The organism is Archangium sp. (genome assembly GCF_057119385.1).
Map to the genome: position 1 here is coordinate 1 of NZ_DBNGVP010000134.1, position 57,671 is coordinate 57,671.

Sequence of the window (57,671 nt, forward strand, 5' to 3'; positions counted from 1 at the left end):
CTCGGCCGCCGCGCTGCTTCCAACCACGCCGGCTCCGTCTTCGTCGTCGCTGTGTTCGTCGTCATCGCGCCGCGCACTTTGCGGCCCCTCGCGCACCTCTACTACCTGGGCTGGATCGGAGGCTTACCCCGCGCCGTGTGGTGCTGGGCGTGGATGAAGTAGAGCGCGGGCGAGTGCAGCGCCCGGTGGCTCACGTAGAACCAGACCTCGTTGAAGACGAACAGCACGGTGAACGTCACCAGGGTGTTGCCCAGGCCCGCTTCCCCCATGCGCATGTGCCCCGAGCGCACCTGGAGCGCCATCGTCGCGGCGCTGTAGACGAGGACGAACAGCCCCGCGCGCAGCTCGCTCGAGAGCTGTCCCTGGCCGAAGGGCAGCCGGTACACCCGGCGCCGCTGGGCGAAGCCGGTGCGCAGGAAGAGCCATGCGCCCCCCAGGATGACGAACATCAAGCCCACCTGCGTGAGCAGCAGGCGGGCAACGGACTCCAGCAGGGAGGGCAGGCTCTCCATCGGGCTTCCTCGGGGTGGCGGGTGCTTATTGGCACTGTGACAATAAGAAGGGGCGTGGTTATTGTCAATGTGCCAATAAGTGGAGGCAGGAGTGCCATGGCGAGCAAGCGCAAGAGCGTGCAGGAGCCGGAGCGGGTGAGGAGGCGGCGCAGTCCGGAGGAGGCGCGTGGGGAGATCCTGGCGGCGGCGGAGCGGCTCTTCCTGGAGCGGGGGCCGGACCAGGTGGGCCTGGTGGACGTGGCGCGCGAGGCGGGGGTGAGCCATGCGCTCGTCTCGCACTACTTCAAGACGTACGAGGGGCTGGTGGAGACGGTGGTGTACCAGCACATCGGCAAGCTGGCCGTGGCGATGCTGGAGCGGCTGGGCGCGGCGGAGGCACTGGAGACGCGCGAGCTGCTGCGGGAAGTCTTCGCCCTCCACGATGATCCGCTCTTCGTGCGGGTGGGCCTCTGGGTGCTGCTGCTCACCCGTGCCGAGCGCTGGTCGCTCTCCGGTCCGCCGGATGACGTGGTGATGCGCGCCGGGGAACTGGTGACGCGCCACTTCGTCCGCGTGAACCAGTCGCGGGGACTGCCGCCTCCGTCGCCCGAGCAGGTACAGCACGTGATCTCCCTGGTGGCGGTGACGGCCCACGGGTACGCGCTGAGCAAGCACGCGCTGCGCGCCAGCCAGGGGCAGCTCGCCTCGCCCCAGCAGGACGAGATCTTCATCGAGCAGCTCGCGCGAATGATCGAGGCCTATCTGGCGGACGCCGTGCGCGCGGCGCCGGGTGAGGTGCGCTGAGCCGCTCGATGGCGCGCTGCCGTCCGCGCTACGAAGCGGCCATCAAGGGCGGCGAGGCGGGCAGGGGAGCGTACACCGCGGGTTGCACGCACCGGGCCTGCACCGGGCTGCCCGCCAGGCTCTCCGAGTGGCCCAGGAACAGGTAGCCCTGGGGGGACAGGTGCCCCATCAGCCGCCGCAGCACACCCGCCTTCGACGCCGGGTCGAAGTAGATGAGCACGTTGCGGCAGAAGAGGAGATCGAAGCTGCCCACGCCGGGGTAGTGCTCGGCGTGGAGGTTGAGCCGCTCGAAGCGCACCACCGAGCGCAACAAGGGCCCCACCTGCATCCGGCCCTCCTGCGAGCGCACGCCCTTGAGCATGAAGGCGCGCAGGTGCTCGGGGGGAATCTCCTGGGACTTCTCGATCGGCCACAGCCCCGCGCGGGCCCGCTCCAGTGCGCGCGTGGACAGGTCCGTCGCCAGCACCTCCACGTCCCAGCCCGAGCCCGGGGGGAAGTTCGTCAGCAGCACCATGGCCAGCGAGTAGGGCTCCTCGCCCGTCGAGCACGCCGCGCTCCACACCCGGATGCTCCGCGTGCGCCGGCCTCTCACCGCCTGCTCCTTCCACTCGGGAAATACCCGCCGCGTGAGGAAGTCGAAGTGCGCCGGCTCCCGGAAGAAGTGCGTCTCGTTGGTGCAGATGCAGTCCAACATCCGCACCCGCTCGTCCTCGTGGCCCGGCGTCACCACGTAGTGGAAGTAGGCGGCGAACGACTCGAGCCCCAGCGCCCTCAGCCGCGAGGACAGACGGGCCGCCAGCAGCGCCTTCTTCACCGGTGCCAGGAAGATGCCCGCCTCCCGGTACACCAGCTCCTGGAAGAGGCGGAACTCCGAGTCGCCCACCACCCCGGCACTCATGCCGCCTGCTCCTCCGTGGCCCGGGACACCGCCAGCAGCTCGGACGTGGACAACAGCCGATCCAGGTTCAACAGCAGCACGAAGCCGCCCTCCCGGCGCCCGAGCCCTTCCAGGTAGTCCACCCGCACGCGTGTGCCGAACGCGGGCGGTGGCTCGATGTCCCGGGGCGCCAGGTCCAACACCTGGCTCACCGCGTCCGTCAGGATGCCCACCTCCGTGCGCTGGCCCTCGAGCTCCGACTCGACGATGACGATGCAGCTCCACTTCGTCACCCGCCGGGCCGGCAGCCCGAACTTCATCGCCAGGTCCACCACCGGTACCACCTTGCCGCGCAGGTTGATGACGCCCAGCACCACCGGCGGCAGTCCCGGCACCGGCGTGACGGGGCTGTACGCGATGATCTCCTTCACCCTCAGGATGTGGACCGCGTAGTCCTCGTCCCCCAGCCGGAAGCCCATGTACTGCGAGGTGAATACGTCCTCGGTGCCCGTCGACATGGCGTGCTCCTAGAAGCGGGTGAAGTCGCGCAGGTCCTGCCCGTTGGGCAGGGGCACGGAGGCCGGCGCGGCCTCGGACACCGCCTGGGCCAGCCGCTCCGTGGCGGCCAGCTTGTGGGCTCCCGGCCTCGGCGCGGCCTGCCGCGGCCGCACGGTGCCGTCGTCCAGGCCGTGGATGCGGAAGAAGGCCATCAGCTGCTGCAGCGCCATCGCCTGCGAGCTCAGCTCCTCGGCCGTGCTCGCCAGCTCCTCGGCCGCGGACGCGTTGCGCTGTGTCACCTGATCCACCTGCTCCATGGCCTTGCTCATCTGCGCCACGCCACTGGCCTGCTCCTTGGACGCCGCGCTCACTTCCTGCACCAGGTCCGCCGTCTTGCGGATGGAGGGCACCAGCTCCCCGAGCAGCTGCCCCGAGCGCTCGGAGATCTTCACGCTGTTGGTGGCCAGGCCGCCAATCTCCTTGGCCGCCTTCTGGCTGCGCTCGGCCAGCTTGCGCACCTCGGTGGCCACCACCGCGAAGCCCTTGCCGTGCTCGCCCGCGCGCGCCGCCTCCACCGCCGCGTTCAGCGCCAGCAGGTTCGTCTGGTAGGCGATCTCCTCGACGATGGAGATCTTCTCCGCGATGGCCGCCATGGCGTGCACCGTCTCCGACACCGCCTTGCCGCTCTCCTCCGCGTCGCGCGCGCCCTGCGTGGCCATCTGCTCCGTGAGCCGGCTGTTCTGCGCGTTCTGGGTGATGGTGCTGCTGAGCTGCTCCAGCGTGGCGCTCGTCTCCTCCACCGAGGCCGCCTGGCTGCTGGTGCCCTGCGAGAGCGACTGGGACGTGGCCGACACCTGCGCGGCCGCCCCGGACAGCGCCGCCGCCCCCGCGCGCACCTCGCCGATCATCCCGCTCAGCTTCTGCACCATGCTGCCGAAGGCCCGCCCCAGCGTGTCGTTCTCCGAGCGCACCACCACCTGCACCGTCATGTCACCGGCCGCCAGGGACTCGGCCACCTGCGCCATCTGCCGCAGCGAGCGGATCATCTCCCGCATCCCCGCCAGCATCCGGCCGATCTCGTCCTCGCCGCGCGTCTGCACCTCGGCCGTCAGGTCTCCCTGTGCCAGCCGGTTGATGGTGGACAACGCCTCGTTGATGGGGCGCACGATGCTCCGGCCCAGCAGCACCGCCAGCAGCATCGCCAGCAGCGTGCCCACCCCACCGCCCACCATCAGCGTGCGGTACATGTTCTGCTCCAGCGCCGCGGACGTCTGCGAGCGCTGCTCCAGCAGCCGCAGCTCCTCCTGGGTGAGCTCCGCCACCACCTGGCGCATGCCGTCCATGTACTGCTTGCCGCGGGCCGTGCTCACGAAGCGCATCACGTCTTCCACCGGGGTGGTACCCCCGTTGGCCTTGTGGCGCAGCTCGAGCAGCGGCTCCGCCTCGGCCGTGAACCAGTGCTGGTAGTCCTCGCGCAGCGACTGCAGGCGCTCCTGTTGCCGGGCGTTGTCCGCCGTCAGCTCCCTGGCCCGGGAGTAGTGCTGGGAGAAGCCCGTCTTGCCGGCCTGGGTGGGCTCGAGGAACTTCTCGTCTCCGGTGAGGGCGAAGCCCCGAAGCCCCGTCTCCATGTCGATGAGCGACTTCATGATGCCGTCCACCTCGCGCAGCACCTCGTAGGTGTGCTTGTCCCAGCGGTTGGCTTCCGAGAGCCGCTCGAAGCTCGAGTAGGAGACGCCCACCACCCCCAGGAGGATGGCGATCAGCGTGCCGAAGGCGAGGTACAGCTTCTTTCCGATGGAGAGGTCTTGCAGCATGGCGATTCCTTTGGAAGAGAGATGAGGGACACCCGGCCACTGCCGAGGATGGTGGAGCCGGAGACGCCGGGCAGTCCCTGGAAGAGGGGGCCCAGGGGCGTCCACCACGAGGCCCGCGCGGCGGCCGGACTGCTCGAGGGTATGTCGAGATTGAACTCCATGGCCGGCTCCTAGAGGTGCTTCACCCAGGCGGCGCCGTCCTGGTTGTGGAAGAGCAGCTTGCGGCCGCGGTGGCCGCCCACGTCCCGGGCCAGGATGGGGATGCCCGCGGCGGACAACCACTCGAGCGCGAGGGCCACGTTGCCGCCGCCGAGATCCTGGTGGAGCGCCATGGGCCGGCTCGACGTCATGCCGCCGAAGACCTTGGCCCGAAGGTGCTCGCGGTGGGCGCCGTGGCCGAGCACCTCGCGCAGCAGGCGCGCCAGGGCCACGTTCCCGTAACGCGGGCCCGTGAGCTCCGTCCCGTAGGGCAGCAGGTAGTGGTTGAGGCCGCCCACTCCCGCGTGGGGATCGAACAGGCACACCGAGACGCAGGTGCCCAGGATGGTGGTGTAGTAGCGGGGCTCCGCGCTGGCGGCCAGCTGCCCGGGGTACACGAAGAAGGCGCGGGGCTCCGCGGGTGCCTCGCGCTCCATGCCGCCGGCCGGTTTCATGACAGGGCCGCCGGGTGACGGAGCAGCTCGGCGCGTTGCAGCGCGGGGCCGGCCTGATCGGCGAGCAGGGCGAGCAGCTCGCGATCCACGTCCTCCAGCTCCTGCTTCTGCGGCAGCAGTCCGAAGATGGCGAGGGCGCCGTAGACGCGCTCCTCCAGCCTCAAGGGGACGCAGGCGGACACCGCGTCACCGGCCTCCTCACCGGCGCGCAGGGGCGTGGGCGCGATGAACGTCTCGCCCGACTGGACCGCGCGTCCGATGGGCCCCTGTCCCAGCGGCACCGTGCGCAGGCGCTCCGGCTCCACCCCCAGCGACGACACCAGCGACAGCGCCCGGCCGCTCTCGTCCATCCGGAAGATGGCCAGCTCCTCCGAGCCGATGAGGTTACCGACGATCTCCTGGATGGCCTCCATCACCTGGGAGGTCTCCCTGGCTCCGTGCAGGTGGAGCGAGGCCACGTACAGGCGCGTCAGGCGCGTGGCCTGGTGCTCGGCCATGGCGACGTGGGCCAGTGTGGCCCGGTTCAGCGCCTCCTGCTCGGCCAGCCGCCGCTCCAGCTCCCGCTGCCGGTCGCGCAACATCACCAGCTCGGCGCGCAGTGTCTCCAGGACGCTCCCGTCTTCGTGTGACATGGAGGCTCCTCAGGCGCCCAGGTAGTGCCGCACCTTCGCGAGCAGCTCGGCGCTGTCGAAGGGCTTGGTGATGTATTCGGTGCAGCCGGCCTGGTAGCCGGCCTCGACGTTGTGGGGCTCGCCGCGCGTGGTGACGAGCAGGATGGGCGTGCCCGCCGTCTCCTGGTGCGTGCGCAGCTCGCGGCACGCGTCCATGCCGCTCAGCTTCGGCATCATCACGTCCATGAAGATGAGGTCCGGCTTGTTCGCCACCGCCTTCTCCACGGCCTCGCGCCCGTCGCGGGCGAAGAGCAGCTCGTAGGGCTGCCCGTGCAGCAGCATGCGGTGCATCATCAGGACGGTGTTGGAGTCGTCCACGAGGAGGATCTTCTTCGGCGTCGGGTTCATGGTGGGGCTTCCTGTCGGCTCAGAAGAGGGAAGCGGCGCAGAGCTCCTGGAGCCGGCCCTGGCGGTTGGCCCAGGTGACGACGCCCGAGCCCTCCAGCACCTCGCCGGTGGTGGTGAGGACGGTCGCCGGAGATCAACAGCACGCGCTCCATCTGAGCACGGAACCCCAGCTCCTCGTCCACCCGCAGCACGACGCGTGCGGCGCGCCGTTCGAGGGGCAGGGGAGCGCCGGCTTCTCCGGGTGGGACGAGGCGAAGCGCGGCGGCTCCTGCACGTCCAGGGTTTGTCTCATGGCGCAATCTCTTTCACGGAGAACGGGGGACGTTCTCCTGCCGGCCCGGCCGGCGCGTCATGCCCGGATGTCGAGCAATCTTCGCGCCAGGAGTGTTCCAGGACAGGAAAGGCCTGTACTTGTTGAAATCCAGCTCTCGCGCCTCGTGAGGATTTGCGCGAGCACGTGCAAACTTTGCACGTCCTTGCCACAATGGATGTTATTGATACAAAGGATGACACGGCCCGTGCTACGCGAGAGGGAGCTCCAGCGTGGCCGTGGCGCCCTTGCCGGGCCCCTCGCTGTCCAGGGAGAGCCGGCCGCCCAGCGCATCGGCCAGGCCGGAGAGCGGAGTGGGGCGCGTGGAGGGCGGTGAGGGGAACCAGCTGGGGCCACAGCGCCTCCAGGTGCCGGACCTTCCCCAGGGCACCCCACTTCAGGTAGGCCTCGCGCGCGTGGCGGACATAGGTGTCGGCGAGGGTGGGGACGCGGCGCTCGCGCCAGAACCTCGCCGCCAGCTCGTTGGCGAGGCCGACGTTCTGGATGAAGCCGTACGCGCGCGCGGGCAGACGCTCGACCGTCTGGACGGCATCATCGCATACTCCAACGGAAGTGACATGGGAAGCGGCAACAACTGTGCGGGCGTCGGGGGGTTCGGGCACCAATACCAGTGCGTGGAGTTCGCTCGGCGGTACTGGGCCTACGTGCACCAGAGAGCGCTGCCTCCCGTCGCGAACGCCAACGATCTGTGCACCGTTCCGGAGAGCGGCTGAATCACCTACCCGCAGGCACCCACAAGCCCGAGCACGGGGACCTCATCGTCTTCGGAATCGGAGCTCAACTGCCCTTTGGCCACGTCGCGGTCGTCGACTGGATGTATGCCACCCCGAACGGATGGGTCGTCAATGCAGTGGAGCAGGCTCGAGCGAGAGCAGGTCGGTAAACGCGACGTCGCCGGTGAGTGGGTCGGTGACCTCGCTATACACCAGAACGTCCTTCGTCATCGTCAGCGGCGTAGTCGCCGTCTCCAGCTCGAGCTCTCCCTTGGAATTGGCATCGCCGACGCAGGCACAGAGCAGCACCGCCAGTAGCAATGCAAGAGTCTTCGTCCTCATCACAGCCTCCACAGGTGTGAACGCACCGAAGCTTGTGTTCCAGCGTCGGTGTACCAGAGCAGAGTGCTGTTCCATACCGCCTTCTCACCGCCGCGGGCGGCTGCGTTCCAGGCGCAAGATGGCCACCTCTCCATCGAACGCTCCTTCTCCCAGGCGCGAGAGATGGAGCGCCTCGGGGCCTGCATGCAGGGCGAGATCGTCCGCGTCCAGGAGCCCGTTCGCGTTCCCGTCCGAGTAGAAGGCCCCCACGTGCTGGAACTGTCTCGCTCCGGGGTACCGCACGGCGAGTCCTGGCGTCCTCCCGTACGGGTTCAGGCCTTCACAGCGGCTGGGTCAGCGGTGCCGGTCTCAAGGGGTAGCGCGCCCGCCAATCTCAGGGAAGCGCTCGTAGGCCTGCTTGAGCGCGTCGAGGTGGGCGGGGTTGTCTAGCTCGAGCGGTGCGTCCGTGAGCCGGACAACCCACCCGCCCGTCGAGGTACGCCGTGCGCGCGAGAGCAGCTCCGCGTCGCGGGCTGTGTCCGGAAATCCGATGGATCGTGCGGCAGCATCCGACCAGTAATTCAGCCACCCCAGGCGATGCGGAATCTCAGGCGAGCGGATGTTCCATGGGGGCTTCAGCGCTGGCAGCCCTCGGGGTGGAGGCTGCGGATTCGCCGCCCGGTTTTTCGTCTGGCGCGCAATATCCACTCCCGCATTGAACGGCGTTGCGTGCCCCCAGAACGCGCGAGCGCCTTCCGCTACAGCTTCCAGCACCTCCGCTGCTGCTGCGATGCCGTCTCCGGTCAGAGGCAACACCGCATGAATCTCAAGTTGGGCCTGGCCACCTGGCGAGCTGCCAGCCGGTAGTTCCAGTCCAGTCACTGTCACCCGGAAGTCATCATCCCCGTTTCGGAGGAGCGGAAATCCACGCCCGTTTGGCCTCCCTCGGGCGAGAAATGCCTCGCGCTGCGGCACTGGGATGCGTTTTCCCTCGCTAGAAATCGTCCACTCCAGGCGCAAGCCAGGGAGCACGCGCTCCATTCCATGAACAATGGCCAAAGGGCGACCCTCATTGCCCACGAGTGCAGGTGCATAAACGGTCATGGCAATTTCATTTTCTTGTGTGGCTGGCATCTCAGCACCACTCCATGATTACGATGACTTCATCGAGATCCGGGGCCGTGCGTTCAAGTGCTGCTTTGTGCGCGGGGCTCAGCACGCCGACCCGGAAGTCAAATCCACAAGCCAGAGCGAGGGCGCGCTCGTACCGCAACTCTTCCACCTGGCTCTCGACCACGATTTCTCGAAGGTCGGGCGGGAACGTGTCGAAGTTGTCGGTCTTGACCTCCCACAGCGTACGCGTGGCCAGTTGCAGCGCGTCGAAGTTCTTCCCATTCACGAACACATCCCCGCCGGGGAAACTGTTGTTCGGAATTCTGTCGGCGCACTGATCGTGCAGTTTGTTACCGCCCAGGTGGTACTTCGCCGGGACGGGCTCGCACCTGGGGCGATCTTGCTCCGAGGTCTCGGGTGGCGGCGGAGGAGGATGATCCGGTCCTTTGGGCTTCGGCTTGGGCCTTTTTTTCGGCGAGGGTTTCTGCGGGACGGGCGCTGTTTCAGGCACGGGCCGCGTTTCAGGTGCGGGCCTTGCCTCGGGGCGGCCCATATCCAGAGCATACGCATCCAGCGCTTCTTTGATGGCGAGTCCCACCACCACCACGCCCGCGACGATTACCGCTCCCACGACGAACTCCGGCGCCGCGAGGACACAGACTCCAATTCCCATGGCAGCAGTTCCTGCGGAGGCGACAGCGCATCTTCCTGTGGAGTCGTGAAACTCGATCCGGTCATGGTCGAGAGCATGAAAGCACCGCTCCACCAGCACGGGCCAGGGCTCGGAAGCTTCGCGGACGGCGCACCGCCCCTCGTCCGCCCAGGGCAGCTTCGCCGCTCGCTGAAGGTTGGCGAGCTTCGGGTTCCAGGACGCTGTCTCTCCTGGGCTCAGCGCTGACGTAGCGCAGGCCGAGATAAAGAGCAGAAGTGCGATGCACGCTCGGAAACGCATGGCTACATTCTCCAACCCATTCAGAACCTGGAGAGTCCTGGCGGGTGCGTTCGACTACCTCCAGCTCACTCAGACCAACGTTCCGTAGTGAGGTGTACCGGCGCCGCGTGGGTACTGAAGCGGCGCCATTCCCGGCATCCTGGCGGAGTACACTCGCACCTTGCAGGTGCCACACACGCCTCGCTCGCACAAGTACGGGAGCGACACCTTCGTCTCGCGGGCCTCCTGCAGCAGGGTCTCTTTGCACGTGGCTTGCCACGTTGATTGCGCGCCCCGCTACGCGAGGGGGAGCTCCAGCGTGGCCGTGGCGCCCTTGCCAGGCCCCTCGCTCTCCAGGGAGAGCCGGCCGCCCAGGGACTTCGCCGCCAGGCTGCTCGAGTAGAGCCCCAGGCCCTGTCCATCCGCTCGGGTGGTGAAGCCTTGCGAGAACAGCCGCTCGCGGTGCTCCGGGGCGATCCCCTTGCCGCTGTCCACCACCTGGATGCGCGCCGTTCCCCCCTCCGCGTCGAGCCGCACCCGCAGGAGCCTCGACGCCTCGGGCATCCCGCTCATGGCGTTGCGCGCGTTGGTGAGGAGGTTGATGAGGATCTGCAACACCCGGTGCTTGTCCAGCCGCGCCCTCGGGTGTGCGCGAAGCTCCCGGGTGACGGTGATGCCGTGGCGCTGGAGCGCGGGCAGCTGGATGCTCAGCGCGTCCTCGACCAGCTGCGCGACATCGCACTCCTCGGGCAGGAGCGAGTTCCGGGCGTAGGCCTGCTGCACCTGGATGATGGCGCGCATGTGCTCGAGGTGCTCCCTCAGCTTCCCCGCGCTCTCCTTCAGGGACGTGTGCTCGCGCAACAGCTCATCGGCCAGGCCGGAGAGGTAGCTCATCCACTGGGGGCCTCGGGGATCCTTCGTCAGGAAGCCCGCGAGGTCTCCCTGATGTTGCTCGAGCATGCCCGTGAGCTGCTTGAGCCGGACCATGCGGGAGCCGTCCACCTTGTCGCGCAGGAGTTGAGCGTTGAGGACGGCGCTGGTGAGTACGTTGCCCATGTTGTGGAGCACGTTGGCGGCCACCTCGGCCGTGCCCGTCTCGCGCACCGCGTCTCCCAGCCGGGCCTGGGCCTGCTTGAGCTCCCACGCCTGCTCCTCCAGGCGCTGCGCGAGCGTGTCGTGGGCTTTGCGCAGGGAGGCCTCGGCGCGCTGGACACTGGCATGCCGCCGCGCGTTCTCGAGCGACGTCGCGGCCTGGGCGGCCAGCTGTCCGAGCAGCGACAGGCGCGCCGGGGTGAAGGTGTGGGCGGAGAGGGTGTTGCCCAGGTACAGCACGCCCTGGAGCTCCTCCTGGCGCACCAGGGGCAGGCAGAGCACCGAGCGGAGCTGGCCGCGCTCGAAGGCGGCCTCCGACGAGAAGGGGTGGGGCAGTGCGGTGTCCGCGATGAGCACGTGCTCCCGGGTGCGCTCGACGTAGGAGATGAGGCTCCCGGGCAGCTCCTCCTCCCGGACCTCCAGGAGCGCCGCGACGGAGAGCCCTCCGTCCTCGACGAGGAGCAGGGCGCCCTGGGAGGCCCCGGCGTGTTCGGTGGCCACGCGCACCAGCGTCGCCGCCAGCCGCTCGAGGTCCAGCTCTCCGGAGATGGCCCGCTGGGCCCTCACCACGGCGAGCGCGTCGAGCTGCTGGACCGCCTCCGTCTCGGAGTGGGGCGCGTGGAGGGCGGTGAGGGGAACCAGCTGGGGCCACAGCGCCTCCAGGTGCCGGACCTTCCCCAGGGCGCCCCACTTCAGGTAGGCCTCGCGCGCGTGGCGGGCATAGGTGTCGGCGAGGGTGGGGACGCGGCGCTCGCGCCAGAACCTCGCCGCCAGCTCGTTGGCGAGGCCGACGTTCTGGATGAAGCCGTGCGCGCGCGCGGAGTGGATGGCCTCCTCGTAGGCCCGCAGTGCCTCCTCCATGCCGCCGGTGAGGCGGGAGAGCTCCGCGGACACCATCCGCTCGGCGGCGCGGAAGGTGTCGGGACATTGGCCCGCCCACTCCGCCAGCTGCTGCTGGTGCTGCCACATGGTGTCCAGGTACTGCCGTTGCTCCTGGGGCGCCGCCGCCGGGTAGCAGGCCGCCAGTGCCAGTGCCCGGTAGAGGTGGAAGTTCAAGAGCTGGATGTGGCCGAGCGAGGCCCAGGTGAGCTCCGCGGCCTGGTCCCCCGCCTCCAGCGCCTGCGCGTACGCGCCGCACATGAAGCGCGACTGCATCTTGAGGATCCAATACCAGCACCGCATCGTGCTCATGTGGTGCACGGTGAGGCCGGCCTCGAAGGCGTCCTCGTCGAAGCCCTCGCCGCTCATCGTGTCGAACGAGCGGGACAGCCCCCGCAGCTGCTGCACGTAGCGCTGGGAATGGATGATGACGTCCTGCGCGGCCTGGAAGCCGGACTGGCGCGCGAAGTCCAGCCGCGTGAGGGTCTCCTGGTACACGTCCTCCAGCGGGTGTCCCAGGACGAGGCGGTCCGTGACGATGTGGTTGCTGCAGTAGCAGGCGACCTGGAAGTCCCCGCCCCGCAGCGCCTGGTGGAAGGCGTCGCGGACGATCTCCAGCGCCTCGGACAGGGGGCGCACCCAATAGCTGTTCAGCTCCAGGGCGTACAGCGCCCGTCCCCGCGCGGCGGAGAAGCCGTGGCGCTCCACCAGCGCGTTCGCGAGCACGCCGAAGGCATGGCCTTCCCCGTACCGCTTGAAGACGGCTCCCTGCATCAGCCCGTACCAGGCATACCCGTGCACGGAGGCCTCGGTATTGCCGTAGCGCAGGCTCAGGGAGACCATCCGGCACAGGTGGAGGATGAGCAGGTTCTCGTCCGTGAAGATGGCCGGGGTGAACAGCGCGCCGAGCACGTCCATCACCGCCTTCATGTCCGGATCCGTCATGAGCGGCAGGCCGATGAGCTGCTCGATGGAGCGCTCGCCCAATAACTCCCAGACCTCGTCGTTGGCGGTCACCACCTCCCTCCGGGAGGGGTGGGGAGGCAGGGGCATGCCGAGCCGGTTCAGCGCCTCCATCAGACAGCTCCTGGCGCCCTGGAACTCATTGGCGGCGAGGAGCAGCTCGCTCTCCAGACGGTAGAGGGCCGCCAGGTCCACGCGGGTCCGGGCCCGTGGCCGGAGCCACTCCACCAGCCGGCGCGCCCCGGCGGCATTGCCGCTCATGAACTCGCCGTGGGCCTGGTCCAGCTGGAGCTTGAAGGCCAGCTCCGGGTCCGTCTCCCAGGGGTCCCCCGGAATGAGCGTGAAGGCCAGCGCGAAGAAGTCCGCGGCCGAGCGGAACGCGGTCGAGGCCCGGGCCTTCCCGCCCGCATGGGCGATCAGCCGGGCGACCCGGTGGCGCTCGCCCGCGTCGTGGATCAGGTCCACTCCCGCGTTGAGCTGCCCCACCACATCGAAGAGCTGCTCGCGGAGCTCCTCCGGGGACAGGCTCGCCAGCATCAGGCGGCCGATGCGCAGGTGGACGGCCTTGCGCTCCGGCGCGGGGACGAGGTCATAGGCCGCCTGCTGGATGCGATCGTGGAGGAAGCGGCACTGCTCCGGGCCGACGCGCACCAGCATGCCCTCGCGGATCGCCTCCTCGAGGCCGGACTCCACCTCGCCCGGCTCCGCGCCGGAGAGGATGAGCAGCAGCTGGCACGGGAAGACGTTGCCCACGCACGCGGCCAGTTGCAGCAGGTGCTGGGTCCGCACGGGCAGCTGGCGCAGCCGGCTCACCATGAAGTCGGCGACGTTGTCGGAGTAGTCCTGTGCCCGGACGCCCGCGGCATCCCACCGCCACCCGCCCTCGGCGGCCCGGGTCAACAGGCCGTCCCGGTGCAACGTCAACATGATCTGGAACAGCCGGTGGAAGCGGTACTGCGCGTCTCCGGGGGGCAGCTCCGGGACCGCCGGCTGCCGGCCCACCACGTGCTCCAGGGGGGGCACCACGTCCACGAGCACCTGGCCCTGCTCGCCCCAGGCCTCGCGCAGCCGCTCCCGCCACCGGGCGCGCTGCTCGTCCGGCTCCGCCAGCAACTGTTGCGTCAGACCGGCCAGGGCCTGCGACAGGGTGGCGTAGGGGACGTCCCCCTGGAACGGTTCCGACTTCCCGCTCAGGAAGAATCCCCGCCGCCGCACCACGGGCTCCCGCAGTGCGTGCACCACCGACGACTTGCCGATGCCGCAGTAGCCGCGCACCAGGATGAGCTCCGACTGGCCCTCCTGGATGACCCGCTCGAGGCCTCGCAGCAACGTGGCGACGTGCGTGTCGCGTCCGTAGAGGCGCTGGGGCAGTTGGAAGGAATCGAGCGTGTCCATGGGTGACGGGCTGGTAAAACGTGGGAAGGAGCATGCCACTTCCCACGCCCGAGCACCCGGCGGGCCACCCCGTCGCCCGAACCGGACCGGGGACGTGGATTTCCTTGAAGTGAAAGATAGTGGGCAATCCCCGTTGTGATGCGGTTGCGGGTTGTTCAGATCCGCTGCGCGCTTCGGGGGCTGAGACCTACATGGGGTGTGCCCGCGTCCTTGAAATGTGGCGGACTGTTGAAGCCCAGGACCAGTCCTGCGTCGAGAGGGTTCGAGCCACGTCCATGAACACCCCCGCTTCTGCCTTGAAGAGAGACGAAGTGCGGCGCCTGCAGGCGCTCGACCCCTCCAGTCCGATGGATACGCCGTCCGAACCCGATTACGACGACCTGGTGCGGCTCGCCGCGGCCTCGTGCGGCGCGCCCATCGCGCTGCTCAACCTGGTGGACCGGGACCGGCAGCGGTTCAGGGCCAGCGTGGGGCTGCATGGGCCGAGCGAGACGGAGCGGGTCACCGCCTTCTGCACCCAGGCCCTCCAGCGCGAGGGCGCCTTCGTCGTCGAGGACGTCATCGCCGACGAGCGCTTCTCCACCCATCCGCTCGTCCAGGGCGAGCCGTTCCTCCGCTTCTTCGCGGGGGTTCCCCTGCAGACGGAGGACGGTGCTTCCATCGGGATGCTCTGCGTCCTGGACCGGCGTCCCCGCGCGTGGAGCGAGGCCCAGCGCCGCTGCCTGAACGGGCTCAAGCGCCAGCTCGAGCTGCTGCTGCGCGCGCGCACCCAGGTGCGCCAGCTCCAGGAGCGCAACACCGAGCTGGAGCAGGCCCAGGAGCGCATGCGCTCCCTCAACGCGTTCCTCCAGGCGGAGATGCGCGAGCGCCAGCGCATCGAGCGCCAGCTGATGGATCAACAGGAGCTGCTCAGCAGCATCCTCGCGCACATTCCGCACTCGGTGTTCTGGAAGGATCGCCACAGCGTCTTCCTGGGCTGCAACCAGCAGTTCGCCCGCGACGTGGGGGTGTCCTCTCCGCTGGAGGTGATCGGAAGGACGGACCTCGAGCTGCCCGCGTCGAGTCTGCATGCCGGCGCCTACCGCCGGGATGATCGCGAGGTGATGGAGTCCGGTGTCGCCCGGATCGCCTTCGAGGAGGCCCTCCAGCATCCCGGGGGAGAGGCGTCCTGGGTCCTGACGAGCAAGGTGCCGCTGAAGGACTCGGAGGGGACGGTGAAGGGGCTGGTCGGCATCTACGTGGACATCAGCGAGCGCCGGCGCCAGGAGGCCACGCTGCAGGAGACGAAGGAGATCATCGAGCGGCACGCCGCCCACCTGGAGGAGCAGGTCCGCGAGGCCCACGAGCGCACCCTGCATCTGATGGAGCACTCCCGCGAGGTGGTCTTCGTGCTCGACGCGGCCGGGAGTGTGCTGGAGGTCAACCCGGTGGCGGAGCGGCTGCTGGGCATCTCCCGCGAGCAGTTGCTCGGCACCTCGTTCGAGACGCTCGCGCCCGAGGACGAGCGCGAGCCCCTGCGGCGCATGCTGAAGGACCTGCGTGTGCGCGGCACGGTGCGGCTGGAGGAGCAGGGGCTGCGCGCGGCGAACGGGGGGCGCATGGCGCTGGGGATCGCCGCGTCGCTCCAGGTGTCGGGCACGGCGCGGCGCCTGCTCATCGTCGGGGATGATCTCACCGAGAAGCGGCGGCTGGAGCAGCAGAACATCCAGAACGACCGGCTCGCCTCCATGGGGGCCCTGGCGGCGGGCATCGCGCATGAGATCAACAACCCCACGTCCTATGTGCTCTCCAACCTCAGCTATCTCCAGGAGTGGCGGGACGAGCTGGAGCGGGAGCTGGCGGCGCTCCCGGAGCTGCCGTCACGCCTGGCGGAGACGCTCGCCGAGGTGAAGGAGGTGCTGGCCGAGTGCCTGGTCGGGGGTCAGCGCATCCGGGACATCGTGCGCGACATGCGGTTCTTCTCGCATACGGCGGGCGAGGAGCTGGCGCCGGTGGACATCCACTCGTGCCTGGATGTGGTGCTGCGCATGGCCAACAACGAGCTGAAGCACACGGCCCGGTTGGAGCGGGACTACGCGGAGCGGTTGCCTCCCGTGTCCGCCAGCGAGGGACGGCTCAGCCAGGTGTTCCTCAACCTGATCGTCAACGCGGCCCACGCCATGCGGTCCGGAGGCACGGAGCGCAACGTGCTCCGGGTGCGCACCGCGTTGGAAGGGGAGTGGGTGCGCATCGACATCTCGGACACGGGCCACGGGATTCCTCCCGAGATACTGTCCCGTATCTTCGAGCCGTTCTTCACCACCAAGCCCGCCGGCTCCGGCACGGGGCTCGGCCTGTCCATCAGCCAGTCCATCATCCAGAAGATGGGCGGGGAGATGCGGGTGAAGAGCGAGCTCGGCCGTGGCACCACCTTCACCCTGCTGCTGCCCGTGCTCGTCTGATTGTCCCCGGGCCTCGCCGGGGTGGCGCTGCCGCGCGCCTGAGTGTCGAGCGGGGTACCCCTCCCGCGCACCAAGGCGTGATAGAGTGGACGATCGCCCCATGTCCATGAGCAAGCCCCAGCGCCTCCAGAAGCTCGCCGCCGCTGTCTTCACCGCCGTGGACGAGGCGCGCAAGCGCAAGCTTGCCACCGGTGCCGATGTCATCAACCTGTCCATCGGCAGCCCGGACCTGCCTCCCGCTCCGCACATCACCGAGGCCCTGGCCCAGGGCATCCGCGATCCGAGCAACTACGGCTACCCGATGAGGGATCTGCCCGTCTTCCGCGAGGCCGTGGCCGGGTGGTACCAGCGGCGCTTCGGTGTGACGCTCCGTCCGGACTCGGAAGTGCTGGGGCTCACCGGCTCGCAGGAGGGCCTGGCCCACATCACCCAGGCCGTCACGGATCCGGGTGATCTCGTGCTGGTGCCGGATCCCGGCTACCCCATCTACACCGCGGGCCCCGTGCTGGCGGGCGCGGAGCTCCATCCCGTGCCCCTGAAGGCCGAGCACGGCTACCTCCCGGATCTGGAGGCGCTGCCCGAGGGCATCAAGCGGCGGGCCAGGCTCCTGATCCTCAACTACCCGAGCAACCCGCTGGCCGCCGTGGTCCGGCCCGGCTTCTTCGAGCAGGTGGTCGCCTTCGCGCGCCGCTATGGCACGGTCATCCTGCATGACGCGGCCTACAGCGAGCTGTCCTTCGATGGGTACCGGCCCCCCGGCTTCCTGGAGACGCCGGGCGCGATGGAGGTGGGCCTGGAGTTCAACTCGCTCTCCAAGACGTTCAACCTGGCCGGGGCGCGCATCGCCTACGCCGTGGGCAACGCGCGGCTCCTCGGGCAGCTGGCCGAGGTGAAGACACACCTGGACTGCGGACTCTTCCGGCCCATCCAGGCCGCCGCGATCGCCGCGCTCACCGGGCCGCAGCAGTGCGTGGCCGACATGGCCGCCACCTACCAGCGCCGCCGGGATGTGCTGGTGGACGGGCTCAACCGGCTGGGCTGGGCCGTCCCCAAGCCGAAGGCCACCATGTTCTGCTGGGCGCCCGTGCCGCCGGGCTTCGAGTCCAGCCTCGCCTTCGCCATGGCGCTGCTGGAGCAGGTCGGCGTCACCGTGGTGCCCGGCAGTGGCTTCGGCGCCATGGGCGAGGGCTACGTGCGCATCGCCTTCGTGCAGAGCGAGGCGCGGCTGGCCGAGGCCGTCGAGCGCATCGCCCGCTCGGGCATCCTGGACAGGCGCGCGGCGTAGCGGGTTTCGCGGCCGGGGGGGCTTCCTCTGCCCGGGGGCTGGCACGTAGCGTGCTCTCCACCTCAGCCACCTGAGAGAGGATTTCATGTACCGCCCGTTCCGCTACCTGACCGCGCTGCTCTGCTCCGTCCTGCTCGTGCCCACCGCCCAGGCGGCGGGCCTGAAGGTGTCGCTCACCGAGCGCTCCCAATGGCCCTGGCCCATGACGAGTCCCCAGGCCTTCGACGTGGCATCCCGCGCGGAGCTCGCCGTGTTCACCGAGGCCATGGCGGACGCCGACGTTCGCAACGACGCCACGGGTGATGCCGCGTCCCTGGCGAAGTGGAAGGAGCGGATGCGCCAGGTGGTGGTGGGCAACTTCGCCAAGGCCCGCGAGACGTGTGCCGCCGGGGCGCTCTTCTGCGAGGGCGCGGTGCCCAAGGACTGGGACGCGATGGTCACCACGGCGCGGGCGGGGCTCGCGAAGCTGCCGGCGGAGCTGGCGCCCTGGTACGCCGAGCAGAAGCCCTTCCACCAGGGCTACGTCGCCGAGCTGGTCCGCCTGGCGGGGCTCTTCCCCAAGGTGACGAGTGAGATCCTCCCCCTGTCGCCCTCCGAGCGCTTCGGCCTGGAGATGCCGGACCGGAGCTTCCTGCTCACCTTCGATGACGGTCCCACGCCCAAGGGCGGCGGCACGGACGCGCTCGCCGGGCAGCTGCGCGCCCAGGGCATCCACGCCGCCTTCTTCCTGCTCGGCAACAACTACGAGGCCCGCCGCAAGGCGACGTCCGTGGAGCAGCTCCGTGCGCTCTACGCGGGCATGTGCGTCGGCTCGCACGGCCAGGAGCACCGCTCCCACGCCTCGTGGGCCGGCGCGGTGGCGGGCATGGAGTCCTTCCATTCCAAGCTCGCGGAGACCCTGCCCGAGGGCCAGACGAAGCTGACGCTGTTCCGCCCGCCGTACGGCCAGCGCAACCCGGACATCCTCCAGGCGCTGGAGCGCGGCGGAATGAAGAACATGCTGTGGAACATCGACTCGCAGGACTGGCACGCGAGCAACTCGGGCACGAAGGCCGCCGGGCGCGTGCTGTCGCTCATGCTGCTGTGGCGGCACGGCATCATCCTCTTCCACGATATCCACCCCAAGGCCGCCAGCGCCCTCCCTCGCATCTGGAACGAGACGCGCGGCTCGGGCGTGAGCTGGGTGGACTGCCGCTCGGAGTAGGTCTCGCGGTTCTCTTCCACCGCCCATTTTCCACCCGGGTGTGACCGGGGCTCGCGCGCTTCCGCCCGTGGAGCGGCCAGGGAGGCACCGCTCGTCCCGGAGGATTGGTCGTGGCGCAGCGCCACCAGGAACACGCTGACATCCAACGCCTCCACGCCGAACAGCGGACTGGAGATCGTTATGATGGCGGGCATGTCCGCTCCCGAGATCTCCTCCGCTCCCTCCCTTCCGTTCGACAAACTCGCCGAGGGCTTCGCGGCCTGCTTCGCCCGGTACGTGGTGCCCATCTCCGGGGATGTCCGGGCCTTCGAGCAGCGGGTGCGCACCGAGCACGTGCACCTCACGGACAGTCTGGTGGTGGTGCGGGAGGGCCGCGTGGAGGCGCTGGCGCTCGTGGCCCGCCGGGGGGACACGAGCCGGGTGGCCGCCATGGCGATCGTTCCGGAGCTGAGGCGCACCGGGGTGGGCCGTGCGCTGGTGTACAGGCTGCTCGACGAGGCGCGGGGCCGGGGAGATCGCTCGATGCTGCTGGAGGTCATCGAGAGCAACACCCCCGCGTTGGCCCTCTACGAGCGCTCGGGCTTCCAGGTCCGCCGCCGGCTGGTGGGGTGGGAAGGGACGCTTCCGGAGCACGCCGCGCCCCTGGAGGAGATTCCCCTGTCCACCGCGCTGGCGGCGGTGCTCCGGGATGGCGAGCCCGGGCTTCCCTGGCAGCTCGCGCCGGAGACCCTGGCCGGACTGACGGCGCCCGCGCGGGCCTTCCGCCTCGGCGCGGCGGTGGCGGTGATTCTCGAGGCCGGGCCCCAGGACGTGGTGCTGCGCTGTCTGGTGGTGGCCGGGGAGCAGCGCCGGCGGGGGGAGGGGAGCCGCCTCCTGCGGGCGCTCGCGGCCCGGCTGCCGGGCCGCCGGTGGAAGACCCAGGTCGCCCTTCCCGAGCAGCTGGGCGCCGCCTTCTTCGCCGCCAACGGCCTGCGGCGGCAGCCGCTCACCCAGCTGGAAATGGCTCATGGCCTTCAGGCCGGCGAGGCCTCCATCCGCTGAAGCGGGGAGCGGAGCGCCGCCTTGTCCCAGGTGATGAGCGCACGCTGGTAGTTCTCGGAGATCCGCTGGGCCGCCTCGGCCGCGGTGAGCTGCCCCTCCTGGAAGGCCCGGAGGGGGTTCCACCAGATCGTCTGGCCGATCGAGAAGCCGATGAAGCCCGGAGTGGCGCCGGCCGCATGCAGCCAACGCTCCATCCGTTTCCAACCCGTGCGGTGGTCGAGCACGATGCACGACACGTGCTCCCGGCCTCCCGCCCGGGCCTGCCGGGCCACGTTCTCGCAGTCCGACGGCCGCTCCAGGCCCTCGATCTTCCACACGTCTGGCTCCACGCCGCCGGCTTGCAGCTCCTCCATCGCTCGCACCAGGAGCAAGGGCCGCAGCTCGGTGTCATAGCGCTCCAGGTCTCCTCCAACGGCCTCGAGCTGGGCGTTGGTGGGGGGCACCCGCAGCTCGAAGAGGAAGCGGCGCCCGCGCTGTTGCAACCAGTCGGTGAGGTGGGCGAGCCGCTCCCGTTGGCGGGCATTCAGCCCGGCGTCTCCCTCGGGGTTGTAGCGCACCATCACCTTGGTGAAGGCCGGATCGAAGGTCTCCACGTGCGCGCCGAAGTCCTGGCCATATTCGAAGTCGAACTCGTGCTGCCCGTTCTTCTCCACGGGCATGGCCAGCAGGGACCCGTCCTCGAGCGCATGGGCGGCCACGTGGGTCCCGTACTGCTCGTCCACCAGGATGCCACTGCCGTCGCGCCGCGCCCCCTGACGGAGCGCCAGCCGGAAGCCGGTGTAGATGAGCATCTTCATCCGGCGGATGGCCTCCGCCTCGTCGGCCGTGGGGGGGCCAGACAAGCCGAGGAGCGAGTGCTCGAAGGCATTCCGGTGATCGAAGGCGAGCAGATACAGACGGGAGAGGGGCGGTGGAAAGAGCGTGGACATGGGGGCCTGCGTTGGCGGAGGGCTTTCCACCAAGGTGAGGCCGGGCCCCGCGAGCTGTCAGCCCGGGGCCAGTCCGGTACGCGAGGGCGGGTGGCCTGCGTGGTCCGCGAGCAGGCCACCGCCGCTCACGCGGTCATGAACCGGTAGAGCACCTCCGCGGCGCACGCCGGCTTGGACTCCCCTTCGATCTCGATGCTGGCGAGCATCAGGGCCTCGACACCCTTGGGAATGTCCTTGAGCTCCTCGAGCTCGAGGCTCAGCCGGTAGCGGGCCCCGGCCTTGAGGGGCGCGGGGAAGCGGACCTTGTTGAGGCCGTAGTTGAGCACCAGGGCGAAGCCCCGGATGTCGACGATCTCGAAGAACAGCCCGGCGATGCGCGAGACGCTGAAGTACCCATGGGCGATGGGCACGCGGAAGGGCGACTCCCGCGCGCACCGCTCCCGGTCCACATGGATCCACTGGAAATCCCCGGTGGCCTCCGCGAAGCGCACGATGTCCTCGTACGCCAGCTGCTTCCAGTCGGAGGCCCCGAGCTTCTGTCCTGCGAGGGCCCGGAGTCCATCCAGGCCGTCGATGATCGTGGGGTTGGGCATGCGGCGCCCATACCACGGGACTACTGCAGGAAGGGCGTGTTCTCGGCGAAGTACTCGTGGTTGTCCGCGTTGCCGAGCGCGTTGGTGGGGTTGGAGATCGCCAGGCTCTTGGCGCCGCTCTGCCCGTAGACGTAGTCATCCGTGCCGGCCACCACCGTGAAGTGGCTCATCTCGTGGATGAGCGTGCCGCCCTTGGAGTCGGTGCCCGTCATCGGCGCGGACCAGAAGGCGTTGCACACGTAGATGGTGTACGGCTGGTTCGGGTAGACGTAGGCGTAGTAGCTCTTCTTGCAGCCGCAATCGACGGTGATCGGCTTGGTGTCGAAGGCGTCCTTGATGGCGGCGAAGTGGGTCTTCGCGGTGGTCCAGCCGCTGCTCGAGAAGGCGCCGAACCAGGTGGTGTAGCGCGGCGTGCCCGAGGGCGTGCCGTTGAGGTAGGACGACGAGTCATTGGCCATGGCGCTGGCCGCGTTGAGCGCGTCCATGATGGTGGTCATCTGGGTGGACGAGCAGCGGCCGCTGAACGAGATGGCGCCGAGCGACGTGGGGGTTTCACCGGCGGGCCTGGCGGCGGCGCGGCCCTCGATCCACACGGTCACGTCGTTGGACTTGAGCAGGCCGGCCTTGGCGCTGTTGCCGTGGAGCTTCGCGGTGGCCACCTCGAAGCTCAGGCTGTAGCTGCCGGTGCGCGACAGATCATACACCTCGCCGAGGTCCACCGTGCGGCTCAGGCTCTCGCCGGGGGCCAGGGTGAGGAAGTCCTTCTCGGAGGCGGCGGGGCGCTTGTAGTGCGGGCCGGTGAAGGCCACGTCCTCGCCGTTGAGCTTCACCTGGAGGAGCGGCTCCTCGAGGCCCTCGGCGGGCGTGTACCACTTGAGCAGCTTCACCGCGTGGCGCGAGTCGTTGGTGAGGGTGAGGGTCACCCGGGCCGTCTCGCCGGCGCCGAAGGTGGCCTTCTCCGAGGACAGCCGCACCGACACGTCCCGGGCGGCGAGCTCCTGCGCGCCCTGGGCGAGCCCCTCACCGTTGGCCGCGGTCTCGTCCCCCGGCACGCCGCAGGCGCCGAGAAGGGACGCACCCACGACAGCCATCCACTTGAAATTGCCACGAAGGTTCTTGCTCATAGGGCTTGCTTCCTTTGCTGGGGGATGAGGCGGTTCGTCGGATGAGCAAGGCTCGGGCCAGCACTTCTCCTTGTGTGAGAACGCGAGGTTGGCGTGGCCCCGGAGATGCGATGGTGCATCGGGGCTCCACCCTCCGAGGCGCTGGAACGTAAAGAGCCGTTACGAGAGCGTGACGATTTCCCAGCAACCCCGGGGGGTTCGTGGGAGCCCGGGGGTTGTCCCATTCTCGGACAGGGGGAGCGCGGGATGGGGTCATCTGGTACAGGCGGGGCCACTCGGGAGCGCGGCGCGACCGGCGGCCGTCTTCCTGGAGCCGTTCGGCGGGGCGGGGCCCGCGGGAGCCGGGCCGGGCTTCACACTGGCACCATGTTCGTCTTCCTCCTGGGCCTCGTGAGCGCCCCTGTCGCCGCCCTGCTGCTCGTGGCGGCCTTCTCCGTGGGAGCGACGCCGTCGGGCTGGGCCTATGTCGTGGGGGGCTCTGTCCTCTCGGCCGGGCTCCTCACGAAACGCTGGCGGCGGTGGCGCGGCCTGAGCCGGGCGGGGCTCGGCCTGCTGGTGCTCGTCGCGGGCGCGCGGCTCGTGCTCGCGGATGGGCTAGGCCTGCACACCGTGCGTCTGCCGGACGAGGGATGGAGGCTGGTGAACCGGCTCGTGGATGAGCGGGATGGAACGCTGCTCGCGGCGCATGCGCTCCTGCTGTCGGGCCGGCTGCCCCGTGCGGATGCACGCGACTTCGTCCCGGCGCTCGAGTCGGCCTTCTCCCGGCTGAGGGCTGCCGAGGGCCTGAGCGCCACGCCCGCGGTCGCGACGTGGCTGGGGCTCCAGTCGCCCGGGTCCTTCGATGCCGTCGTCATCCCCGCCGGGCGCCACGCCGCTCCCGGGACGGCCGTGGTGTTCCTGCACGGCTACGCGGGCAACTTCGCCGTGTACTGCTGGCAGATGGCGCGAGCGGTCCAGGCCATCTCGGCGCTCACCGTGTGTCCCTCGGTGGGCCCGATGGGAGACTGGTGGTCGGGCAGGGGAGAGGAGACCCTGGAGCGCACCTTCGCCTGGCTCGCGCGGCGTGGCGTCAAGCGGGTGTACCTCGGGGGGCTGTCCAACGGGGGCGTGGGCGCGAGCGTGCTCGTGGGCCGGGCCGCGCATCCCGGGCTGGAGCTTCGGGGGCTCCTGTTGATCTCCGGGGCCTCGACGAAGGTGCCTCCGCCGAGCGTCCCCGTGCTCCTCGTGGAGGGGACGCACGACTCGATGATGCCCGCGAGGCTGATGCGTGAAGCCGCCCGGCGCGCGGGGCGGCTGGCCACCTATGTGGAACTGGACAGTGGCCACTTCGCCTTCCTGGATCGCCACGAGGCGTGTGAGAAGGCCATCGCCGCGTGGCTCCTCGAGCGGGAGCGGGAGGCGGGCCCCTGAAGCTCCGTGCTTGAGACGTCCCCCATGGGTGCTCGAAGATGGCGGCCCCCCCTCATCCCGAGCCCACCATGTCCCGCGCCGCGCTGCTCCTCCTGCTCTCGTTGTGTGTCCTCTTCCCCGGGAAGGCCCTGGCGGAGGACGACGTCATCACCAAGGTGCAGGACTGGTTCTCGAAGCTGGGCAAGCCGAAGCCGCCTCCCGAGGAGGAGCTGGGCGCCCGGAACACCTTCACCATCAACCCGCTGGCGCTGAAGAACTCGCAGCTGGGAGTCGAGTACGAGCGGGCCTTTGGCAAGCCGCTGTCCATCTACGTGGCGCCGGAGTTCGCCTATGGGCGCACGCCGGAGGCCTGGACGCTGTCGCTGGCGGGGACGCTGGGCATCCGGCTCTTCGTGCTCGGCAACGCGCCGAGCGGCATCTACTTCGGGCCCGAGTTCAGCGCGGTCTATCAGCTCCGCTCGCAGAACCGCGTGCGGCGCACGGGCTATGGGCTGGGGCTGGGCGGGACGGTGGGCTGGACGCTGGTGCTGTTCAACCGCTTCACGCTCGCGGCGGGCTTCTCGGCCCAGTACCGCTCGACGCCGGACCTCGAGGCGGAAGGGGATGGGGCGCTGCGGGTGCAGATCATCCCCACGCCCCGCCTGGCCTTCGGCGTGGCCTTCTGACGCCGCCGCTCACCGCTCGCGCACGATCTTCCCGAAGGGCGCGAGCGCGAGCATCGCGAGCTTCACGTGCTGGATGGCGAAGGGGATGCCGATGATCGTCACGGCGAGCCCCAGCGCGAGCGCGATGTGGCTCAAGAAGATCCAGATCCCCGCGACGAGGATCCAGATGATGTTCAGGAGGAAGCCGATGGGGCTGGCGCCCGGCGCGTCGACGATGTCCTTGCCGAACGGCAGCAGGCCCAGCCCGGCCACCTTGAAGCACTGCATGCCAAAGGGGATGCCCACGACGGTGAGGCACAGCAGCAGTCCGCCGATCACGTACTCGAGCCAGATGATCCACCCGCCCAAGACGATCCACAGGAGATTCAGGAGCAATTGCATGGCGGGACCTTATCGCGGGTGTAGCGTCCGAGCCTCCTGAGAACACAAGGAGCCGGGATGAAGCTGGTATCGAGCAGTGCCATCGTGACGGGAGCGGGGCAGGGAATCGGGCTGGGGATCGCCGCGCGTCTCATGCGGGACGGAGCCAACGTGCTCCTCTTCGGGCGGACCCGGGAGAAGGTGGAGGCCGCCGCCCAGGAGCTCAACCGGGCCATGGAGGGGCGCGCGCGGGCCGTGGCCTTCGCGGGAGACGTGGTCCGGGCCGAGGACGTGTCCCGGGCCATCGAGACCGCCACGCGGGAGTTCGGCCTGCCGGGCATCCTGGTGAACAACGCGGGGACGGCCACGCTCGCCCCGATCATCGACATGCCGGAGCAGGACTTCGATCTCGTCCTGGACATCAACCTGAAGGGGCCCTTCCTCTTCATGAAGGCCCTGGGGCGGGCGCTCGTGGACGCGAAGCAGCCCGGGTCCTTCGTCAACATCTCCTCGCTGAACCAGACGGACGTGACGGATGGGCTCGGCCACTACTGCGCCTCCAAGGCGGGGCTCGCGAACCTCACCAAGGTGGCGGCCTCGGAGCTGGGGCGCTACGGCATCCGCGTCAACATCGTCGCGCCGGGCGTCATCCGCACGCCCCTCTCCGAGGGCGCCGGTCTCATGACGGAGGCCATGAAGCGGGAGTTCCTCGCCCGGACGCCGCTCGGCAAGGTGTGCGGCGAGCCGGATGACGTGGCGAAGGTGGTGTCGTTCCTGTGCGGCGATCTCTCGTCCTGGGTCACCGGCGAGACCATCGCCGTGGATGGTGGCAATCACATCCGCGGAATCCACAGCTACGCGGACACGCTGGGCATCACCCCCTCGAAGGTGGGCTGAAGCCCGCAACGGCCGAGGGCCCGATGCACCCGTCGGAAGGACGGAGCACCGGGCCCTCGGACCCGCCAGCGGCGCTGTTACTTGCGGACGATGCCGAACAGCTCCGCCGAGGCCTGATCGCCCGTGCTGAAGCCACCCACCGTCAGCACACGGCCGTCCTCCAGCAGGGTGGACGTGTGATCGTAGCGCACCAGCCCCAGGTTCGCCGTGTCGGCGAAGGTCCCGGTGGCCGGGTCATACAGCTCGGCCGAGGCGAGGATGCCGTACCAGTCGCTGTACCCACCGGCGAGCAGCACCTTGCCGTCGTTCAGCAGGGTGGCGGTGTGGTAGCGGCGGCTCTTGCCCAGCTGCGCGGTGGAGCTCCACGTGCCGGTGGCCGGGTTGTACAGCTCGGCCGAGGCGAGCGTGGAGGCGTTCGCGTCGTAACCCCCCGCGACGAGCACCTGACCATTCTTCAGGGCCGTGGCGGAGTGGTACCGGCGGGCCGTGGCCAGGCTGCCGGTGAGCGTCCACGCGCCGGTGGCCGGGTCATACACCTCGGACGAGGCCAGCGGCAGTCCACTGGCATCCAGGCCGCCCGTGACGAGCACCTTGCCCCCGGACAGGGACACGGCCTTGTGCTGGCTGCGCGCCTGGTTCATGAAGCCCACGGGCGTCCACGTCCCGGTGGCCGGGTCATACAGCTCGGCCGAGGACAGGGTGCCGGAGCTCCCGCTGGAGCCGCCGGTGACGAGCACCCGCCCATCGCTCAGCAGCGTGGCGGTGTGATCCTTGCGGCCGGTGCTCAGCGAGGCCGTGGGGCTCCACGTGCCGGTGGCCGGGTCGTACAGCTCGGCCGTCTCCAGCGAGCGCGAGTCGTTCTCGCCGCCGGTGAGGAGCACGCGGCCGTCCTTCAGCGCGGTGGCCGTGGGCCGCAGGCGCGACGTGGACGCCGGACCCGTGAAGCTCCACGTGCCGGTGGCCGGGTCATACACCTCGGCCGCGCTGGTGAAGCCACCCACGACGAGCACCTTGCCTCCGGGCAGCCGCGTGGCCGCGTGGAGCCCGTGCTCCAGGTTCATCCTGCCGGTGGTGCTCCACACGGGGACCTCGAGGTCCGTCAGGACGAAGTCGTCGATCTGGTGGTAGTTCTGGTCGGCGCCGATGCCGGCCGAGAACCCGACGCCGTCGTACGAGTAGTCCGGCGCGGCCATCTTGTGCGTGAAGAGCAGCCCGCCGTCGAGGTGCACGGTCACCTCGCCGTCGATGAAGCGCACCCGCATGGAGTGCCACACGGCGTCCTCGGTGCGCGAGTCATTCTTGTAGGCGAGCTTGGCCGAGAACGTGTGGGTGTTGTCCTTGATCAGCCCGATGTAGCTGTCCGAGGGATCCCAGCCCGAGTTGTAGTAGTTGTCGACGATGACGCCGTAGCCCGGCTGGTTCACGTAGGCGGGGTTGAAGCCGAGGAACCCGCCGCCCGCGGGCCGGTAGCCGCCCTTCTTGTAGAACATGAAGGCGAGCCCGTCGGCGCCGCCCTGGTACCGGCCGCCGATGCGGTAGCGGAACGAGGCCTCCCACTTGCGCGTCTTGAGCGGGGTATTGGCCATCATGTAGATGCCGCCGCCCGTGTAGCCGCCCACCCGCGTCATGTAGAAGGACTGGCTGGTGGCGTCGTGGAACGTGTTCGGCACGTCGCTCTGCACCACGGTCCACTTTCCGTTGGTGATCGGGTTGGTGGAGAAGTCGTCGGAGAAGAGCGTCGTCTCGGCCCGCGCGGACGCCGAGCCCAGAAGGCCGCCGATCAGAGCCGCACCCAGAAGATTCATTCGCATTGTTTTTCCCCCTCCGCGGTCCGGGAGTGGACCGCGTTGGACATCCATACGGCACTGCATTGACGTGCATACCGCGCGGGCCTGACATGCGAACCCGCCCGGAATGCTTGCCGCGTAGACGGTGGAGGGGTATCACCCGCGATGCTCCGGTCTCACCCCGGCACGAACCCCCGATGAAAATCAGGCCCCTGCACTTCTTCCTCTTCTGGCTGGTGCTGAATCTCGTGCAGGCCGCGTTCACGGAGCTGACCAGTGATGAGGCGTACTACTGGTTCTACTCGCGGTCGTTGGAGTGGGGCTATTACGACCATCCCCCCTTCATCGCGCTGATGGTGCGGCTCGGCTACGCACTCTTTCCGAACGAGTTGGGCGTACGCCTGGTGAATGTGATGCTGAACGCCCTGAGCGTGCTGCTGCTGTTCAGGCTGGTGCCTCGGGAGCATCCGGGGCGGGACACGCTCATCGCGCTGATGGTGCTGTCCCTGCCGCTGCTGAACTACCTGGCGTTCATCATCTTCCCGGACGGACCGCTCCTCTTCTTCCTGGTGCTGTTCCTCCTGGGCTACAAGCGGTTCCTGGAGAAGGAGGACCTGGCCGCGGTGCTGTTGCTGGGGTGCTCCACCGCCTTGATGCTGTACTCGAAGTACCACGGCGTCCTGGTGGTTGGGTTCACGGTGCTCTCCAACCTCCGGCTCCTGCGCTCACCGCGCTTCTGGCTGTCCATGGTGCTGGGCCTGGTGTTGTTCCTGCCGCACCTGGGCTGGCAGTACGCGCACCAGTTTCCGACGTTCCAGTTCCACCTGAAGGGCCGCACCACCGCTTTCACCACCCGCTATCTGCTCGAGTACGTCAGCCAGCAGCTCCCGGCGATCGGGCCCGGGCTCCTCTTCATTCCGTTCGCCGTCAGGGCTCAGGACCGGTTCGAGAGGGCCTTGCGGTTCCTCTGCGTAGGCACCTTCGGCTTCTTCCTCTTCACGGCCCTGAAGGCGTTCGTCCACTTCCACTGGACGTCCATCGCGCTCTTCCCGCTGCTGCTGCTCGCCTCGCGGTTCTACGAGGAGGAGAAGCACAAGCGGCTCTTTCGATTCCTGGTGCTGCCACTGGCGTTCGCCGTCGTGGTGCTCCGTCTGTATTTGATGTTCCGCATCTTCCCGGTGAACCACCTCAACGTGGACTACTACCATGGCCGGAAGCTGTGGGCGGAAGACATCGAGAAGGTGGCCGGAGACAGGCCCGTGCTGTTCGGTGACAACTTCCGGGAGTCGTCTCTGTATTCGTTCTACTCGGGGCACACGGGCGTGGCCCTGCAGAGCGGCGAGCGGCGCCAATCCCAGTACGAGCTGTGGAATTACGAGGATGGCCTGCAGGGACGCGAGGTGGTCCTCGTCCAGGACCGCCCCTTCGCCGGGAGCACGGAGCTGCGGACGCGCATGGACAAGACAGTCCATTACTTCATCGCGCCCGCGTTCTCGTCCTATTACGACATCCCGGTGGAGGCCGCGTTCCCTCCTACCGTGAGGAGTGGAGACACCGTGGCCCTGAGCGTCACGGTCTCCAATCCGAGGAACACGGCGCTCCGCTTCGCGCGAGACGGGTTTCCACGGGCGCCCGCGCTGTTCTACGTCATCCGGAAGGCTGGCCAGGAGGTCCATCGGGGGACGCTGGATGTCTTCGCGGAAGACACCGTCATCCCGCCGGGCGGCCAACGTGAATTCAAGACCTTGCTCCAGCTGCCAGCGCTGGAGGAAGGGGCCCATACCGTGGTGTTTGGAATCCGGTATGAGCCCCTGTTGGATGCCTACGACTCCAGGCCCCGTGAGTTCCGCGTGGGCCGTTGAGGCCCGCCGCGCCTACTTCGTGAGGAGGTCCCGCCAGAGCAGGCGATCCTCGCGGCCCGGATCATTCTCGACCCGGGACGTGAGGTTGAAGAGCAGGGTGGGGCGCTGCTCGGTGTCGTAGGCCGGCCACGTGGGAATGCCGGGGTGGTTCGGGTCGCCGTTGCGCGCGAAGGCGATCCACGCCGCGCTCATCTGCTCGGACAGCTTGAAGCGCTCGGGGTCCTTGCCGGTGAAGGAGGGAACCAGGTCCGCGTTGTCGAACACGAAGGGAATGTCGAGCGCGTGGGTGGCCTTGAGCTGTCCCTCGAGGATCGGCGTCTCCCAGGTGAACAGGTACACGTAGACGGGGGCGCCGGCCTGGGCCACCTTGCGCTCGGCGGCCAGCAGGGACAGCGCCCGGAACATGTCACTGCCGGCGGCGATGATCAGATCCTTCGCCGGGGCGTCCGGCCTGGCGCGGCGGTAGTGATCGAAGACCTGGTCCTTCACATCGCCCACCAGCCGGCCCAGTCCCATGCGCGCCACGGCGTCGGGCATCGCTCCCAGCTTCCCGTGGAGGAACAGCGTCATCTCGTCCTGGTTGGTGCCAATCATCAGCGGCACTCCGGCCGAGACCGCGGGGGCCACGGGATCGAACGGGTTGCCGGGCAGCACCTGCCCATCCATCACGGGAGTGAAGGGCGGGTTGAAGGTGAAGACCCCCCGCTCCTTCTTCACGACGGCCATCTGCGCGTCGAACAGCTTCTCCAGGGGGAGGTTCCGCAGCGCCTCGAGGTCTCCCGGCTGGAGCTTCAGCTCGGCCATCAACTCGCCGGCATGGGTGGCCGCATCCTCCGGCTTCAGCGCGCGCACCAGGGCACCGCTCTGGCTGATGGCCTTGTGGAACAGCCCCTTCGCGGCGGGCATGGCGAGCAGGAGCGTCACCTTCATGCCGCCGCCCGACTCGCCGAAAAGGGTGACGTTGCCCGGGTCCCCGCCGAACGAGGCGATGTTGTCGCGCACCCACTCGAGCGCCGCGACGATGTCGAGCATGCCGGCATTGCCCGAGGTCGTGTGGGCGCCGCCCGTGTACAGGTAGCCCAGCGCTCCGAGCCGGTGGTTGAGCGAGACCACCACGACGTCCCCGCGCCGGGAGAGCGCGGTGCCGTCATAGAGGGCGGCCGACCCGGAGCCTTCCACGAAGCCACCGCCATGCAGCCAGACCATGACGGGCCGCTTTCCGCCATCCGCCACACCGGGCGTCCAGACATTGAGGACCAGGCAGTCCTCGCTCATGGCCCGGGTGTCGGGCGCGACGAGCGCCGCCACGACCTGGCGATCCACCGCCGTGCCGATGGCACTGCGCTGGGCGCAGCGCGGGCCGTACTCGAGGGCATCCCGGACGCCGCTCCACGGCTCGGGCTTCACCGGCGGCATGAAGCGGTTCCTGCCCGACGTGGGCCCGCCGTACGGAATCCCCTTGAAGACACGGGTGCCCTCGGAGAGGACACCGCGCACCTGGCCGCTCGTGGTGTCCGCGAGGACCGGACCTTCGCTCTTCAGCTCGCGGCCCTTGTTCTCGTTGACGATCGGCTTGTGGGCACAGCCTGCCGCCAGGACGAGCGCGAGCAGGCCGATGCGGGCAAACGGACGGCGTACGGCGAAGTTGCTTCCAGATGGCATCGGTCGTTCCTCCTGGCGGCGCGCCATACCAGAAAGACCCCGGCCATCGTTCAACTTCGCCTACTTCTTCTTGTTGTTGTCCTCGCCCATGCCGCCACCACCGGTGCCGGTCTGGTTGCCCTGCTGACGGAAGTCCTTGGCCAGCGTCGAGTTGCCCCAGCCACCCTCGATCATGCTCTTGGCCATCCACTGGCCATTCTTGCGGATCATCAGCGTGGCGGACTTCCAGGTGGCCTTCTTGCCGTTCACGGTATCGGTCAGGCTCGTGGTGACGATGGCCAGATTGTCCGAGAGGATCTCGTACGAGCGGCTCTTCTTCAGCTTCTTGTTGGCGTCCGGGGGCGTGTTCTTCATCACCTCGGACATGGCCTGATCATACTGCTCGCGCGTCCACAGGCTCGTCGTGGCCTCGCCCTGGTCGCTGTCCGTCACCATGAGGACGGGGAAGTCGATCATCCCGTACTCGGCGGTGTGGTCTCCCTTCATCATGGCGTCGTCGAGCTTCTTGTACATGGAGTCGAGCGACTGCCGGATCTCCTTCTCGTTGTTGATCTTCGGCGGCGTGAATTGGGTACCCTTCTGATCCCCTCCCTGGCCCTGCGCGAGAGCAGGCGCCGCCACGAAACAAACAAGAACAGCGAGAGCAAGCTTCTTCATGGTCATCCCCCGGGGACTGTGGAAAAGCGGGGGCAGACTAAAGGGCGGGTCTCGCGAGGCATAGCCGCCTCCGGCCCCCAATGTCATGCAGACATCGGAAGGACCCCTCGCGAGGCGATGCAATGTTGAGTTGTCAGTCATCCAGCAGCCAGGGCGCGAACTTCCAGGCCGTCTGCTGTTTCGCCTGCTCGGCGAAGCGGATGTCCACGAACTCCTCGAAGGGCATGCGCCGCTCCAGCAGTCCGTGCTCCATCATCAGGTCCTGCACCAGCTCGAAGTCCTCGCGGCGAGGCGAGAGCGGCGTGTACATCACGCGGTCCATCGGCTCGAGCAGTGCGTGCCGCAGCAGCGCGGGCGGCTGGCTGTAGTAGTAGCGCCCCACGAACTCCGCCGCGTACGAGCGCTCCTCGCGGCCCTGGTCCAGCCACAGGCCCGAGCGCGCGATGCCGTCCACCAGCACCTGCACCGCCTGCGGACGCTTCTCGATGACGTCGTCGCGCACCACCAGCACGCAGGACATGTAGTCCGGCCAGTACTCCCGCGCGTGGAAGAGCACCCGCCCGAAGCCTCCGAGCTCCGCCTGGGACGGGTAGGGCTCTCCCATGGAGAAGCCATCGATGGCTCCCGCCGCCAGGGCGCCCGCGACATCCGGGGGGGACATCTCCACCATCTTCACCGCGGAGGGCGCCAGCCCATGCTGCTTGAGCGCCTTGAGCACGATGAGCCGCTCGTCCGAGAAGCGGCTCGGAATGGCGATGGTGTGGCCCGCCAGCCCCATCACGGAGCGCACGGGTCCCTCCTTGCGCACCACCACGGCGCTGCCGTAGCGATGCCCGAGGTACACGATCTTGATGGGTACGCCCTGCGACCGCAGGGCCAGGGCCATGGGGGCCACCAGGAACCCCGCCTGCATCCGGTTGGAGATCAGTGCCTCTTTGATCTCCGGGAACCCCTGGAACATCTTCGGGATGAAGAGGGTGTCATCCAGGGAGTTGCGGGCGATGTAATCGGTGACCGGGCAGGCCAGGTGTCAGGTGACTGGGATGTAGGCGACGTTGAGCTTGCGCTCGTTCTCCGTCCGCCACTCGTTGCGCAGCGAGGACCAGTCCAGGTTCAGCCACAGGTGCAGGCCGGAGACCACCACCAGCCACGCCGCCACCGCCATCACCACGCGCTTCGTCTGCGTCTTCATCTCTCACTCCTCGCGGAAGCCCCAGCGCACCCAGTGCAGCGACTCCATCCTGCGGATGCCCATGTCCAGCAGCAGGCCGATGCTCCCGATGAGCAGCATCCCCGCCACCACCAGATCGTACCGTTTGCCCGCGTTGCGGGCGTCCACGATCATGTAACCCAGCCCCGAGTCCACGGCGATCATCTCCGCGGCCACCACCACCTGCCAGGCCACCCACAGCGAGACGCGCACGCCCACCAGCAATTGGGGCATGGCGGCCGGCAGCAGCACCCGGAAGAAGAGCCGGGGCGGGGAGAGCCCGAAGTTGCGGCCCGCGTTCAGGTAGATGGCGGGCACCGTGGCCACCGCGCCCGTGGTGTGCAGGGCCAGCGGCAGGCAGGCGGCGAGGAAGATGAGCGAGACGGCCGCTCCGTCTCCCACGCCGAAGAAGAGGATGGCGATGGGCACCCAGGCCAGGGGGCTGATGGGCCGCAGGAACTGCACCACCGGGCCGAGCGCCGCCGCCACCGCCGGGTACAGGCCCATCACCATGCCCAGGCCCAGCCCCACGATCAGGGCCAGCCCGAAGCCCACCCCCACGCGCAGCAGCGAGTCCGCCGCGTACCGCCACAGCAGGCCGCTGCGCACCATCCCCACCAGCCCCTGGAGCACCTGCTGGGGCGTGGGGAACACGCGCGTGCCCGTCCAGCGCACCGCCACCACCCAGCCCACCAGCAGCAGCACCAGCGTGCCCACCGGCAACAACCATGTCTCCAATTGGCGTCGGGTCACCATGGGCTCAGATCCGGTGCGCCAGACCGATCTCCTCGAGCAGGCTGTCCCGCAGCTCCAGGTAGCGCGGCGAGCTGATGTCCCGGGGACGGGGCACGTCCACCTCCACGATGCGTCCCACGCGGCCGGGCCGGGCGGACATCACCACCACCCGGTCCGCCAGCTGCAGCGCCTCCTCGATGTCGTGCGTGACGAAGAGCACCGTCTTGCGCTCCGACTCCCACAGCCGCAGCAGCTCCGAGCGCATGGAGTGACGCGTGATGGAGTCCAGCGCGCCAAAGGGCTCGTCCAGGTACATCACCTCGGGGTTGGCCGCGAGCGCCCGCGCCACCTCCACGCGCTGCTTCATGCCGCCGGACAGCTCGTGCGGCCAGGCGTGCTCGAAGCCGCTCAACCCCACCAGCTTCACGTAGTGCGCCACGCGCTCGCGCCGCTCCGCCTCGGACAGCCGGAACAGCCCGAAGGCGATGTTGTCCTCCACCGTCAGCCAGGGGAACACGCCGCGCTCCTGGAAGACGAAGATGCGGCGCGGATCCGGCCCGGTGATCAGCTCTCCCCGGTAGCGCACCTCGCCGGCCGTGGGCCGCAGGAAGCCGCCCACCACGTTGAGCAGGGTGGACTTGCCACAGCCCGAGGGGCCCAGCAGGCAGACGAACTCGCCTTCATGGACGTCCAGGTCGATGCCCTCCAGCACCGTCAGCTCGCGCGTGGGCATGCTGAAGCGCACCTGGAGGCCGCGGACCGTCAGGGCCGTGGCGCGGACGGCCGAGGCTTCGGCGGGGGGCGGAGAGAGGGCGGTGGTGGGCTTCAACTCAGTGACTCCTGGAAGGACGAATGCCGGGCGCGGTGGGCGCGGCCGAAGGGGAAGGGGCGGGGAAGCCCCAGCTCAGTCCGGGCAGCCGCTCCACCCGCCGCAGCATCCGGTCCAGCCCGAGCCCCACCATGCCGATGATCACCATCCCCGCGACGACGAGATCATAGCGGTTGCCCGCGTTCCTCGCGTCGAGGATGAGGAAGCCCAGGCCCGAGTTGACGGCCATCATCTCCGCCATCACCACCACCATCCACGCCACGCCCAGCGTCTGCCGCAGGCCGGTGAAGAGCTGCGGCAGCACGGACGGCAGGACGATGCGGCGCAGCAGCTGGGCCGTGGACAGCCCGAAGTTGCGGCCCGCCCGCAGGTGCACGGCCGGCACCTTGCGCACGCCGTTGAGCGCCGTCACCGTCAGCGGCCCGAAGCACGCCATGAAGATGATGAACACCGCCGACAGGTCTCCCACCCCGCACCAGAGGATGGCCAGCGGCGTCCACGCCAGCGAGCTGATGGGGCGCAGCAGCTGGAGCGCCGGCCCCAGGGCCCGCTCGGCACGGTGGGACCAGCCCAGCCACACACCGAAGGGAATGGCGATCACCACCGCCGCCAACAGCCCCCAGCTCACGCGGAAGAGCGACGCCACGGTGAAGCGCACCAGCCGGCCATCCGCCGCGAGCTGTCCCATCGCCACCAGCGTCTGCCAGGGCGTGGGCATCAACGGCGCCTTGCCCAGGTGCACCGCGAGGCTCCACAGACACAGCAGGACGGTGATGACCGCTCCGGGCAGCACCCAGCGGGAGACGCGCGGATTCATCGACGGGTGACCTGGGGAACGCTCGACATGGGGGACCACAGGATAGCCCGGATTCCAGGGGAATGTCTTCCAGTGGATCCGTGCGTTGCCTCGGGCAGCAGCGGATGGTTGAGTAGCCGCAGGGTCCCCCGTGGAAATCATCCAGGCGCTCCTCCCCCCACAGCTCGAGCTCGCGCGTGCGCTCCTCGTCGAGTACGTGCGCTCGCTTCCCATCGATCTCGGCTTCCAGCGGATCGACCGGGAGCTCGAGCTGTTCCCCGGGGACTACACGCCCCCCGGGGGGTGCTTCCTGCTGGCGATGGACCCGGAGCGCGCCGCCGGTTGTGTCGCGATGCGCAGATGGGACGGGAAGACGTGCGAGATGAAGCGCCTCTACACCCGGCCCGGGTACCGCGGGCAGGGCTTGGGGCGCCAGTTGACGCTGGCGGTCATGCGGCACGCCCGCGCGTGCGGCTACACGGAGATGGTGCTCGACACGCTGCCCTTCATGGAGGCCGCGGCCGGGCTGTACCTCTCGCTCGGCTTCGAGCGGACGGAGCCGTACTACCCCAGCCCCATCCCCGGCACGCTCTTCATGCGGCGGATTCTTTGACCTGGCGGGAGATGACCGACTCGAGGAACCGCTCCAGCGGCTGCACGTACATGGGCTTGTTCCAGTTGTTCTCCAGGTCCTCCGGCACGTGGTACTCGGCCACCACGGTGCCGCCGCGGTAGTGGCGGAGCACGGGGTGGATGAACCGGCTGACCGTGCCGTCGTCGGGGACGCGGGTGATGTTGAACGGGTCCTCTTCCGGAGCGATCTTCCCGTACTCCAGGGTGAGCATCAGCCGCTCCTGGGGCCCCAGGTTCTGCTGCTCCGCCACGTAATCCACCGGCAGATCCCGGTACACGCGCGTGCGCTCCGGCGACTCGAGCAGCAGCGTGTCCGCCAGGTAGCCGGGCTGCTGGAAGAGCGACGAGCACCGGTTGACGCGATCCAGGATGTACTGGGACAGGCCCTTCACCCCGCCGGGCAGCTCCTTCGTCTCCAGCGGCGTCCCCTCGTACTTCTGCTCCAGCAGGCGGCTCAGGCACTCGACGCTGTAGCGGAAGCCGTGGATGAAGCCCGAGAAGCCCTTGCGGTAGTCGCGCCCGTGCATCAGCGCGCCCGCGAAGAAGAGATCCTTGACGTTGGTGGACTCCCAGCTCGACGTGACGCTCGGGAAGCGCTTGTTGTAGTTCAGCTCGGGCAGGCACGTCTCGGGATCGAAGAGGGAACGGTCGATGCCGAAGCCGATGCACGCGATGATCCGGTGCACCTTCAGCTCCCACTCCTGGCCGTGGGCGTGGGTGTACTTGAACTTCACGTGGAGCATCCCATCCGGCAGCCGCTCGATGCTCTGCAGGTGGGCGTCGATGATCGTGTTCTGGGACTTGAGCTGGTAGGTGTCCAGCAGGTTGTTGTTCACCGCCCGCAGGTCGCCCACGTAGTGCGTCTTCCACGCCATGCGGACGGGGTTGGGGCTCAGCATGTGGATGGAGGCCGTGACGCCCACCAGGTTGTCCGCCGTCTCGAAGGCCGAGTTGCCCTTGCCGAGGATGAGCACCCGCTGGTTGATGAAGTCGTCGGGGTTCACCGAGACGTCGTCATAGGACTCGATGTGCTCGGCCCCGGGCACGTCGGGGTTCTGCGCCGCGGAGCGTCCCGTGGCCATGATGACCCGCTTCGCCCTCAGCTCGCGATCCGCCAGCTGGATGAGGAAGCCCTCCTCGTCGCGGCGGATGCGGCGGACCTCGGCGTTGCACTCCACGCGCAGCTGGTGCTTCCGGGCGTAGTCCGCGCAGTAGCTCACCATGCTGTCCGCGGGCGGGAAGTACTCCTTGCTGAACTCCTTGTAGGTGGCGCAGTCCCCGTCCGCCAGCAGCGAGTTCCAGTCCCAGCGCAGGTTGATCTCCGCATCCTCGAAGCCCGTGTAGACCTTGTTGATGGAGATCAGCTTCCGGTGCCGCGGGAAGCGGGTGAAGAAGTGTCCCGGCGTGTTCCCCTTCTCGAGGATGACGTAGTCCCGCCCGTGCTTCTGCAGGTAGTAGCCGAGCTGGAGCCCTCCGGGTCCCGCGCCGATGATGACGTAATCCACCTGCCTGGCGTGTGTGCTCATAGGACGATCTCTTTGCTGAGGAAGAGCCGCTCCGAGGGGATGCCCTCGGCCCGGCAGGTTTCGACGAAACGGCGTGTTTCCACGACGGGAAGTGAATGCTCGCCATGCGCGCCGCCCGTGACGGGCGTGAGCCAGGGCTCCAGGCCCAGCGCGTAGACGAAGGCCTCCTTGACACCGAAGAGGCGCACCAGCTGCATGGCCATGTCGCTGGTGGAACCATTGAGGCGCCGGCCCTGATCCGCCGTGCGCTCCGGCGCTTCCGGCATCAGGGGGCCGTACAGCCAGGAGAGCGGCGCGCCCTCGCACTCGAGCCCCACGAACAGCGTCCGCACGTCACCGATGAGGCGGTGGACATGCTCGAACATGCGCGGCTCCACGTTGCGCGCGTCCGTGGCGAACATCATCCGGTGCCCGAGCGCCTCGAGCAGCACCACGTGCTTGGCGCGGATGTCCAGGTCCGAGTGCTCGCCCAGGAAGGGCAGGCCCGTGAGCGTGACGCCGGGGCCAAGCTGCTGCGGTGACAGCATTCCCAGCTCGCGCACGTCCCGGAAGCCCAGGCGCTCCAGCATGGGCTTGAGCCCCGGATCCTGCAGGGAGCCCCCCCCGGGAGGCACGTGCACGGTGCCCGTCCGCCCCCGGAGGGCGATCAGCGTCTCCAGGGCCGTGTGATCCGAGTGCGCGTGCGTGAGGACCACGTGGTCCACGCGCGCGGGCAGGCTCGAGAAGGTGAAGGAGTCCTCGCCGGGCGCCCCGTGGCGCAGCACCGGATCCACGAGGACGGAGGTCTCCCCCGTCTCCACCAGGATGCACGCATGGCCGAAGTACCGGACGCGGACGCGGCCCGCGGGCACCGGGTCGGGTTTCGGTGGCGCCTCCGGCGTGAAGAAGGTCCGGAAGAGCTCCCGCTGGTGCGCGGGCACCCGCAGGCGCTCCTCGAGCTCCTCCCGCGAGCCCGGCTCGTCCTTCATCCGCACCAGCGCGTCGATCGCCGGAGCGTCGAAGGGCAGGGCGAGCTCCACCTGCCCCTCCTGCGGCAGCAGCGGCGTGCTCAGCATGAAGCGGCGCGCGTCCTTCGCCTCGGGGAAGAGCGCGAAGCCCTGGACGGATGTGTCATACGCCGGCCCGCGGTAGAGCAGCGGCTCCAGGAAGCGCACGGAGGGACGGTTGCGCGTGTCGTAGACCAGCTCCACGTAGCCCCGGAGCTGCTCGGGCACGCGGGCATAGAGTGGCTCCAGGGAGCGCCCCCGGGCCTCGTCCAGGAGCAGCTTGTCCAGGGCCGCCATGGCCTGGGTGAGCTCCAGCAGCCCTCGCTGGCGGCGCTCCGTCTCCTCGATGAGCGCGCGGATCTCCTCCTTGCGCGCGGCGGGCGCGTCCAGGAAGGGTCCGCTGCGCAGCGCGGGGTTGCGGCACGCCGCCTCGTGGGCCTGAGGCGCCTGCACGAACGAGCGCATGATCTTCAGGTGGCGCCCCACCACGTTCAGCGCCGCCGTGGGCGGGAAGAGCAGCTGGGGCCACGCCTGCCAGCGCAGCACGAGCGGTTGGGCGATGATGTCCTGCCGCAGGTAGAGCCGTTCCATGGGGGATGGCGCATCCTACTACGCGACGGCGACCTGCACCGGAGCCCCGGCTTCCCGCAGTGGGATCTTCTCGTCCTCGAAGTACTCCATCCAGTTGTACGGGTAGGTGGGCACCGTGTCCGGCATCGTGCCCCGGAGCATGATCGCGGCCATGTCCTGCTGGAACCGCAGCGCGCTCTCGAGCGCGGCACTCGCTGGCACGCGAGCGGCCAGGTTCGCCCGCAGTTGAGCGAAGAGCGACTCCTGGTCCTGAATGACATTGACCCACCACCACTCGTGCAGCAGCCAGGCGGGCTTGGAGGGCATCACGCGCCGGGCGAAGTCGATCATGTCCTGCTGCGTCAGGAGCTTGTCCTCCATGGGCATGCGGCTGTCCGCGAGGTAGTCGAGCAGCAGCTGGCGGATGCGGTGCAGCGGGCGGCCCAGCGGGCTCTCCGGGTTCGCGAGCGCCTCCTCCATCAGCGGGCGGTAGAGGTTCTCGTAGGAGAGGACGCCCTCGCGGTGCAGGAACATGGCGAGGTAGCGCGTGAGCCCCAGGTTGTGCAGGCCCTGCACGATGATGCTGAACATCCAGCAGTACAGCCAGTCCTCCGTGGACATCGTGTTGGTGCCGATGACCACCTCGACCCGCTCCATGTCATCCGCCAGGTAGGGGCGGATCATCGTCTTCAGCCCGTACTTCTCGCGCGAGGCGGCATCTCCCAATTGCGAGTTGGGCAGGAGCACGCACTCGTAGACCATCACGTCGTCGTGGATGCCGGCCTCCAGGGCCTTGCACATGCCCGTCACCCACGACTGCCGCGTCTCGCGGGGCAGGCCGACGATCATCTCCGTATAGGTGCGCACGCCCTCGTCCTTGAGGCGCTGGCTCATCTTCCGGTAGCCCTCGAAGGGGATGTTGGAGCGGCGCACCGCCTCGAGCACCTCGGTGGTGGTGCTCTGCATGGCGAGGATGGTGCCGTTGGCCATCTCCGCCTGGACGAGCAGCTTGCTGATGTCCACCACCCGGTCGTTCGCGTTCTTGGCGTAGCTGGTGATGAAGCGCGAGGGGTAGCCCGAGACGAGCTTGCGCGCGACGAGCTGGCGCGTGAGATCCAGATCCCGCGGCAGGATGCCGAAGTTGGAGTCGCAACCGAGGATGGCCCGGATGCGCTTCTGGGAGAAGTAGTCGATCTCCCGGCTGAGCCGCTCGATGGGGAAGCGCCGGAGCTTGGTCATGTTCGCCGAGCCCCAGTCACAGAAGGTGCAGCTGTAGGGGCAGCCGCGGTTCGTCTCCCACAGCACGATGGGATCCAACCCCGCCGCGCGCGCCGACTCGATGGAGTGCTCGAAGTACCCCTCCAGGTAGGGGCTCGGCACGGTGATCTCCATGGGCAGCCGGTCCTTCATGGCATTGGTGCGCACCTGCCCGTCCGGACCGCGCCACGAGAGCGCGGACACCTTCGCGTAGTCCGGCTGATCCTTCAGCAGCTCCAGCAGCAGCTGCGACAGGGGAATCTCCCCCTCGTTGTGGATGGCGAAGTCCAGATAGGGCGCCTCCGCGAAGAGCCCCTCGGGCTTGTCGGGGACCTGCGGCCCTCCCGCCACGATGATCGCGTTGGGATAGCGCTCCTTCACCTGCCGCGCGATCTCGAGGTTCTTGCGGATGTTCCAGATGTAGCAGGAGATGAGGAAGACGTACGGCTCCCGCAGCGAGTCCAGGAGCGTGTCCCGCTGCGCCATGAAGAAGAACGGCTCCTCGAAGCTGTAGTTCTCCCGGATGGCTGGAATCGTCTCGGCGTAGGCCCGGAGGCAGCCCCACACGAGTGGCAGGTGGACGGCCCGATTCACTCCGCAGAAATAGATCTTCCGCTGTGTCATCTCGAGGCTCCGAAGGCAGGGGGGATGGCGCGGCATTCTAGCGGGAGACATGGAAATCCCGCCAGTGGGGTTTTTCCGCTTTTCAACCCTTTGCCTGTATACACCGGCCAGATGACTGGTGTAACCTGGGCTTCATTCGTTCCCGGTGCCCCCACCATGACTCTTCCTTCGACGCCCTCTCCGGAAGTGAAGCCTCAGGACACCCAAAGTGCGGGCGCGCTCAAGGCCCATCCGCTCGTGGCCGAAGCGAGTCTGCAGATCACGGAGGTGCAGGGAGCGTTGATGTTCCCCGAGGCCGCCCTGACGCAGATCCGCCGCGCGCTCATGCAGCTCCCCGCCTCGGAGAAGCGCCACGCGATTGGCGGCCTGGTGGATCTGGCGGCCCATCTCGAGTTGAACAGGAAGGCCCCTCAAGCCGCGAACGCGTTGTTGCTCGCGATCGCGAGCAGCGGCCAGCAGCAGCCCTGATCTCAAGTGCAGTGCGTAGTGCGGTCGTGCGTTGTTGCAGTCAAACGCAGTACACACACGTGAGGTAACGATGATTCTGGCTCAGCTGGTGAACCTCGTGGTCAACCCGGCCATCCCGAGTGGCTCGGCCGTCGAGCAGGCCCGCAACTTCGTCCAGGGCGCGATGGAGCAGTCCGTGTCGCGCGTGCAGTACCTGGAGCAGAAGGTGCAGGAGATCCCCGCCGTCGCGGGCATCGTGGACATGCTCAAGTAGTCAGCAACCACCCAACCCCAACCCCTTTCTGAATTGGAGTCGACGATGAACCAGACCCAGACGCAGACCCAGACCCAGCAGGTGCCGGCGCAGACGGAGCAGAAGCCGATCTCCGCCCGCGTCACCCGCAACGGTCACTACGACAAGCTCCAGGGCTAGTCGTCTCTCTGACTGCCTACGCGTTGCGACTGCTCCTTCCGTCCTCAAAAGCGGTTGGGGCAGTTCTTTCAAGAGGGTTCAAACATGCAGAGCTGCCGCATCCGCCCGTCGGATTTCGCCGGAGTTTTCGGGAAGGAATTTGGAGATGTCTTCCTGTTGGTGACGTCTCCACGGGTGCGTGAGCGCCTGCAGGTGGAACGGGACAATGGCGTCGAGCTGGCCGAGCAGTCCTGGGAAGGCGCCCACTCGCGCTCCGCCCTGCTCGCCCGCTTCGAGGACCTGCGGCGCGCGGGCCGCAAGGCGAGCGTGGTGTGGATCGCCGACGACGAGTTCGAGCACTACTCGAATGACGAGCTGAAGGGCATCAAGCTGGCCGCCCTGTCGAGCTTCTCCTCGCCGTTCACGGTGGATGCCCTGGCGCGCACCCTCGCCATCGTCCGCGACACCGACTATCAGCAGGAGCTGGAGATCGAGCGCTCCTTCCTGGAGAAGCTGGACGGGGGCAAGCGCATCCTGTTCCGCTCCGCGTCTCCGAAGGCCGAGGCCACGCTGGACTACCAGCAGCTGCAGCACTGGTTCTCGCTGCACGGCGCGCTGTCCTTTGGCCAGCAGGTGGTGGCCCCCACCGGCGAGCTGAGCATGCTGCTCAACGGCTCGGGCGAGTTCGACGCCGTGTCGCGCTTCCCGCTGGACGGGCAGATCCTCCTGGAGGGGCAGCCCATCGTGCACCGCGGCTCGCGTACCGTGGCGCTGGAGGAGACCATGAAGACGTACGACTCGCTCGCGGCCATGCGCGATCAGCCGGCGCTCGTGGACGTGCGCGGCGGGGAGATCGTGGGCGTGCACCCCGCGGGCGGGGGCGACGCGTTCTGCCGCTCCCTGACGCAGTTCCTCGAGCGTGAGCCGCTCTACCGGAAGATCCACGAGATCGGCTTCGGGACGAGCCTGCAGTGCAAGGCGCTGCGCGCCGAGAACTTCGCCGCCAACGAGCGCTACCCCGGCGTCCACTTCGGACTGGGCCTGGGCGGCCACACGCAGTTCCACATCGATCTGGTGTGCACGAAGACGGACGTGCTCGTCGAGTTCGCCGACGGCCGGACCGAGGACGTGTACCAGTACGCCCAAGGGGTTCCCGCGAAATGATGTCAGCGAAGCTCGCCGAGGAGTTCTGGAGGGGGCGGTTGTCGGGGGTGGTGGGGGAGCGGTTCTTCCAGTCCGGCCCAGGCGAGCTCGCGGAAGCTCGTCAGGAGTACGTCGTCGAAGGGGAGCCCGCCCTGGCGGCGCGCCTGGAGCAGGTGTCGGCCGGCTCGCCCACGGGCCGGTTCCTCCTGCTGGCCGCGGCCCTGCGCGTGCTCCTCCTGCGTTACACGGGACGGTTGGACACCGTCATCTCCGCGCCCGCGCAGGGCGGGGGGCTGCGCTTCTTGAAGGCCGCGCCGGGGGCGGGGGGACAGGCGCGTGTCGGGGAGCTGCTCGCGAGCCTCGCCGCCGAAGTGGCGGAGTTAGAGGGGCGCGCGCTGGTGGAGGTGGAGCCGTTCCTCGAGAAGTTCCGTGCGCTGCGGTGGGGTGAGCCGGAGGCGCTCCTCCAGATCGGACTGGAGGATGGTGCGGGGGGCGGTGCCAGCGCGATGGAGCGGGCGCGGCTGCTCTTCCGCGTGGAGCGTCGCGGTGAGGGGTTGTCGCTGCGCGTGCGGTACGACGCGAACCTGCGCGAGCGGGCCCTGGTGCCCCAGCTCGGGCGGCACTTCCTGAATGCCCTGCGCGCCGTGCTTCGCGGGCCGGAGCAGCGGCTCGCGGGAATCGAGTTGCTGGAGACCGCGGAGCGCGAGGCGTTGTTGCGGGGTCTCTTCGATGCTCCCCGGCCCGTGCCGGCGGAGGCCTCGATCCCGAACCTGGCCGAGCTGGTGGAGCGGCGCGCCCGGTTGAGCCCGGAGCGCACCGCGCTGCTGTACCACGACGAGCGGGTCAGCTACCGGGAGCTGGACGAGCGGGCCAATACCCTGGCGCATCAGGTGCGCGAGTGGCTCGGCTCCGGGCGCGAGGAGATCGTCGCGCTCGTGATGGATCGCTCGGTGGAGATGATCGTGTCGGTGCTCGCGGTGCTCAAGGCCGGCGCCGCGTACCTGCCACTGGATCCTTCCTTCCCCGAGGAGCGCCTGGGCTTCATGCTCCGCGACAGCGGTTCGCGCCTGCTCCTCACCAATCGCGATCCGGCCGGGCTGCGCTTCGTGCCGGAGGGGTGCCGCGTCGTGGATGCGCGGACGCTCGGGGCGCCACGTGCTCCGGCTCCACCGCGGCGTGAGCGGGCGGGCAGTGAGCTGGCCCTGGTCATCTACACCTCGGGCTCCACCGGCGAGCCGAAGGGCGTCCTGCTCCAGCACGACTCGCTGGTCTACAAGATCGTCGTCACGGCGGTGGACCTGGGCTTCGACGAGTCGCTGCGCATCCCGCTGCTGGGCGCCTTCTCGTTCGACTCGTCCGTCTACCAGATCTTCGTCACCCTCTGGGCCGGCGGCGCGCTGCTGCTGCTGGATGACGAGGAGAAGAACGATCCGCGCGTGTTCTGGCAGCGGCTGGCGCGGCATGAGATCAACACCATCAACTGCGTGCCGCCCTTCCTGGCGGCCGTGCTGGCCGAGCCGGGCTGTGTGCGGCCCGTGCCGCTGCGCACCATCATCCTCGGCGGCGATCGCGTCCCGGCGAGCCTGGTGAACCGGTCCCGGGCCATGCTCGGGTTCGAGCGGTTCGTGAACCTCTACGGGCCCACGGAGACGGCCATCGATGTGATCCGCCATGTCTCCACCGAGGAGATGCTCGAGGATCCCGTCCCCATCGGGCGGCCCCAGCCCGGCACGCCGGTCTACATCCTCGACGAGCACCTCGCTCCCGTGCCGGTGGGCGTGGTGGGCGAGCTGTACATCGGCGGACCCGGCGTGGGCCGGGGTTACCTGCGCCGCGAGGCCCTGACCGCCGAGCGCTTCCTCGCGGATCCGTTCTCTCCGGGCGGGCGGATGTACCGCACGGGAGATCTGGGACGCTGGCGGCCGGACGGGGAGATCGAGTTCCTCGGCCGCCGGGATGGGCAGCTCAAGGTCCGCGGCAACCGCGTGGAGCTGGGCGAGCTGGAGAAGGCCCTGGCCCGGCACCCGGGCGTTCAGGAGGCCATCGCCAGCGTGCGCGAGGGCGTCGGCGGCGAGCCGGAGCTGGTGGCCCACTACGTGGGACCGCGCGAGCTGGAGCTGGGTGCGCTGCGCCAGTACCTGAAGGGGCTGCTGCCCGAGTTCATGGTGCCGGCCCGGCTCATCTGGCTGGCCCGCTGGCCGCTCACGCCGAGCGGGAAGGTGGACCGGGAGCGTCTGCCGGAGCAGCCGAGCCGCCGGACGGTGGTGCCGCCTCGGACCGAGCTGGAGCGCGGGCTGCTGCCGCTGTGGCAGGCGGTCCTCGGCACGGAGGAGGCCGGCATCACCGATGACTTCTTCGAGCTGGGCGGCCACAGCCTCAAGTTGGCCCGGCTGCTCTCCGCCGTCTACGAGCGGCTGGGCCTGGAGGTGGGCTTCCGGGAGATCTTCCAGCACCCGACCGTGGAGTCCCTCGCGGCGGCGCTGGCCGGGCGTCAGGGGCAGAAGGTGGCGCAGCTCCAGCGCACGCCGGACGCGCCGTCGTACCCGGTGTCCTACGGGCAGCGCCGGATCTTCATGCTCTCGCAGCTCGAGCCCCAGGCGCACCTTGCCTACAACATGGCGGAGGGCTACCGGCTCGACGGGCCGCTGCAGGTGCCCCTGTTGCGGCGCGCGCTGGAAGCGCTGACGGCGCGCCATGAGTCCCTGCGCACCGTCTTCGCCGTCATCGACGGCGAGCCCCGGCAGGTGGTCCGTGCGTCGTTGCCTCCGGCTTTCGAGGTGCTCGAGCACTCGGCGGCCCCGGTGGCCGAGCGCGATGGCCTGGTGCTGAAGGCGCTGGCGGCGGACGCGCAGCGGCCCTTCGATCTGGAGAAGGGGCCTCTCATCCGGCTCACGGTGCTGCGCTTCTCGGCGGACGACCACGCCCTGATCGTGGCCACGCACCACATCATCAGCGATGGCTGGTCCAGTGCGATCATCTGCCGCGAGCTGATGGAGCTCTACGCGGCGGCCGTGCGCGGTGAGACCGCGGCGCTGGCTCCGCTGCCCATCCAGTACCGCGACTACGTGGCCTGGCAGGACGCGTACCTCGAGAGCGCCCTGGCGGAGAACCACCGGCGCTACTGGCTGGAGCGGCTGGCTCCTCCGGTGCCGGTGCTGCCGCTGCGGACGGACTTCCCGCGCCCGGAGCAGCGCAGCTTCCGCTCTGGCGCCCGGACGTTCTCCGTCCCCGACACGCTCCTCTCCGGCCTGCGCGCGCTGTGCCGGGAAGAGGGCCTCACCACGTTCATGGCCCTGCTGGCCCTGGTGGAAGTGCTGCTCGCCCGCCACGCTGGCACCGATGACGTCCTGGTCGCCGTCCCGGTGGCCGGCCGCTCCCGCGCCGAGCTGGAGCCGCAGGTCGGCTTCTACGTCAACACGCTCATCCTCCGCGGCCACGTCGAGCCGGCCGAGTCCCTCCGCTCGCTGCTCCAGCGCGTCCGGGGCACCACGCTGGAGGCCTACCAGCACCAGGACTACCCGTTCGACCGCATCGTCGAGGAGAGCCGCGTCGAGCGCGCCCTGGGCCGTCATCCCTTCACCGATGTCGTGGTGGAGATGCTCATCGATGATCCGCTCGCCGGCTGGCAGCCGTCCGCCTCCAGCCCGAGGCCCCGGCACCTGGAGCCCGCCGATGACCTGATGGACCTCTTCGACCTCAGCTTCAGCTTCATGGAGCGTGAGGCCTCGCTGGACATCCGCATCGGCTACAGCGCCGACCTGTTCCGCCGGGCGACGGTGGAGACGTTCGGCGAGCAGTTGCTGCAGCTCCTGGAAGAGGCGGTGAACGCGCCCGACACGGCCGTGGGACGGCTCGAGCTGAGCTCCCCCGCCGAGCGCAAGCGGCTGCTGGAGGACTTCAACAAGGAAGAGGGTCCGCCGGATCCGGACTCGACGCTGGTGGAGCTCTTCGAGCGGAAGGTGGCCGAGCTGCCGGACGCCGTGGCCGTGCTCTACAAGGACCTCTCCCTGAGCTTCGCCGAGCTCAACGCCCACGCCAACCGCGTGGCCCACCAGGTTCGCGCCCGGGTGGAGATCGTCCCCGACGAGGTGGTCGCCGTCCTGCTGGATCGCTCGGAGTGGCAGGTGGTGGCCGTGCTCGCGGCGATCAAGACGGGCGCGGCGTACCTGCCCCTCGACCCGGAGGCCCCGGACGAGCGGCTGCGGTACATCTTCTCGGAAGCCCGCGTGCGCGCCGTCCTCACCGACGCGCCCAAGGTGGAGCGGCTGCAGTCGCTCACCCAGGCCCCCGTGCTGGCCGCCAGCGAGCTCTACGCCACGGGCACCCCCGAGCAGGAGCGCAACCCGGGACCCATCGCCTCGCCGAGCCACCTCGCGTACCACATGTACACCTCGGGCTCCACCGGCCGCCCGAAGGGCGCGATGATCGAGCACCGCAAGGTGCAGCGCACGGTGTGCTGGCGCGCGGACTACTACAAGTTCGGCCCGGACCACCGCATCCTGCAGATCCCCGCCGTGTACTTCGACAGCGCGGTGAATGACTTCTTCTCCACGCTGATCGGCGGCGCGGCGCTCGTCGTCCTGGAGCACGAGCGGCGGTTGGACCTGGACAACATGGCGGCGCTGATCGCCCGGCACGGCGTGACGCACATCATGATGGTGCCCACCCTTTACCAGCCGCTGCTGCAGGAGCACGAGGCGGAGCTGCGCACGCTCAAGCAGGTGGCGCTCGCGGGAGAGCGGTTGCCTCGCACGCTGGTGAGGGATCACTTCCGCAAGCTGCCGGGCGTGCCGCTGTACAACGAGTACGGCCCCGCCGAGGCCAGCGTCGGCACCACCATCTTCGAGCTCACCGAGCCCGAGGCCGAGGTGCTCATCGGCAAGCCCATCTGGTCGCACCGGGTGGACGTGCTCGACGAGGAGGGCCGGCTGCTGCCCATCGGCGTGGTGGGCGAGATCTGCATCAGCGGCAACTGCCTGGCCCGTGGCTACGTGGGAGACCCGCGCCTGACGCAGGAGCGCTTCGTCCCGCACCCGCAGCGGCCCGGCGAGCTCATGTACCGGACGGGCGATCTGGGGCGCTATCTCTCGGATGGCAACCTGGAGTTCGTCGGCCGCGCGGACTCGCAGGTGAAGATCCGCGGGAGCCGCGTGGAGCCCGGAGAGATCGAAGTGGTGCTCCAGGAGCACCCGGACGTCGAGCAGGCCGCCGTGGTGGCCCGGAAGGCTCCGGGCCGCGAGGAGCTGGAGCTGGTGGCCTACGTCATCCACCGTGGGCCGATCGACGTGCCCAAGTTGAACCAGCACCTGCGCTCCCGGCTACCGGCCTACATGATTCCGGCCCACATCGTTCGCGTGGACGCGCTGCCTCGCAACGCCAACGGGAAGCTCGATCGGCGGGCCCTGCCGGATCCGCGCCCGGCGGAGCAGGGGAGCGATGCGCCGCGCGAGCCCCGCACGCCCCTCCAGGAGCGCCTGGCGCAGCTGTGGGAGTCCGTGGTCGGCGAGCCGCTGGTGAGCCTCGATGACAACTTCTTCGAGGTGGGCGGGCACAGCCTGATGGCCACGCGCTTGGCGGCGTCCATCCGCTCGGAGTTGGGCGTGGCCTTCTCGGTGCGCGACGTCTTCGAGCGCCCCACGGTGCGGCAGCTCGCCGAGCGGATTTCAGTGCTGGGCGGCCGGCCCCGGAGCCAGCTCGAGCCGGTACCGGTGGCCGAGCACCATCCGCTCTCGCACGCGCAGCGCCGCGTCTACACCGCGGCGGCCACCGCGACCAGCGGCGAGGCCTTCAACATCACGGACGCCTTCGCTTTCCCCGAGGCTCCCGACGCGGAGCTGCTCGAGCGCGCGCTGAACCTGGTGGTGGCGCGCCACGAGTCGCTGCGCACCGTGTTCCTCGCCGTGGACGGGGCGCCGCGCCAGCGCGTGCTGGAGGGAGTGCACCTGCGCATCGAGCGGGTGGAGCTCCCCGGGTCTCCCCAGCCGGCCGAGCTGGAGGCGGAGATCCAGAAGGGCGCGCGGGTCGCGTTCGCGCTGGATGTGTGGCCGCTCATGAAGGTCCGGCTCCTGCGCTACGCCGAGGGCAGCGCGGTGCTGACGATGACGGTCCACCACATCATCGCGGACGAGTGGTCCATCGGCCTGCTCATGGGTGAGTGGCTGGGGGCGTACCGCGCGCTGCGCGAGGGCAGGGCGCCGGAGCTGCCGCCCCTGCGCATCCAGTACAAGGACTTCGTCGCGGACGAGGCGCGCTGGGTGGCGGGCCCCGAGGGCGAGAGTGCCCGGCGGTACTGGCGCGAGCGGCTCTCCGGAGAGCTGCCGGTCCTGGAACTGCCCACGGACTTCCCCCGTCCGCCCATCCGTTCCCGCCAGGGCGGGCTCGTCCGCGTGGTGCTGGATGGGAAGCAGGCGGGCGCGCTGAACGCGCTGGCTCGCAGGCACGACACCAGCCGCTTCATGGCGCTCTACGCCGTCTTCACCACGCTCATGCAGCGGATGAGCGGCCAGCGCGACATGGTCCTCGGCTTCCCCATCGCGGGACGGAGCCGGCTCGATCTGGAGGAACAGATCGGCTGCTACGTCAACGCCGTGCCGCTGCGGCTCGAGGTGGACCCGGACGCGGGCTTCGATCGGCTGCTCGCCACCGTGCGCGCCCGCTGCATCGAGGCCTACGAGCATCAGGACTACCCCTTCGATCGCATCGTCGAGGAGCTGGCTCCCCGGCGCCGTCCGGGCCGCTCGCCCCTGTACGACGTGGGCTTCACCTGGGAAGGCTCGTTCGTCGAGTCCGGGCTGCCCGGCGTGGTGAAGGCGCTGGATGTCCGGCCGCCCGAGGTCCACGTCAACGACGACCTGTGGATCTACGCGCACGAGGCCGGAGAGCAGATCGTGTTGGAGATCGCCTACGATACGGCCCTGTTCTCGCGCGCCACCCTGGATGTGGTGGCGTCCTGGTTGCCGGCCATCGTCGACCAGGTGACCGCGAATGAGGGGGTTCCGTTGTCCGCGCTTCAGCTCGATGCTGGGGACCGGGCGGCGAAGCCCACGCGGCGCACCACCCGCTACGCACTATGAGCCAGGAGGGCGCCGCCATGGCGCGACAGGGCACCAGCGCTCTGCTGCATCACCGGTCCGTGGAGTTCTGGAAAGAGTCCCTGAAGCACGCCGGTGACGGCTTCGTGTTGAACGGGCCTCCTCCGGATGCCGGCTCGCGCGAGGCGGGTCCGCGCCAGCAGATGGAGCGCGCGCTCGGCCAGGGCGCCACGGACACGCTGCTGAAGATCAGCCAGGGCGGGGACCTCGAGTCCTTCGTCGTCTTCCACGCGGCGGCGGCGTTGCTGCTCTCGCGGTACGAGGACAGTGAGACCTGCGTCACCTCCATTCCGCCGCTGCAAGGGGCGGACTCCGAGTGGAAGGACGGACTTCCCCTCGTGCTCTCCCTGGCCCCGGTGAAGAACGCCCGGGAGCTGGTGATCGCGACGGATCAGGCCATCGTCGACGCCTACGAGCACCAGGGCGTGCCCGCCGCGTTGCTCCCCGCTGGCGCCGCGGAGCGCGCGTGGTCGAACGTGCGCCTCGCCCATGCGAAGCTGCATGCCTCCGTGACGCCGGGTCAGGGCATTGCCCTGGCGCTGACGCTGGACGTTCCCGCGAGTGGTGCTCCGGTGGTGCGGGCTTCCTTCACCACGGACGCGCTGGCCCGTTGGTTCGTGGAGGAGCTGCTGGCGAACCTGGAGCACGTCCTCGCCGCCTGGGGACAGGCCTCCTCGCTGGAGAAGGTGGAGCTGGCCTCGTTCGACGTGGTGCGGCCGGCGTCGCGCACCACGCTCCTCGAGCACTTCAATCGGGACTTCCACGAGGACCCGTCCCCCAGCACCCTGGTGGAGCGCATCCGCGCCCAGGTGGTTCGCACGCCCGAGGCCATCGCCGTCATCTCGGACGGGACTCGCCTGTCCTACGCGGAGCTCGACCAGCGCGCCGAGGCGCTCGCCGCGCATCTGGCCAACGCACATGGCATCCGCCGGGGAGACCGCGTGGCCATCCTCATGGGCAAGTCGGACCTGCCCGTGGTGGCCATCCTCGGCATCCTCAAGGCCGGCGCCGCCTACGTCCCCGTGGATCCGCGCATTCCTCCGGCGCGCGTGGGCTTCCTCCTGCGCGACTGCGGCTGCCGCCTGCTGCTCACCGAGGCCCCGCTCCTGCTCTCCGTGGAGGGCTTCGACGGCGCGGTCATGGCCCTGGACGTGGAGCCCGTTCCTCCCGCTCCCCCGGACTACGTTCCGGTCCAGGTGGGGCCGCGGGATCTCGCGTACGTCATCTACACCTCGGGCTCCACCGGCGAGCCCAAGGGCGTGTGCATCACCCACGCCGCCATCCTGAGCTACCTGGACTGGAAGCTCGCCTACTACCGCTTCGATTCGAGCTTCGTCCTGCTGCAGATCCCCCCGCTGTGCTTCGACAGCTCGGTCTCGGATCTGTTCTCCATGCTGTTGTCCGGGGCGAGCATGGTGCTCCTGCCGGACGAGGCGCGGCTCGAGGTTCCGCTCATCCGCGAGCTGGTCGGCCGCCACGAGGTGACGAACCTCACGCTCGTCCCGAGCCACTACCGGGTGCTGCTCGAGCACCTGGAGCCCTTCCGCGAGCAGCTCCGGGTCATCACCATCGCCGGTGAGCGCAGCAGCCTGGATCTGATCCAGCGGCACCAGCGGCTGCTGCCCTCCACGAGGCTGATCAACGAGTACGGCCCCACGGAGAACTCGGTGGGCGCCACCGCCTACGACTACGCGCTCGGTGCGACGGATGGTGGGCGCGTGGGCTTCCCGCAGACGAACACCCGGGTGCGCATCCTGGATCGCCAGCTGCGCCTGCTGCCTCACGGCGCGGCGGGGGAGATCTGCCTGAGCGGCCCGGGCGTGGCGCTCGGGTACCTGAATCGCGAGGAGCTCACGCGCGAGGTCTTCGTCCCGGATCCGTTCGTCCCTGGCGCGCGCATGTACCGCAGTGGAGACATGGGCCGATTGACGCCGGATGGGCAGCTGGAGCTGCTCGGGCGGCGGGACGCGCAGGTGAAGATCCGCGGCAACCGCGTGGAGCCCGGAGAGGTGGAGGCGGCGCTCCGGCGGCTGTCCGGCGTGAAGGAGAGCGTGGTGGTGGCTCGCCCCAACGCGCGCGAGGAGTTGGAGCTGGTGGCCTACGCCGTGACGGACGGTGGGCAGTCTCCGGCCGCGCTCCGCGAGGCGCTGGCGCGTGTGCTGCCGTCCGCCATGGTGCCCTCGCACGTGGTGGTGCTGGGCGAGCTGCCGCTGCTGCCAAGCGGCAAGGTGGACCGGTCCCGGCTGCCCGCGCCCTCCGTCTCCGCCAGCGATGCGCAGCGGGAGGCTCCGCGTGACGAGGTGGAGGCCCTGGTCGCCTCCGTCTGGGAGGAGGAACTGCGCAGCGGACCGGTGAGCCTCGATGCCGACTTCTTCGCGCTCGGCGGGCACAGCCTGTTGGGCGTGCAGATCGTCCTCCGCCTCCAGCAGGCGCTGGACGTGCAGGTGGGCCTGCGCGAGCTCTTCGAGAACCCCACCATCCGCCGCTTCGCCGAGGTGCTGCGCCACAAGGAGAAGCAGCGGGTGCGGCCCATCGATCCCGTGCCCGACGCCGCGTCCTACCCGGCCTCGCACGCCCAGCGGCGCATCTGGATCCTGGAGCGGCTGCGCGGGCAGGGACGTGCCGCGTACAACCTGCCGGACGCGTACGAGCTCGATGGGGTGCTCGGCGACGGCGAGGTGGAGGCGGCCCTGCGCCGGGTGGTGGAGCGGCACGAGTCGCTTCGCACCTGCTTCGGCGAAGTGGCCGGCGAGCTGATGCAGCGCGTGCTGCCGGCCTCCGCGTTCTCCCTGGAGCGCAAGGACCTGGGTGGCTCGTCCGACCCCGAGCAGGCCCTGACGCGGGCGCTGCGTGCCGAGGCGGAGCGGCCCTTCGCGCTGGAGTCGGATCCGCCGTTCCGCGCCACGCTGTACCGCCTGGGCGAGGGGCACCACGTGCTCGGCCTGCAGATCCACCACATCGCCTGTGACGGGTGGTCCGCGGCCCGCCTCATCCGCGAGATGCTGGACGGGCTGGCGGCCGGGCGCGAGGGCCGTGATCCGGGCCTGAAGCCGCTGCGCATCCAGTACCGTGACTTCGTGGCGTGGCAGGAGGCCGCGCTGCGCGAGGGCGCCTGGGAGTCGGAGCGGCGGTACTGGATGGAGCAGCTGTCTGGCCCGCGCGAGCCGCTGATGCTGCCCACGGACTTCCCCCGGCCCGCGAGCCGGCGCTTCGAGGGCCGTGTCGTCCGGGCGCAACTGGCGCCGGAGCTGAGCCGGGAGATCCGCGCCGCCGGTCAGCGTGTCGGTGCCAGCCTCTTCATGTTCCTCACCGCGGCGGTGCAGGCGCTCCTGTACCGCTACACGGGGCAGGAGTCGCTGCTCCTGGGAACGCCGGTGGCCGGCCGCGTGCACCCGGACCTGGAGGATCAGGTCGGCCTCTACATGAACACCCTCCTGCTGCGCGGAGACGTGAAGCCCGGTGCTCCTTTCTCGGCGCTGCTCGAGCAGGTCAAGCAGACCGTGCTGGGCGGCTACGAGCACCAGCAGTACCCGTTCGATCTGCTCGTGGAGGAGCTGCAGGTCGGGCGCGATCTCGGCAGGAATCCGCTCTTCGACGTGATGATCACGCTCGACGGGCGGGACGTGGATCCGCTGGTGGCTGGTGACGTCCAGGAGCTGGGCGTGGGGCTCTCCGCCCGGCGCCGGATGGTGGACTACGACATCAGCAAGGTGGACCTGACGTTCGCCTTCGCCGACACCGGTGCCGGCGAGCTCGCGCTGACGCTCGAGTACGACACGGGCCTGTTCCGCGCGGAGCGGATGGAGCGGATGGCTCGGCACCTGTCCACGCTGCTGGCCGACGCGGTGCGCGCGCCGGAGCGGCCCGTGGGCGAGCTGGCGCTGCTACCCGAGGACGAGCGCCGCACGGTGTTGGTGGAGCTCAACCGCACGCAGGTGCCGCGGAGGGACGGGGAGACGCTGCTCGGCGAGTTCCAGGCGCAGGTGGCCCGGACGCCGGAGCGGATCGTCGTGGATTCGGGTGACCTCCGGCTCAGCTACCGCGAGCTGGATGCGCGGGCCTCGGCGCTCGCGGAGACGCTGCGGACGGCGTGGGGGCTCGGGGTCGGGGACCGGGCCGTGCTGGTGGGCGGGCGCACGGTGGGCTTCCTGGAGCGGATGCTCGCCATCCTGAAGTGTGGCGCGGCCTACGTGCCCGTGGAGCGCGGTGTGCCGCCCGAGCGGCTCGCGGCGATGGTGGAGAGCTGCGGTGCGCGGATCGTCCTGGGCGAGGACGAGGTGCCCGAGGCGCCATCCAGAGCGGGGACTCACGTGCCGGCGGATTCCGAGGAGGCCCGTACTGCTCCGGATCGGCGCGTGGCGTACATCATCTTCACCTCCGGCTCCACCGGCCACCCCAAGGGCGTGATGGTGGAGCACCGGGGCGTGATGAACTTGGTGCGCTGGCACCAGCGGGCGTTCTCGCTCGGGCCCGACAGCCGGACGACCTGGTTCGCCAGCGTGGGCTTCGATGCGTCCGTCTGGGAGATCTGGCCCACCCTGCTCACGGGCGGCTGCCTGGTGCTGTTGCCCGAGGCGGCTCGGAGTGACGCCGACGCGCTCCTCGAGCTGTGGATTGCCTCCCGGGTCTCCCATGCCTTCGTGCCCACGCGGGTGGCGGAGCTGCTGGTGCGCCGTCCGCGCGCCGCCGCGCTCCCCCGGGAGTTCGTGCTGCTCACCGGTGGCGAGACGCTCCACCCGCTGGGCGCCGTGCCCTTCACCGTCGTCAACAACTACGGCCCCACGGAGGCCACCGTCGTGGCCACGTCCATCGTGCTCGGGAAGGACCCGGGCGGCGAGGTGCCCATTGGCCGGCCGATCGACAACATGCGGGTGTTGCTGCTCGACGAGCGGCTCCAGCCCGTGCCGGTGGGCGTGCCCGGGGAGCTGTACCTCGGAGGCCCCGGCCTGGCGCGCGGCTACGTGGGCGAGCCGGAGCTGACCCTCGAGCGCTTCGTGGCGGACCCGTTCCACTCGGGCGAGCGGCTCTACCGCACCGGGGACCTGGCTTGCTGGCGCGAGGATGGGAACCTCGGGTTCCTCGGGCGCCGCGATGCCCAGCTGAAGATTCGCGGTTACCGCATCGAGCCGGCGGAGATCGAGGGTGTGCTCGGTGCCGTCACGGGCATCCTCGAAGCCGCGGTCACGGCCGTGGCGAGCGAAGGTGGCGAGCCGCGGCTGACGGCCCTGCTGGTACCCGGCGAGGGCATGCGCCCCGGCCCGGAGGCGCTGCGGAACAGGTTGGTGGAGCGGCTGCCGGCCTGGATGATTCCCTCGCGCTTCGTCTGGGTGGCGGCGCTTCCCAAGAACGCCAGCGGCAAGGTGGATCGCCGCGCCCTGGCGGGTCTGGTCCCGAACGAGGGCGAGCCGGTGGGCGAGCGTCCCCGCTCGACGCTGGAGGAGCTGATCGCCGAGGTCTGGACCGCGGTGCTCCGGGTGGAGCGCGTGGGGCGCGACGACGACTTCTTCGAGCTCGGCGGTGACTCCATCCAGGCCATGCGGGTGGCGGCGCGTCTGCGGGATGCGCTGGGCCGGCCGCTGGAACTGCGAGCCCTCTTCGAGGCCCGGACGGTGCGGCGGCTCGCGCAGGTGCTCGAGGCGGCACCCTCCGTGGAGGAGGGGCTGTCGGGTCCCATCACCCGCGCTCCCGCCGAGGAGCGCACCCGCACGCCTCTGTCTTGCGCCCAGGAGCAGATCCTCGGGGTGGAGCAGCATCTCCCCGGCTCAACCGCGTTCCACATGCTGTACGGCCTGCGGCTGAGGGGTCCCCTGGATGCCGGGGCGCTCCGGGCCGCCGTGCGCGACCTGATGGACCGTCACGAGGCGCTGCGCACGCGCTTCCGGGACGGGGCCGCGGAGGTCGCATGGCCCCCGGGTGGCGCGCCGGTTCCCCTCACCGAGGCAGACCTCTCCACGACGCAGGCGGCGGAGCACGATGCCGCCATCCAGCGCGAGGCCCAGGCACTGCACGCGAAGCCGTTCGCGCTCGCGGAGGGGCCGCTGTGGCGGGTCCGGCTGCTGCGGCTGGGTGAGGACGCGCACGCCCTGCTGGTGTCCATGCACCACCTCATCGGGGACGGCGAGTCCTTCGGGCTGCTGGTGCGCGAGTTGCTGGCGCTTTACCGGGCACGTACCCAGGGCCGGGCTCCGGAGATGGGCGAGGCGCCGCTCCACGCGGGAGACTTCGCGCGCTGGCAGCGGCACATGCTGGCGTCCGGTGGTTTCGAGCGCTCGCTGTCCTACTGGCGCGAGGAACTGGGTGGAGAGCTGCCGCCCCTGACGCTCCCGATGGATTGGCCTCGGGTGGCGCGGCAGGCCTTCGTGCCCGTCGAGCACACCTTCCACATTCCGGAGGCGCTGGTGGCGGGTGTCCGGCGGCTGGCTCGCCGCGAGGATTGCACTCCCTTCATGGTCTTCACCGCGGCCTTCCAGCTCCTGCTGCACCGGCTCTCGGGCTGCCAGGACATCCGCGTGGGCACCCTGCTGGCCGGACATGCCCGGCCCGAGCTGGAGGGCGTGGCGGGCCTGCTCGTCAACACGGTGATCCTCCGCACGAAGGTGGAGCCGGAGCTGTCCGCCCACGGACTGCTGGCCCGTGTCCGAGAGAAGGTCCTCGGGGCCTTCGCCCACCGGGAGCTTCCCTTCGAGGCGCTGGTGGAGCGGCTGGCACAGGAGAAGACCCTGGATCGAGGCACGCTCTTCGAAGCGCTCCTCACGTTCCAGCGCATGCCCGCGTCCGCGTCCCCGGCCACCACGGAGGGCCCGCGCGTGGAGCCACTCACGCACCTGCGTGTCCCCACCCAGGCCATCACCACGTGCGATCTCGTGCTCGCGCTGGAGGAGCGGCCGGACGGCGTGGAAGCACTGCTGACGTACAAGAGCGAGCTGTGGCGCCGCTCCAGCATCGAGCGGATGGTGGAGGAGCTGCTGCGCGTGCTCGACGAGATGACGAACGGGGCGGAGCAACCGCTCGGTGAGCGCACCCGGGCCCCGGAATCGAGGGAGGCAAGAGGATGAAGGCACGTGCCGGGTTCGTTCTTCAGCCCACGTTGGTGGAGGGCCTCCGGCGTGCCGGAGAGGGTGAGGGGCTCGGGGTCGGGGCGTGGGTCTCGGCGGGCCTGGTGGCGCTGCTGCACCGCTACACGGACCAGGAGTCCTTCGCCGTGCGGCTCGGCGGTTCGCCGCTGACGCTGGACTTCTCGGCCGAGCCGGATCTCGGAGGGCTCGCGCACCAGGCGCGGGCGCTCGTGACGGGCGAGGCGGTGGCGCTGGAGGTGGCCTTCGAGGAGCACGGCTCGAGCTGGGCCCAGCGGCGTCTGGTGGAGCGGCTCTCCCCGGAGCAGGTGGATCTCCGCTTCGAGCTCGACACGGCGGGCGGCGAGGCGCGCATCCGCTGCCTGTCCTCGCGGGAGTGGCTGGACGAGGAGGGCGCCCGGCAGCTGGGCAGGCACCTGGAGGTGTTGCTCCAGGGCGCGGTGACGTCCCCGGAACTGCCGGTCTCGCGCCTTCCGTTGCTCACCGCGGAGGAGTGGAAGCGGCAGGTGTTCGGGTGGAACCAGACGG

Annotated in this window: 44 protein-coding genes and 1 pseudogene (1 of these 45 running past the window's edge); 17 read left to right on the forward strand and 28 right to left on the reverse strand. The window is 69.4% G+C overall.

Going from position 1 to position 57,671, the window contains the following annotated elements; genetic code table 11:
• Positions 1–101: 101 nt before the first annotated feature.
• Complete coding sequence (locus AC16DP_RS32570; protein WP_329731923.1) at positions 102–512, reverse strand: sterol desaturase family protein; 411 nt, start codon at positions 510–512, stop codon at positions 102–104.
• A 96-nt stretch (positions 513–608) separates the two neighbouring features.
• Here AC16DP_RS32570 and AC16DP_RS32575 point away from each other — a divergent pair, with 96 nt between their 5' ends.
• Positions 609–1,295: a TetR/AcrR family transcriptional regulator gene (locus AC16DP_RS32575; RefSeq protein WP_329731924.1), complete on the forward strand. Its 687-nt coding sequence runs from the start codon at positions 609–611 to the stop codon at positions 1,293–1,295.
• Between the two features lie 28 nt (positions 1,296–1,323).
• On the opposite strand, the gene AC16DP_RS32580 is transcribed toward AC16DP_RS32575, so the two are convergent.
• The 6 genes from AC16DP_RS32580 to AC16DP_RS32605 form a co-directional block, all read right to left on the reverse strand.
• Positions 1,324–2,193 carry a CheR family methyltransferase gene (locus tag AC16DP_RS32580; RefSeq protein ID WP_329731925.1) on the reverse strand — a complete coding sequence of 290 codons (870 nt, stop codon included), beginning with the start codon at positions 2,191–2,193 and terminating at the stop codon, positions 1,324–1,326.
• Entirely contained in the window at positions 2,190–2,690 is a 501-nt protein-coding gene (locus AC16DP_RS32585; protein ID WP_329731926.1) for a chemotaxis protein CheW, read from the reverse strand. The genes AC16DP_RS32580 and AC16DP_RS32585 overlap by 4 nt, the downstream gene beginning before the upstream one ends.
• A 9-nt stretch (positions 2,691–2,699) precedes the next feature.
• On the reverse strand, positions 2,700–4,484 hold the full coding sequence (locus tag AC16DP_RS32590) for a methyl-accepting chemotaxis protein (protein WP_329731927.1): 1,785 nt from the start codon (positions 4,482–4,484) through the stop codon (positions 2,700–2,702).
• Positions 4,485–4,654: 170 nt separating this feature from the next.
• Positions 4,655–5,137, reverse strand: a complete 483-nt coding sequence (locus AC16DP_RS32595) for a chemotaxis protein CheD (RefSeq protein ID WP_329731928.1) — start codon at positions 5,135–5,137, stop codon at positions 4,655–4,657.
• Complete coding sequence (locus tag AC16DP_RS32600; protein ID WP_329731929.1) at positions 5,134–5,769, reverse strand: GAF domain-containing protein; 636 nt, start codon at positions 5,767–5,769, stop codon at positions 5,134–5,136. Before AC16DP_RS32600 ends, AC16DP_RS32595 begins: the two co-directional genes overlap by 4 nt.
• 9 nt (positions 5,770–5,778) lie before the next feature.
• The gene (locus AC16DP_RS32605; RefSeq protein ID WP_329731930.1) at positions 5,779–6,156 is read right to left on the reverse strand and encodes a response regulator; all 378 of its coding nucleotides are present in this window, start codon (positions 6,154–6,156) and stop codon (positions 5,779–5,781) included.
• A 543-nt stretch (positions 6,157–6,699) separates the two neighbouring features.
• Between AC16DP_RS32605 and AC16DP_RS32610 the strand changes: the two genes are divergently transcribed.
• A complete protein-coding gene (locus tag AC16DP_RS32610) occupies positions 6,700–7,200 on the forward strand; it encodes a hypothetical protein (protein ID WP_329731931.1) in 501 nt (166 codons plus the stop codon).
• A gap of 129 nt (positions 7,201–7,329) precedes the next feature.
• On the opposite strand, the gene AC16DP_RS32615 is transcribed toward AC16DP_RS32610, so the two are convergent.
• The 6 genes and pseudogenes from AC16DP_RS32615 to AC16DP_RS32640 all read right to left on the reverse strand — a co-directional run bounded on the left by AC16DP_RS32615 (position 7,330) and on the right by AC16DP_RS32640 (position 13,894).
• Complete coding sequence (locus tag AC16DP_RS32615; RefSeq protein WP_329731932.1) at positions 7,330–7,542, reverse strand: hypothetical protein; 213 nt, start codon at positions 7,540–7,542, stop codon at positions 7,330–7,332.
• Positions 7,543–7,626: 84 nt separating this feature from the next.
• Positions 7,627–7,824, reverse strand: a complete 198-nt coding sequence (locus AC16DP_RS32620; RefSeq protein WP_329731933.1) for a hypothetical protein — start codon at positions 7,822–7,824, stop codon at positions 7,627–7,629.
• Between the two features lie 66 nt (positions 7,825–7,890).
• On the reverse strand, positions 7,891–8,655 hold the full coding sequence (locus AC16DP_RS32625; RefSeq protein ID WP_329731934.1) for a DUF5953 family protein: 765 nt from the start codon (positions 8,653–8,655) through the stop codon (positions 7,891–7,893).
• A 1-nt stretch (position 8,656) separates the two neighbouring features.
• Entirely contained in the window at positions 8,657–9,586 is a 930-nt protein-coding gene (locus AC16DP_RS32630) for a DUF6310 domain-containing protein (RefSeq protein WP_329731935.1), read from the reverse strand.
• Positions 9,587–9,655: 69 nt separating this feature from the next.
• Positions 9,656–9,823: pseudogene (locus tag AC16DP_RS32635) on the reverse strand (2Fe-2S iron-sulfur cluster-binding protein); the annotation flags it as partial.
• 39 nt (positions 9,824–9,862) lie between these two features.
• On the reverse strand, positions 9,863–13,894 hold the full coding sequence (locus AC16DP_RS32640; protein WP_329731936.1) for a trifunctional serine/threonine-protein kinase/ATP-binding protein/sensor histidine kinase: 4,032 nt from the start codon (positions 13,892–13,894) through the stop codon (positions 9,863–9,865).
• Between the two features lie 311 nt (positions 13,895–14,205).
• On the opposite strand from AC16DP_RS32640, the gene AC16DP_RS32645 reads away from it, so the two are divergent.
• From AC16DP_RS32645 to AC16DP_RS32660, 4 genes are all read left to right on the forward strand, one after another.
• Positions 14,206–16,335, forward strand: coding sequence for an ATP-binding protein (locus AC16DP_RS32645; RefSeq protein ID WP_329731937.1), 2,130 nt, complete (start codon positions 14,206–14,208; stop codon positions 16,333–16,335).
• Between the two features lie 100 nt (positions 16,336–16,435).
• The gene (locus AC16DP_RS32650) at positions 16,436–17,620 is read left to right on the forward strand and encodes an aminotransferase class I/II-fold pyridoxal phosphate-dependent enzyme (RefSeq protein ID WP_329731938.1); all 1,185 of its coding nucleotides are present in this window, start codon (positions 16,436–16,438) and stop codon (positions 17,618–17,620) included.
• A gap of 85 nt (positions 17,621–17,705) precedes the next feature.
• Entirely contained in the window at positions 17,706–18,824 is a 1,119-nt protein-coding gene (locus AC16DP_RS32655) for a polysaccharide deacetylase family protein (protein ID WP_329731939.1), read from the forward strand.
• Between the two features lie 192 nt (positions 18,825–19,016).
• Positions 19,017–19,865 carry a GNAT family N-acetyltransferase gene (locus AC16DP_RS32660; RefSeq protein WP_329731940.1) on the forward strand — a complete coding sequence of 283 codons (849 nt, stop codon included), beginning with the start codon at positions 19,017–19,019 and terminating at the stop codon, positions 19,863–19,865.
• On the opposite strand, the gene AC16DP_RS32665 is transcribed toward AC16DP_RS32660, so the two are convergent.
• From AC16DP_RS32665 to AC16DP_RS32675, 3 genes are all read right to left on the reverse strand, one after another.
• Positions 19,838–20,794 carry a 2-deoxy-5-keto-D-gluconate 6-phosphate aldolase domain-containing protein gene (locus tag AC16DP_RS32665; RefSeq protein WP_329731941.1) on the reverse strand — a complete coding sequence of 319 codons (957 nt, stop codon included), beginning with the start codon at positions 20,792–20,794 and terminating at the stop codon, positions 19,838–19,840. The two genes, AC16DP_RS32660 and AC16DP_RS32665, sit on opposite strands and share 28 nt — an antisense overlap.
• Positions 20,795–20,919: 125 nt before the next feature.
• The gene (locus AC16DP_RS32670) at positions 20,920–21,387 is read right to left on the reverse strand and encodes a MaoC family dehydratase (RefSeq protein ID WP_329731942.1); all 468 of its coding nucleotides are present in this window, start codon (positions 21,385–21,387) and stop codon (positions 20,920–20,922) included.
• A gap of 20 nt (positions 21,388–21,407) precedes the next feature.
• Entirely contained in the window at positions 21,408–22,511 is a 1,104-nt protein-coding gene (locus AC16DP_RS32675) for a M35 family metalloendopeptidase (RefSeq protein WP_329731943.1), read from the reverse strand.
• A gap of 366 nt (positions 22,512–22,877) precedes the next feature.
• Here AC16DP_RS32675 and AC16DP_RS32680 point away from each other — a divergent pair, with 366 nt between their 5' ends.
• Both AC16DP_RS32680 and AC16DP_RS32685 read left to right on the forward strand, forming a co-directional pair.
• Entirely contained in the window at positions 22,878–23,921 is a 1,044-nt protein-coding gene (locus AC16DP_RS32680; RefSeq protein WP_329731944.1) for an alpha/beta hydrolase, read from the forward strand.
• A gap of 38 nt (positions 23,922–23,959) precedes the next feature.
• A complete protein-coding gene (locus AC16DP_RS32685) occupies positions 23,960–24,586 on the forward strand; it encodes a hypothetical protein (RefSeq protein WP_329731945.1) in 627 nt (208 codons plus the stop codon).
• 9 nt (positions 24,587–24,595) lie between these two features.
• On the opposite strand, the gene AC16DP_RS32690 is transcribed toward AC16DP_RS32685, so the two are convergent.
• Positions 24,596–24,967, reverse strand: coding sequence for a YccF domain-containing protein (locus tag AC16DP_RS32690; RefSeq protein WP_329731946.1), 372 nt, complete (start codon positions 24,965–24,967; stop codon positions 24,596–24,598).
• A gap of 57 nt (positions 24,968–25,024) precedes the next feature.
• Here AC16DP_RS32690 and AC16DP_RS32695 point away from each other — a divergent pair, with 57 nt between their 5' ends.
• Positions 25,025–25,843, forward strand: coding sequence for an SDR family NAD(P)-dependent oxidoreductase (locus AC16DP_RS32695; protein WP_329731947.1), 819 nt, complete (start codon positions 25,025–25,027; stop codon positions 25,841–25,843).
• 77 nt (positions 25,844–25,920) lie between these two features.
• Here AC16DP_RS32695 and AC16DP_RS32700 read toward each other — a convergent pair whose 3' ends face one another.
• Complete coding sequence (locus tag AC16DP_RS32700; protein ID WP_329731948.1) at positions 25,921–27,648, reverse strand: Kelch repeat-containing protein; 1,728 nt, start codon at positions 27,646–27,648, stop codon at positions 25,921–25,923.
• 179 nt (positions 27,649–27,827) lie between these two features.
• On the opposite strand from AC16DP_RS32700, the gene AC16DP_RS32705 reads away from it, so the two are divergent.
• Positions 27,828–29,492 (forward strand): ArnT family glycosyltransferase, encoded by a 1,665-nt coding sequence (locus AC16DP_RS32705; protein WP_329731949.1) that lies wholly within the window; start codon positions 27,828–27,830, stop codon positions 29,490–29,492.
• A 12-nt stretch (positions 29,493–29,504) separates the two neighbouring features.
• Here the strand turns inward: AC16DP_RS32705 and AC16DP_RS32710 are convergent, their stop codons facing one another.
• From AC16DP_RS32710 to AC16DP_RS32740, 7 genes are all read right to left on the reverse strand, one after another.
• Positions 29,505–31,154 (reverse strand): carboxylesterase/lipase family protein, encoded by a 1,650-nt coding sequence (locus AC16DP_RS32710; protein ID WP_329731950.1) that lies wholly within the window; start codon positions 31,152–31,154, stop codon positions 29,505–29,507.
• 60 nt (positions 31,155–31,214) lie between these two features.
• Positions 31,215–31,811 carry a single stranded DNA-binding domain-containing protein gene (locus AC16DP_RS32715; protein ID WP_329731951.1) on the reverse strand — a complete coding sequence of 199 codons (597 nt, stop codon included), beginning with the start codon at positions 31,809–31,811 and terminating at the stop codon, positions 31,215–31,217.
• 133 nt (positions 31,812–31,944) lie between these two features.
• Positions 31,945–32,838 (reverse strand): ABC transporter substrate-binding protein, encoded by an 894-nt coding sequence (locus tag AC16DP_RS32720; RefSeq protein ID WP_329731979.1) that lies wholly within the window; start codon positions 32,836–32,838, stop codon positions 31,945–31,947.
• Between the two features lie 3 nt (positions 32,839–32,841).
• Entirely contained in the window at positions 32,842–33,003 is a 162-nt protein-coding gene (locus tag AC16DP_RS32725; RefSeq protein ID WP_329731952.1) for a hypothetical protein, read from the reverse strand.
• 3 nt (positions 33,004–33,006) lie between these two features.
• Positions 33,007–33,777 carry an ABC transporter permease gene (locus AC16DP_RS32730; protein ID WP_329731953.1) on the reverse strand — a complete coding sequence of 257 codons (771 nt, stop codon included), beginning with the start codon at positions 33,775–33,777 and terminating at the stop codon, positions 33,007–33,009.
• Positions 33,778–33,781: 4 nt separating this feature from the next.
• A complete protein-coding gene (locus AC16DP_RS32735; RefSeq protein WP_329731954.1) occupies positions 33,782–34,585 on the reverse strand; it encodes an ABC transporter ATP-binding protein in 804 nt (267 codons plus the stop codon).
• A 1-nt stretch (position 34,586) separates the two neighbouring features.
• Positions 34,587–35,402 (reverse strand): ABC transporter permease, encoded by an 816-nt coding sequence (locus tag AC16DP_RS32740; protein WP_329731955.1) that lies wholly within the window; start codon positions 35,400–35,402, stop codon positions 34,587–34,589.
• A 130-nt stretch (positions 35,403–35,532) separates the two neighbouring features.
• Between AC16DP_RS32740 and AC16DP_RS32745 the strand changes: the two genes are divergently transcribed.
• Positions 35,533–35,994: a GNAT family N-acetyltransferase gene (locus AC16DP_RS32745; RefSeq protein ID WP_329731956.1), complete on the forward strand. Its 462-nt coding sequence runs from the start codon at positions 35,533–35,535 to the stop codon at positions 35,992–35,994.
• Here AC16DP_RS32745 and AC16DP_RS32750 read toward each other — a convergent pair.
• From AC16DP_RS32750 to AC16DP_RS32760, 3 genes are read right to left on the reverse strand one after another with little or no spacing between them, the layout of a single operon-like run.
• The gene (locus tag AC16DP_RS32750) at positions 35,975–37,540 is read right to left on the reverse strand and encodes an NAD(P)-binding domain-containing protein (protein ID WP_329731957.1); all 1,566 of its coding nucleotides are present in this window, start codon (positions 37,538–37,540) and stop codon (positions 35,975–35,977) included. The two genes, AC16DP_RS32745 and AC16DP_RS32750, sit on opposite strands and share 20 nt — an antisense overlap.
• Positions 37,537–39,117 carry an MBL fold metallo-hydrolase gene (locus AC16DP_RS32755; RefSeq protein WP_329731958.1) on the reverse strand — a complete coding sequence of 527 codons (1,581 nt, stop codon included), beginning with the start codon at positions 39,115–39,117 and terminating at the stop codon, positions 37,537–37,539. Before AC16DP_RS32755 ends, AC16DP_RS32750 begins: the two co-directional genes overlap by 4 nt.
• Positions 39,118–39,135: 18 nt before the next feature.
• Complete coding sequence (locus AC16DP_RS32760; RefSeq protein ID WP_329731959.1) at positions 39,136–40,977, reverse strand: B12-binding domain-containing radical SAM protein; 1,842 nt, start codon at positions 40,975–40,977, stop codon at positions 39,136–39,138.
• Positions 40,978–41,133: 156 nt separating this feature from the next.
• Between AC16DP_RS32760 and AC16DP_RS32765 the strand changes: the two genes are divergently transcribed.
• The 6 genes from AC16DP_RS32765 to AC16DP_RS32790 all read left to right on the forward strand — a co-directional run.
• Positions 41,134–41,445 (forward strand): hypothetical protein, encoded by a 312-nt coding sequence (locus AC16DP_RS32765; protein WP_329731960.1) that lies wholly within the window; start codon positions 41,134–41,136, stop codon positions 41,443–41,445.
• 70 nt (positions 41,446–41,515) lie between these two features.
• Positions 41,516–41,698: a hypothetical protein gene (locus AC16DP_RS32770; protein WP_329731961.1), complete on the forward strand. Its 183-nt coding sequence runs from the start codon at positions 41,516–41,518 to the stop codon at positions 41,696–41,698.
• A 243-nt stretch (positions 41,699–41,941) separates the two neighbouring features.
• The gene (locus tag AC16DP_RS32775; RefSeq protein ID WP_329731962.1) at positions 41,942–43,000 is read left to right on the forward strand and encodes a CgnE/CgnB domain-containing protein; all 1,059 of its coding nucleotides are present in this window, start codon (positions 41,942–41,944) and stop codon (positions 42,998–43,000) included.
• Positions 42,997–50,052, forward strand: coding sequence for a non-ribosomal peptide synthetase (locus AC16DP_RS32780; RefSeq protein WP_329731963.1), 7,056 nt, complete (start codon positions 42,997–42,999; stop codon positions 50,050–50,052). The genes AC16DP_RS32775 and AC16DP_RS32780 overlap by 4 nt, the downstream gene beginning before the upstream one ends.
• A gap of 17 nt (positions 50,053–50,069) precedes the next feature.
• Positions 50,070–57,125 carry a non-ribosomal peptide synthetase gene (locus AC16DP_RS32785; RefSeq protein ID WP_329731964.1) on the forward strand — a complete coding sequence of 2,352 codons (7,056 nt, stop codon included), beginning with the start codon at positions 50,070–50,072 and terminating at the stop codon, positions 57,123–57,125.
• Positions 57,122–57,671, forward strand: partial view of an amino acid adenylation domain-containing protein gene (locus AC16DP_RS32790; RefSeq protein WP_329731965.1) — the 5' portion only. It continues 3,185 nt past the right edge of the window; the window shows 550 of its 3,735 coding nt (coding positions 1–550); its start codon is at positions 57,122–57,124; the stop codon falls past the right edge of the window. The genes AC16DP_RS32785 and AC16DP_RS32790 overlap by 4 nt, the downstream gene beginning before the upstream one ends.

Coding starts and splice junctions, on each gene's coding strand:
- AC16DP_RS32570 (WP_329731923.1), bottom strand. CDS start 512: ATGGAGAGCCTGCCCTCCCTGCTGGAGTCCGTTGCCCGCCTGCTGCTC.
- AC16DP_RS32575 (WP_329731924.1), top strand. CDS start 609: ATGGCGAGCAAGCGCAAGAGCGTGCAGGAGCCGGAGCGGGTGAGGAGG.
- AC16DP_RS32580 (WP_329731925.1), bottom strand. CDS start 2,193: ATGAGTGCCGGGGTGGTGGGCGACTCGGAGTTCCGCCTCTTCCAGGAG.
- AC16DP_RS32585 (WP_329731926.1), bottom strand. CDS start 2,690: ATGTCGACGGGCACCGAGGACGTATTCACCTCGCAGTACATGGGCTTC.
- AC16DP_RS32590 (WP_329731927.1), bottom strand. CDS start 4,484: ATGCTGCAAGACCTCTCCATCGGAAAGAAGCTGTACCTCGCCTTCGGC.
- AC16DP_RS32595 (WP_329731928.1), bottom strand. CDS start 5,137: ATGAAACCGGCCGGCGGCATGGAGCGCGAGGCACCCGCGGAGCCCCGC.
- AC16DP_RS32600 (WP_329731929.1), bottom strand. CDS start 5,769: ATGTCACACGAAGACGGGAGCGTCCTGGAGACACTGCGCGCCGAGCTG.
- AC16DP_RS32605 (WP_329731930.1), bottom strand. CDS start 6,156: ATGAACCCGACGCCGAAGAAGATCCTCCTCGTGGACGACTCCAACACC.
- AC16DP_RS32615 (WP_329731932.1), bottom strand. CDS start 7,542: ATGAGGACGAAGACTCTTGCATTGCTACTGGCGGTGCTGCTCTGTGCC.
- AC16DP_RS32625 (WP_329731934.1), bottom strand. CDS start 8,655: ATGCCAGCCACACAAGAAAATGAAATTGCCATGACCGTTTATGCACCT.
- AC16DP_RS32630 (WP_329731935.1), bottom strand. CDS start 9,586: ATGCGTTTCCGAGCGTGCATCGCACTTCTGCTCTTTATCTCGGCCTGC.
- AC16DP_RS32640 (WP_329731936.1), bottom strand. CDS start 13,894: ATGGACACGCTCGATTCCTTCCAACTGCCCCAGCGCCTCTACGGACGC.
- AC16DP_RS32650 (WP_329731938.1), top strand. CDS start 16,436: ATGTCCATGAGCAAGCCCCAGCGCCTCCAGAAGCTCGCCGCCGCTGTC.
- AC16DP_RS32655 (WP_329731939.1), top strand. CDS start 17,706: ATGTACCGCCCGTTCCGCTACCTGACCGCGCTGCTCTGCTCCGTCCTG.
- AC16DP_RS32660 (WP_329731940.1), top strand. CDS start 19,017: ATGTCCGCTCCCGAGATCTCCTCCGCTCCCTCCCTTCCGTTCGACAAA.
- AC16DP_RS32665 (WP_329731941.1), bottom strand. CDS start 20,794: ATGTCCACGCTCTTTCCACCGCCCCTCTCCCGTCTGTATCTGCTCGCC.
- AC16DP_RS32670 (WP_329731942.1), bottom strand. CDS start 21,387: ATGCCCAACCCCACGATCATCGACGGCCTGGATGGACTCCGGGCCCTC.
- AC16DP_RS32675 (WP_329731943.1), bottom strand. CDS start 22,511: ATGAGCAAGAACCTTCGTGGCAATTTCAAGTGGATGGCTGTCGTGGGT.
- AC16DP_RS32680 (WP_329731944.1), top strand. CDS start 22,878: ATGTTCGTCTTCCTCCTGGGCCTCGTGAGCGCCCCTGTCGCCGCCCTG.
- AC16DP_RS32685 (WP_329731945.1), top strand. CDS start 23,960: ATGGCGGCCCCCCCTCATCCCGAGCCCACCATGTCCCGCGCCGCGCTG.
- AC16DP_RS32690 (WP_329731946.1), bottom strand. CDS start 24,967: ATGCAATTGCTCCTGAATCTCCTGTGGATCGTCTTGGGCGGGTGGATC.
- AC16DP_RS32695 (WP_329731947.1), top strand. CDS start 25,025: ATGAAGCTGGTATCGAGCAGTGCCATCGTGACGGGAGCGGGGCAGGGA.
- AC16DP_RS32700 (WP_329731948.1), bottom strand. CDS start 27,648: ATGAATCTTCTGGGTGCGGCTCTGATCGGCGGCCTTCTGGGCTCGGCG.
- AC16DP_RS32705 (WP_329731949.1), top strand. CDS start 27,828: ATGAAAATCAGGCCCCTGCACTTCTTCCTCTTCTGGCTGGTGCTGAAT.
- AC16DP_RS32710 (WP_329731950.1), bottom strand. CDS start 31,154: ATGCCATCTGGAAGCAACTTCGCCGTACGCCGTCCGTTTGCCCGCATC.
- AC16DP_RS32715 (WP_329731951.1), bottom strand. CDS start 31,811: ATGAAGAAGCTTGCTCTCGCTGTTCTTGTTTGTTTCGTGGCGGCGCCT.
- AC16DP_RS32725 (WP_329731952.1), bottom strand. CDS start 33,003: ATGAAGACGCAGACGAAGCGCGTGGTGATGGCGGTGGCGGCGTGGCTG.
- AC16DP_RS32730 (WP_329731953.1), bottom strand. CDS start 33,777: ATGGTGACCCGACGCCAATTGGAGACATGGTTGTTGCCGGTGGGCACG.
- AC16DP_RS32740 (WP_329731955.1), bottom strand. CDS start 35,402: ATGAATCCGCGCGTCTCCCGCTGGGTGCTGCCCGGAGCGGTCATCACC.
- AC16DP_RS32750 (WP_329731957.1), bottom strand. CDS start 37,540: ATGAGCACACACGCCAGGCAGGTGGATTACGTCATCATCGGCGCGGGA.
- AC16DP_RS32755 (WP_329731958.1), bottom strand. CDS start 39,117: ATGGAACGGCTCTACCTGCGGCAGGACATCATCGCCCAACCGCTCGTG.
- AC16DP_RS32760 (WP_329731959.1), bottom strand. CDS start 40,977: ATGACACAGCGGAAGATCTATTTCTGCGGAGTGAATCGGGCCGTCCAC.
- AC16DP_RS32765 (WP_329731960.1), top strand. CDS start 41,134: ATGACTCTTCCTTCGACGCCCTCTCCGGAAGTGAAGCCTCAGGACACC.
- AC16DP_RS32770 (WP_329731961.1), top strand. CDS start 41,516: ATGATTCTGGCTCAGCTGGTGAACCTCGTGGTCAACCCGGCCATCCCG.
- AC16DP_RS32775 (WP_329731962.1), top strand. CDS start 41,942: ATGCAGAGCTGCCGCATCCGCCCGTCGGATTTCGCCGGAGTTTTCGGG.
- AC16DP_RS32780 (WP_329731963.1), top strand. CDS start 42,997: ATGATGTCAGCGAAGCTCGCCGAGGAGTTCTGGAGGGGGCGGTTGTCG.
- AC16DP_RS32785 (WP_329731964.1), top strand. CDS start 50,070: ATGGCGCGACAGGGCACCAGCGCTCTGCTGCATCACCGGTCCGTGGAG.